This window comes from Vibrio sp. 10N.247.310.24, assembly GCF_041467175.1.
GTDB lineage: Bacteria > Pseudomonadota > Gammaproteobacteria > Enterobacterales > Vibrionaceae > Vibrio > Vibrio tasmaniensis_A.
This window is the reverse complement of sequence record NZ_JBFSUD010000004.1, coordinates 34474-92144: the sequence shown is the minus strand read 5'-3', so window position 1 is coordinate 92144 and position 57671 is coordinate 34474. Positions and strand designations below refer to the sequence as shown.

Here is a 57671-nt window from a genome sequence, read left to right as displayed (position 1 = left end):
GACAATGGCTTTTTAGCGGCTTCAGCTGTGCTTACTTGCTTTGCAGGAACAACATTTTTTGCATCAGAACTCGACGCTTTTGGTTTTGAAGCGACAGGCTTACTTGCAGGAGCATCGAGCTTAGCAAGGTGCGCATTCATGATGTTAACGGCTTGCTGTGTAGAACTTGCACCTGCTTGCTCTAAAGAAGGCACTCGTAAATTACTGGCAGGCAGCAAGCTGTGGATATTCTGGTTTTCAAACGCTTGTGGATTTAGACGATAAATAGCCAACAAGGTTTGCTGAACTGAAACGGAATTATCAGGGCGTAACTTTGAGGCAATTGACCACAATGTTTCCGACCCCAAAGTTGGGCCGTAAAAACGAGAAGGCCCAGCACGATTCAATTGTGCTCTTTGAAGAGGTTCGGAAAACGTAGGCGCTGATTGTATCTGGCCATTAGGCCCTACAACTCGAATGGAATCTGCACGAACAACGGAAATCTGAGTCGCCATGAGAATGGCAAAAGGCATTAACCACGGCTTGAAAAATTGAAACATAAAAGGCTCAGCTAGGTGCTTAAATTCGAATAAATTGATGAACTGTTAAATATATCGGATAAACGACGTAAAGCTATAGAGATGAAAACAAAAAATGTGTTGCAGCGACAATATTCGCAGCAATTTCACACAATTTGACTAACAATATTTTCAATCGATTAAAAAAGCCCCACTAAAAGAGTGAGGCTTGTTTATCAAAGCAGTGAAGCTTAGAAGTAATCGCGAATCAGAACTTCAGCGATTTGAACTGCGTTTGTTGCTGCGCCTTTACGAACGTTATCAGCGACAACCCACATGTTCACACCGCTGTGATGGCTGATGTCGTTACGAATACGACCAACCATTACGTGGTCTTTACCACCAGCATCACGAACCTGTGTTGGGAAGTCTAGAGCTTGGAAAACTTCTACGCCTTCCGTGTTCTCTAGAAGCTGAACCACTTGCTCAGCACCGATTGGCGCGCGAGTTTCAATGTGTAGAGATTCAGCGTGACCATAGAACACAGGAACACGAACACAAGTCGGGTTAACCGTGATTGATGAATCAGCAAAGATCTTTTGAGTTTCCCAAACCATCTTCATTTCTTCACGTGTGTAGCCGTTCTCTGTAAATTCATCGATTTGAGGAATACAGTTGAACGCGATCTGCTGTGAGAACGCTGACTTGTCAGCTGGCATACCGTTAAGAAGCTTAGCCGTTTGACCTGCTAGCTCATCGATACCCGGCTTACCTGCACCAGACACAGATTGGTAAGTTGAAACGTTAATACGCTCAAGGCCCACTTCATCGTGAATCGGTTTAAGTGCTACTACCATCTGAATAGTAGAACAGTTCGGGTTCGCAATGATGTTGCGGTTACGGAACTCAGCAATCGCTTCAGGGTTCACTTCAGGCACAACCAGAGGAACATCGTATTCGTAACGGAAACGTGAGGTGTTATCGATAACAACCACACCTTCGTCAGCGGCGATTGGAGCCCAACGTTCTGAAAGCTCGCTACCTGCAGAGAAAAACGCAATATGTACTTGAGACCAGTCGAAGTCTTCTACATTTTGTACTTGTATTGTTTTGCCGTTAAAACGGGAAGTTTTGCCTTCACTACGTTCACTTGCTAGTAAGTGCATTTCACCGACAGGGAATTTACGCTCTTTAAGTACTTCAAGAATGGTTTCACCAACCGCACCAGTCGCACCTAAAATAGCAATATTAAATTCTTGGCTCATTGTTTCTCTCTTTTATAAAGTTGGCTTTACCATAAAACCGAGTTTAGATAACGGCGTTAAATTACAAGATTCGTCGCCCGTTAACTCGACTGCACTGTACTCTCTGCGGTCCCAATATTCTTTACGCATCTTGTCAAAAGAACCCGGCGTAGAGATATTGCGACGGAATAAGGCGTCGTCTTTGCGCACATCATAGATCAACTGAGTCAAATTGTGCAGTGTTGCTTCATCCCAAGCTCTATCTAATTTCATTTGAGGCACTGGCGCTGTCGGTAATAAGTCACTTGCATAAGCACGCTGTTCAGTACCTAAAAACTCACAATAACTGTTGAAGATCATCGTGGTACCACGCGCTTTACCCTCTAAACCGTAGCCCGCTACGTGAGGTGTTGCAAAAGCGAGCAACGGAAGAAGTTCAAAGTCGACTTCAGGTTCAAACTCAAACACATCAAGAACGGCAGTGAAACCATCGGCTTTTTGCAAGCGAGCTTTTAACGCTTGGTTATCAACAACTGGGCCACGAGCCGCATTAATCAGAATTTGGTCAGCACGTAAATTGTTCAGTACTTGCTCATTGATCAAATGATGCGTTGGGAACTCACCCGTCTTAGTGATTGGCGTATGCAATGTAATAACGTCTGACTGCTCAAGCAGAGTATCTAGCTCAGTAAATTCGCGAGTATCACCCTCTTGCTGTTTTAGAGGATCGTTCAGCAGAACTTTAATACCAATACCTTCAAGGCACTTTGCTAAATAGCTACCCACTTGGCCACAGCCGATAATACCGACCGTTTTTTCGAATACAGAGAAACCTTGCTGCTGAGCCAACACCATCATCGCGCTGAACGCGTACTCAGCCACACCCACCTTGTTACAGCCTGGGGCTGCGGTGAAGAAAATGCCACGCTCTTTCATCAATTCTTGGTCAACGTGATCCATACCAGCTGTTGCGGTTCCAACAAACTTAAGCTTGTTCGCTTTGCTGATCAGCGCTTCATTGACCTTGGTCACCGAACGAATCATCAGGGCATCTACGTCAACAAGATCGTCAGCGGTTAGCGTTCGACCGGACTTCATTGTCACTTCACCTAGCTGGCTAAAAAGCGCTTCAGCATAAGGCATATTTTCATCGATTAAGATTTTCATTTGGCGAGTACTTTTGTTGGGGTCTATCGACCTAAATGTGAATTGAAATGATTGTGCAAAATTCCACACACGGTGTCGAGTCGCAATTGGAATACATTATAAATAAAGGGCTGAATCGCCTAGTCTGCACAAACAAGAACAGAAATAAGAACCAAGACCTAAAATCAAAAAGCAAAAGTCAGAAGACTAAAACGAAAAATGCCCGATTGAATAAACAATCGGGCAAACATCCAGAACAAAAGGATCCTATCTCGCTCTCCAGGAGACAGAGTCTTGCGTCTGTTCAACCAGTACTAACCAAAGCCAGTACTGATCAAGCTCTGGAAACCTTTCAACTTCTAAATCTTGATTTAAAAAGCTATTTTCTAAAGCGAAGCTTACAAAGCTAGGGTTAAAAAACACGCTTAAAACCATATTTATAAAAGCTATGTTCTGATGGTCATGATTACTGGGTGACCTGTGCGTGTTGAATCAGCACTCACATCACCCACTAACGATTAACCTTTTATTAATTTAACCTTAGCTTCAATTAGCCTTGGTATTTTTTGATTACTAGCGTTGCGTTCGTACCGCCGAAACCAAAGCTGTTAGACATAACCGTTGTTAGCTCTTGTTCACGAGCTTCGGTTACGATGTCTAGGCCTTCGCCCGCTTCGTCTAGGTTTGCAACGTTAATGCTTGGTGCGATGAAGCCGTTATCAAGCATTAGCGTTGAGTAAATTGCTTCGTGTACACCAGCCGCACCTAGAGCGTGACCTGTCATCGCTTTAGTTGCTGAGATTGCTGGGCTATTGCCGCCAAAGACTTCTTGGATTGCACCAAGTTCTTTAACGTCACCAACAGGAGTTGAAGTACCGTGAGTGTTCACGTAGTCAACGCCATCAACGTTTTGCATTGCCATCTTCATACAACGAACCGCGCCTTCGCCAGAAGGAGCAACCATGTCGTAGCCATCTGAAGTCGCGCCGTAACCCACGATCTCGCCGTAGATTTTTGCGCCACGAGCAACAGCGTGCTCAAGTTCTTCGATAACTAGCATGCCGCCGCCACCAGAGATAACGAAACCGTCACGGTCAGCATCGTAAGTACGAGAAGCCAATTCTGGCGTGTCGTTGTACTTAGTAGAAAGTGCGCCCATTGCGTCGAACATCATAGTCAGAGACCAATCCAGTTCTTCACCGCCACCAGCGAATACTACGTCTTGCTTACCAAGTTGGATAAGCTCCATTGCGTGACCGATACAGTGTGCAGATGTTGCACATGCAGAACTCATAGAGTAGTTCACACCACGGATTTTGAAAGGTGTTGCTAGACAAGCAGAAACCGTAGAAGCCATTGTACGTGGAACCATGTATGGGCCAACGCGCTTCACGCCTTTTTCACGGATGATGTCTACTGCGTTTACTTGGTTTAGAGATGAAGCACCACCTGAACCCGCTACGATACCCGTGCGGTCATTAGATACTTGATCTTCAGTTAAACCAGAGTCAGCAATTGCTTGCTCCATTGAAAGATAAGCGAATGCCGCTGCATCACCCATAAAGCGCATTTTTTTGCGATCGATATGGTCAGCAGGGTTCATTTTTAGGTTACCCCATACTTGAGAGCGCAAGCCATTTTCCTTGAACTGCTCTGAAGCGGTAATACCTGATTTACCCTCTTTCAGTGATGCTAAAACTTCTTCGACGTTGTTACCGATACTTGAAACAATACCCATACCGGTGATTACGACTCGTTTCATGTGACATTCCTATAATTCTAAATTCAGCTAGATGATAACTAAGAAGCCTAACAAAAGTGGTCAGCTTTCCTAGAAATTCGTACAATCCCTACCAACATATCGCTTCAAATCACAAAATGATAGATTTTATGACTTCAATTACTAATGCAGAGCTGGAATGGAATGAGTCTGGCACGCCAGTTTCAGACCAATTTGACGACGTTTACTTCTCTAATGTTAACGGTTTAGAAGAAACTCGCTACGTCTTTTTAAAACAAAACCACCTTCCAGAGCGTTGGGTTGAACATCAACAACGCCGTTTTGTGATTGCTGAAACCGGTTTTGGTACAGGTTTAAACTTTCTCGCAGTCTGGCAATGGTTCGATGCTTTTCTTAAAGATAACCCACAAGCTATGACCAAAGAGTTACATTTCATCAGTTTTGAAAAATATCCTTTAAATAAAGATGATCTAATCAAAGCGCACCAATCGTGGCCAGAATTAGCGGAGTATGCGACACAACTCCAAGAACACTACCCGATTGCCCTGCCCGAATGTCACCGCATTGTGTTAGGCGATGGTGCTATCACGCTTGATTTGTGGTTTGGTGATATTAAGGATTGTATGCCAAACGTGCCGACCCCTCGCAAAGGTTTAGTCGATGCGTGGTTCTTAGATGGCTTTGCTCCAAGCAAAAACCCTGAAATGTGGAATCAAAACCTATTCAACGGAATGGCCAAACTGGCAAAACAAGATTGCAGCTGTGCAACGTTTACCGCTGCCGGTTTTGTTCGCCGCGGTTTAATCGAAGCTGGCTTTGCGATGAAAAAAGTTAAAGGCTTTGGTACTAAGCGGGAAATGATTGCCGGACGACTTGGTGAGAAGCACGCTCACACCAACATTAAACCTTGGTATGGCCTTTCAGAGCACAGTGAATCACAAGACATTGCGATCATTGGTGGTGGTGTCGCCAGTGCTGCATTAGCCAAAACGCTAAGCCGACGTGGTAAAAACATCACCCTTTATTGTGAACATCAACAAGCTGCGGGCAACGCCTCTGGCAACAATCAAGGTGCCATTTATCCGCTACTCAGCGAAGCGACATCGAACGTGTCTCGCGTGTTTGGTCCAGGGTTACTGTTTGCTCGCCAATTTATGAATCAAGCGGCTCAGTCTGTCCAATTTGATTACAGCTGGTGTGGCGTGAACATTTTGATGTGGGATGAAGGCTCCACTAAAAAGCTCAATCGCATGTTAGAAGGCAATTTCCACACAGATCTGATTCAGCGTTTAACGCCAGAGCAAGCCAACGAAAAGATTGGCTTACCAGTCGATAAAGAGAGTGTCTACTTTCCACTGGGAGGTTGGTTAAGCCCTTTCCAATTGACTCAAGGTTTGATTGGCAGGTTAGAAGAGACCAACCAAGTGAGCGCGCACTATCAACATCAAGTAACGCAACTTGAATGGTTAGAAACAGAACAGCAATGGTTGCTGACACTTGAGACACCTCAAGGTGAGATTCAAACCAAGCACGACCAAGTAGTTGTCGCGAACGGACACAAATTCACTCAGTTTGAACAAACTCGCCCCGTACCTCTGACGCCAGTTAAAGGGCAAGTGAGCCATATCCCGAGCACAGAAAATCTCAGCCAGTTAAAAACGGTATTGTGTTTTGATGGTTACTTAACGCCACAAAATCCAAATAATGGTCACCACTGTATTGGAGCGAATTACGATAAAACCAATATCGACCAAGAATTTGATATTGAGGTTCAACAACATAATGGTGAGCGCCTACATGGGTCGCTACCAGATCAAGCATGGACAAAAGATGTCGACACCAGTGACAATTTAGCGCGCCAAGGTATCCGCAGCGTAAGCCGTGACCACCTTCCGTTTGTCGGAAACGTTGGCGATTTTGAATCAATCAAAGAACAGTACCAAGACCTGCATAACTTCAACCCGCAACGTCACTCTGTTGATGATATTCAAACGGTAGCAAGCTTCCCTAACCTATACTGCTTTATCGGGCTAGGCTCACGTGGCTTGAGCTCTGCGCCATTATTAGCTGAAGTGTTAGCATCGCAAATTTGTGGCGATCCGCTTCCCTTACCTGTCGATGTGCTTGAGGCGATTCACCCAAGCAGAATGTGGGTGCGCAGACTGCGTAAAGGCAAAGCATTAACGGCTGGATGGGTTGCAGACAAGCACTCTAAATCAAATTCATAGTTTCTAGTTCAGCTATTCTGAACATCTGAAGTTTCTGAATATCAGAAATATCTAAAACTAAAGGCTAAAAGCTAGAAAGCCCGATCGACATTATGTCACTCGGGCTTTTTGTTGTTCGTGTTGACCTAAACTGATGTTCTAAACGGAGCAGTATTTACAGCTTAGCAACCGCGTCTTTAATCTGTTGGGCGATCTCTTCGTTGCTGATAGCACCGGACTCAAAATCAAAGTTATCGTAGAAGCTAGGCACTGAAAGCGATGCTTTAACGTTACCACCAAAGTACGGAGCCGAACCCGTTGCTGCGCCAAGTACTGTTTGTGCGCCACCAGGGCCTGGTGATGTCGCTAAGTAAACCGCAGGTTTCTCGCCAAATACTGAACGCTCAATGCGTGTCGCCCAGTCAAATAGGTTTTTGTACGCCGCTGGGTAGTGGCCGTTGTGCTCAGAGAAAGAGATAACAAATGCGTCAGCTTCTGCTAGGTCACGTAAGAATGCTTGAGCACCTTCCGCTTGACCAATCTCTTTTTCAGTGTCTTCACTGAACATAGGAACGTTGTAATCGTTGATGTTTAGAACTTTGACTTCAGCACCTTCAATCAAGTTAGCTGCGTAAGTTGCTAGAGTTTTGTTGATAGAGGTAGAGCTGGTGCTTGCGCCGAATGCGATAACTTTCATGATGTGACCTTTTCTGCGATTCCGTTAAGTGGGATTAGAATAACGTAGTCAGAAAATGGAACCATCACAAGGATTGAACGGACTCATTCAAAAAATTCGAATGAGTCTCAAATTATTGGTTCGCTCAAAAATGAGGAGGGAGAATTGTGAGCGAATAGCGCTAGACGAATAATGCTAAACGACTAAAATTAAGCTTGGTTTTGCAGCTCAACCCAAAGGTCATTAACGATCGTACGATCGGCTGGCGTCAATTCAGAACGTGCGTCTTCTAGGCTCTTCTCAATACGCAATTTAACTTCTGCTACGTCTTCAATGCCGTCTTCTTCACATGAAGCTACTGAAAGAGAAATATGACCACGTAAGTAACCACCAGCAAACAGTTCATCATCTGATGCGTTTTCAATGCGAGCATCAATTAATTCAAGTAGTTTTTCTTCAAATTCGATAATCATAATATTCTCTTATTTCACAATAAATTGGCTAGTACATAAAGGCGCAACATCATAGAAGCTGCGTAATGCTTCAGAGAGCATTTTCACGCGAGGCGGCAGACCAGCTTCAAAGATACCCATGACTTCGCTGTGTACTTTATTCATAAAGGCCAAACGATCTGGCTCAAAATCGCCGTGTAGATTGTCACAGCTAACATTAAAAGGAAAGCCTGCGCTGGTCGCAATGATCCACTCATACGCTTGTGGGCGAATTTCCACTTTTTCAAACTCAGCTTGAACCGACTCAGTTCGGCCATCAGGCTCATACCAGTAACCAAAATCTTCCAATAAGCGACGCTCAGGACCAGCCACACACCAGTGCGCTATCTCGTGAAGTGCTGAAGCATAAAAGCCGCGAGCAAATACGATACGGTGATGAGGAATCTCCTCATCGGCTGGCAGGTAAATAGGCTCGTCCGCTCCCAGTTCTAGCTTAGTATTGAAGCTCTCGAAAAAGGTTTGATTGAAAATGTCGATGATGTCTGGGTATTGGTGTGTCATAAGATCAAATTTAAGTAAAAAGAACTGGGGCATTTTGCGTTTTTTTAAGCGCTCGGTAAAGCCCTATCACTGGCAATGACATTAGGTTCATCATAATACTTTACGATGACAATCGATTGCTGATCCCAGATTACACCACTTTGAGGTGAATGATTAGTTTAGCTAATCTGAAATGCCAATTCACGGTACAAATATTCATTCGTCAATCAGCGTTTTTACTACTACACTCGCGCTTCATTTTTATATCCCTATGGCCTATAAGACACCAATTTATAGACCTAAATTATAGAGCTACAGCAATGCTACTAAGTGTTTTGTATATCATTGGCATCACGGCAGAAGCCATGACCGGTGCTCTCAGTGCTGGCAAACAAAAAATGGATTGGTTTGGTGTAATGCTGGTTGCGAGTGCAACGGCAATTGGCGGAGGTACAGTAAGAGATATTTTGCTCGGCCATTACCCTTTAGGCTGGGTTGAAAACCCCCAGTATCTGGCGATCACTTGTATTGCTGGTGTTATCACAACGGGATTAGCCAAATGGGTAATCAAGCTAAAAGGCTTGTTCATTCGTTTGGATGCGTTGGGGCTTATCGTATTTAGTATCATTGGTACTAAAGTAGCGATGACCATGGGTCTGCACCCAATGATTTGTATGGTGTCTGCATTAGTGACTGGCGTGTTTGGCGGCCTACTGCGCGATCTTATCTGTCGTCAAACGCCACTAGTCTTGCATGAAGAGTTGTATGCATCTGTCGCCCTTGTCGCTTCAGGCTTGTACTTAGGTCTTCTTGAATTAGGCATAAACGATGTGACCGCGACGATCGTGACATTGGTTGTAGGTTATTTACTGCGCATGGCAGCAGTGAGATTCAAATGGCGCTTGCCTTCGTTCCAATTAGACCCAGAAAGTTCGGTACACTAATTCGAAATCTGCGCTCCTAAAACGGATAGGAGCGCAAATGAGAGGAGAGGCATTTTACTTTTTTAAACTATGTAACTCTTTCGCATCACACCACTATTCAACGCAAATGACGTCAAAGTTCGCGATATAAATATCTTCACGCATATAATTTAACGTTTCGACAAAATAGATACTTGCACGTTTACTAATACTAGAGCGAAGAGAGTTAAACACCTTTGGTTGTGAATTAAACTCGGCTTTAAAGTCATATTCTTGGCTGGAATTATTCGCACAAAATTCTAGTTCATGCGTACCCAAGCTACCTTCGATTCCCGAAAGCTCACCCAAAAAACATTCACTTTCAACCGTTGGTTTTAACCCTTTGATGTTAAACTCTAGCGTTGCTGGTTGTTGGCACTGAAACTTTACTTCCTGTTCGCTCTCTACTGTTGTACACCCAATAAGAAAAAAAATGGGTAATACTAAAGCTAATCGTTTCATTGTGTAGCAACCCCATATTGAACAAGCTCTTCTCGGCTCATATAGTGCATACCTTCCGGTTTTGCTGCTTCCAATGTGTACCAATAGAAACTTGTATCAATATTTAACGCTTCGTAATAATCCAAATAACGTTCATGTTCAAAATGATCTTTAGTTAATAGTGAGCCGTTAGTGCCATCACTTGAACTCCATGAATGAACTCCGAGCTTAGCACCTGGTTCAACGGTTCTTTGCACGCCAGCCAAAAACAAGTCAGTACCACCAGAAGCGATATGCCCTGATGAACCGATATAGCTATTCATACCCGCTTCTCGAACCATTAATCCCAACTCAGTATTTGCTTCATCATCCGCAGAGCCATTGATATTCTTAAACTCTAGCATGGTCACCTGCGGAGCCTGATTTAGCATTTCTTCAAAAGCATCAGGAGATCCGCTACATACCACACCAGAAAGAATGGCAGTATCACCTTTGACATAAAATGTAAGTGATCTTTCACCTTCTAATGATGAATCACACTTTGAGTAGTAAACACTGTCATAATCTACAGAAGCACAACCATTAAGAAACAGCGTTGCTAAGAGAAGTTTTTTAAGCATAAATAATCACTCCAACCAGTAAGGACATTAAAAGTAGATTCTGTACTTTTAAAAAACTATCATAATAAAATTAGCTCTTACGTAACTGATTGTAATTGATTGTAATTCACCGTTTAAATCTTGGGAGTTTCAGTTGTCACACCAAAGTTTTGACCACGGTGACGTAGTAAGTGATCAAGCAACACGATAGCCAGCATCGCTTCAGCAATAGGCACTGCACGGATACCAACACATGGATCGTGACGGCCTTTAGTGATTAGCTGCGTTGCTTCACCGTCTTTGGTGATAGTGTCACCAGGAACGGTAATGCTTGATGTGGGTTTAAGCGCAATGCTTGCCACAATATCTTGACCAGTAGAAATACCGCCTAAGATACCGCCAGCATGGTTGCTGCTGAAGCCTTCTGGAGTTAATGGATCACGATGTTCACTACCGCGTTGATTAACGACATCGAAGCCATCACCAATCTCAACACCTTTCACAGCATTGATGCTCATTAGAGCATGCGCGATATCTGCATCTAGACGATCAAAGATTGGCTCACCAAGGCCTACAGGCACTTTAGTCGCAACTACTTGAATCTTCGCACCGATCGAGTTGCCTTCTTTTAGCAAATCACGAATCAGTTGGTCAAATTCAGGTACTTTGTCGGCATCAGGACAGAAGAAAGCGTTGTTTTCGATCTCGTTCCAATCCACTTTATCAATTGAGATATCACCCATTTGAGAAAGATAAGCTTGGATTTCAACACCAAATTCTTGCTTAAGGTATTTCTTCGCAATCGCACCTGCCGCAACACGCATTGCAGTTTCACGAGCAGAAGAGCGACCGCCACCTCGGTAATCACGCACACCGTACTTTTGATGGTAGGTATAATCAGCGTGGCCAGGGCGGAACTTGTCTTTAATTTCGGAATAGTCTTTAGAGCGTTGGTCTGTATTTTCAATCAATAGACCAATAGAAGTACCCGTAGTTTGGCCTTCAAATACACCTGATAAGATTTTCACTTCATCCGCTTCACGGCGAGCCGTTGTATAACGAGAAGTACCTGGGCGACGACGATCCAAATCTCTTTGAAGGTCTGCTTCGGTAATTTCTAATCCTGGTGGGCATCCATCTACGATACATCCTAGTGCGATACCGTGACTTTCTCCGAACGTAGTCACGCGGAAATGTTGTCCGATACTGTTTCCTGCCATTACTTCCTCTAAATCAGCCATTGAGCAGAAGGTTTGATTCCTAAACCTACGGGCTAACAGCTTTACTTGTCTATTCTTCGTGAATTCATATTGGCTTTATTACCAAATGATGTAAACCCCAAAAAACCAACAATTTTAACTTTCTATTACATGAGCCGAATGAAATGAATAACGAGGGGAAATGAGTGGTGCTTTAAAGTGGTGATTTTGAATAGTTTCATGGCCAGTTAACAAAGGTTAATGAACTCGGTTTGAATACTATCTATGTTGTAGCCCAAAATAATAAGGAGAAAAGTGATGATCGAGTGGAGAGTTAAAAAATTTTCGGAGCTGTCTGTTCAAGAGCTCTATGATTTCTTACAGCAAAGAGTCGATATTTTTATCGTCGATATGAACACACCCTATAGTGATCTAGACGGCAAAGATAGCCATCCAGAAACCTATCACGTCATGGGTTATGAGAACGGGCAACTAGTAGCTTACAGTCGAATTATGGCTCAGAAGCTTGGATACCCCGTAGATGTTCTCCCTTTGCTCGATTCTGATGCAGATGATGTTTGTATCGGGCGAGTGATCGTAGCAAAGGATTATCGAGGTAAACAGATTGGTAATCAGCTGATGCAAGTAAGCTTTGATGCAACCCGCGAGGCGTACCCTGACTGTTCAATTTTTATTTCGGCACAAGCACATCTCAAAGACTACTATGGTAAATTCGGATTCAACGTTGTCACCGACAGTTATTTGGAAGATGGGTGCAGTATGTTAGGTCTTAGATATACCCCACAGCTAGTGGCCGTTTAGCAAAAGACAAAAGACAGAGGCATCGAAATACAAAAAATGGTTTTGATAGATTAAGTCGTTCTGAAATGCAAAAAACCCGACAACTCAGAGAGCTATCGGGTTTCTTTAAATAGTGGTACGCCCTGAAGGATTCGAACCTTCGACCACCTCCTTAGAAGGGAGGTGCTCTATCCAGCTGAGCTAAGGGCGCGCTACAGGGAAGGATTATACGAATTCGAATCAGTAAAGCAACGGCTTTATGTAACATTCTGATCCAAGTGAGTAAAAAAAGTGCAATAGGATTATAAGTGTTGGAAAATAGAACAAAGCAAACGTTTGCTTGATGGTAATCAAAAAGATTTTCTGGAATAATGCGCCAAAAACATCAGCCACTAACTTGAATATCAATACTAAGGAAATTCATGACTGCTCAAAATATTGATGGAAAGCTAATTTCTCAAACGGTTCGCTCTGAAGTTGCGGCACGTGTAAAAGCTCGTACTCAAGCTGGATTACGTGCCCCGGGCCTAGCGGTTGTTTTAGTGGGTGAAGACCCGGCATCTCAGGTTTACGTTGGCAGTAAACGCAAAGCGTGTGAAGAAGTTGGTTTCGTCTCGAAATCTTTTGATTTACCAGCAACTGCCACCGAACATGAATTGCTAACGCTAGTCGATCAACTCAACGAAGACCCAGAGATTGATGGCATTCTAGTTCAACTGCCTTTGCCTGCTGGTATCGATACTACTCACGTTCTTGAGCGTATCACACCTGAAAAAGACGTTGATGGCTTCCACCCATACAACGTAGGCCGTTTGGCTCAGCGTATGCCTAAGCTACGCTCTTGTACGCCTAAAGGCATCATCACGCTGCTTGACCGTTACAACATCGATTTACGCGGCAAACACGCGGTTGTTGTAGGCGCATCAAACATTGTTGGTCGCCCAATGACTCTAGAACTGCTTCTAGCAGGTTGTACGACAACAACATGCCACCGCTTCACCAAAGACCTTGAAGGTCACGTACGTCAAGCAGACGTTGTTGTGGTTGCCGTTGGTAAGCCTAACTTCATTCCTGGTGCTTGGATTAAGAAAGGTGCTGTTGTGGTCGATGTTGGTATCAACCGTTTGGAATCTGGCAAGCTCGTTGGCGACGTTGAATACGATGTGGCTAAAGAGAGCGCAAGCTTCATCACGCCAGTACCGGGTGGTGTAGGTCCAATGACAGTGGCGAGCCTAATCGAGAATACAATGATCGCTTGTGAGCAATTTCACTCGAAATAGTCGGCAATGAGAGCTTAGGTAGTAATACCGGGGGCATGAATTGCCTCGCCCTAGAGCAAAATTAGAAAGCCGCAGCGTGAAAACGTTGCGGCTTTTTCGATACTGAGCTATTCGTTTTTGATACAAAGCGACTCGCTTTAAATACAGAGCACTCGCTACTTATCTGGAGTATCGATAACTTCAATCTCTTCCGAAGGCGGCAATAAACTAATGACCTGACACTCCGTTGATATGAGTTTTTCCAATTCAGAACCTTGTGTCACTAAGCGGAAATCACCGTCATTAATCACGCCCAGTGGAATCGCTTTAGGGTACAGGGCATTAAACTCATTAAGGTCAAACGCCTCGGTCAAACCCGTGCTCTTAATTTGACTGCCTTGAGCCATCAAGGAGTTAAGTTTGGAATAGGTAACCCCTTCTGAAAACAGGCTTCTATTACCATCGCGGCTCACCTGATGCCTTTCATGTTTATTTTCTGAGGATTCAAGTTCAAACACCTTATTTTCACCAAACTCATCTTGATAATGCATACTGACTAATGGGTTGGTTTGACGGTAAGGCGAAACGATCATGGCACGCCCTATCCCGTCCAATTCCAGATTATTTTCAGCATGGCTCGAAGCTGGATTACCGAAATAGACATTCAAGTTGTCCATGCGCGCTAAGCGAATGCTCTCCCAGTTGGTATCAGCAAGCACACTGTTGATGTTGTGTGTCGCCAGCACTTTGGCAAACTGACGTGAAAAATGAGTCGCACCAAAGAAAATAACCCCTTGTGCCTTCTCTTGAGTCACACCCAGCCTTCTAGCCCACCAACTCGCGGTTAGGCTCTGAATCACAACCGTGCCTATGATGACCAAGAAAACCATTGGCACCAGTAGGTCAGCCCCTTCGATTAATTGCTTCTCTTGAAGCTTGATTGCAAATAGAGAAGAGACTGCAGCAGCAACGATCCCGCGAGGTGCCATCCAGCTCAAAAACCATTTATCTGCTGAAGTAAGATCCGTGCCGATCCCGCTGATCCACACACTCAGAGGACGAGCCACCAGCATGACGACCGCTAATAAGCCAATACCGCCCCAACCTATCGAGAGAAAAGTCCCTGAATCAAGCCTGCTCGCTAACAGAATAAACAACGCAGAAATGAGTAACACAGTCAGGGTTTCTTTGAACTCAATAATATCTTCGAGATCCAAGCCTTTCACGTTGGCGAGCCAAATACCCATGATGGTCACGGTTAATAGGCCAGACTCTTCACTCAGATCATTAGAAAAAGAGAACGCCGCCAACATCAACGTTAGGACTGCCACGTTACGCAAATAATGCGGAACCCAATGCCCTTTCAGCATCTTGGCAATCAAATAGCCACCGATGATCCCTAAGCCTAAACCGATGGCTAGAGTCAGCCCCAAAGCCGACAGTACATGGCTTGTAGGATCGGCTGAAGAGACAATGTATTCGTAAACAAGAACAGCAAACAGCGCGCCAATCGGATCAATCACTATCCCTTCCCAGCGCAAGATACTCCCTAACGAAGATTTGGGCTGAATGCTGCGTAGCATGGGAACAATAACGGTTGGCCCCGTCACGACCACTAAGGCAGCAAACAGCGCGGCTAATGGCCAACTGAAGTCCACAAAGTAATAAGCACCAACGACAATGCACGCCCATGTAATCAACATGCCGATACTCACTAGGTGCGTCACCATACGACCATGGCCTCTGATTTCTTTGAAATTCAGGGTCAATGCACCTTCAAACAGAATAATAGCGACCCCTAATGAAATCAGCGGAAATAGCACCTCACCAAAAATGGCATCGGGATTAAGGATGTTAAGACCGGGACCTAAAAGTAGGCCGACAATAAGAAGAGGAAGAATAGCAGGAAGACGTAAGCGCCAGCCTAACAATTGACACGTTAAAGACAGCAGTCCAATTAATGCCAAAGAAGAAGTAATCGACAAATCCATTTGTGCCCCTAAAAGGTTTGCACCACACCTTGTGATACAAACCTATTTGCTGAAACAAGAAAGCCTATGTAATTAAACTATAGGCTCTCTTTTTCGTGCTAACCGAATATTAGTGTGATTAATCAGTCACTTTACTATAGGGGAAATAAAGTGACTGACTCATCCACTCTGTACTTATTATCTAGCTACAGAGAAAGCACCACGCCAGCGATCGCAGCGCTCATTAAGTTGGCAAGCACACCCGCACAAATCGCTTTGAAGCCATATTGTGAGATGAAAGAGCGACGCTCTGGAACTAAGCTACCCAAACCGCCAATCAGAATCGCCATGGTAGAGATGTTAGCAAAACCACATAGTGCAAAAGTAACGATCGCTTTTGAGTGCTCACTCAGTGCATCTTTTACGTCCATTAACTGGATGAAAGCTACAAATTCGTTCACAACAATCTTATTACCGATCAGCGAACCTGCAACCACAGCTTCAGACCACGGTACACCGATCAGCCATGCAACGGGTGCGAACACATAACCTAGGATAAGTTCGAAGCTTAGGTTTACGCCAAACCAGCCACCAACAATACCTAACAAGCCATTCAGCATCGCAATCACACTGATAAAGGCTAGAAGTGTCGCACCCACCGCAACGGCAATACGAAGTCCAGACATAGCCCCATCTGCCATTGCCTCAACTACGTTTGTTGCTCGTGGAATCTCTACACCAGACTCAATATTTTCTTGAACATCCTCTGGGCTGCCTGGTACTAAGATTTTAGCCATCAATAGACCGGCTGGTGCCGACATGAATGCCGCAGCGATCAGATAGTTTAGGTCAACACCCAGCGATGCATAACCCACTAGCGTGCCGCCAGCAACAGAAGCCAAACCACATACCATCACAGCAAACAGTTGTGAGTCCGTCATATGTTTTAGGTAAGGCTTAACCACCAATGGCGCTTCGATCATGCCAACAAAAATGTTTGCCGTTGCAGACAGTGACTCCGCACGACCTGTGCCTAGAAACTTCTGCAAAGCACCGCCGATTATGTTGATCACCTTTGGCATAAAGCCGATGTGATACAAACCTGAAATCAATGCAGAGAAAAAGATAATGATGCCGAGAACGTTAATAGCGAAAACAAATCCGTTATTCGTTAGGCCACCGAATAGGAAGTTAATCCCCTCTTGACCGTAGTTGATCAAGCTAGACACCGCACCAGTAGCTGCATTCAGCGCTTCTTTACCCATTGGCACATAAAGAACCAATAGCGCGAATGAGATTTGCAGTAAGAAAGCCAAAGAGACAGTTCTTAGCGGGATATTTTTTCTGTCCGTAGATAGTAACCAAGCGGCTACTAAAATAGTGATAATTCCAAGTAGGGAAGCCATATTGCGTCAACCTAAAAGTTGTAGGTAGGAAAGGCGACGCATTGTATAGAGGAAATCGTTTGCGGCAAGGTGCGGTTGTTAATGTGATGTTGGGATTATCAGCAACTTGCCCAAGGTTAGATTAAAGCATTGAATTTTAATGGATTAACTTGTTCAAAAAGCATACTTTTTCCATATGGAAATTATATTTATGAATTAGGAAACAATTAACGATGCAGCTCAACGCAAGTTTTGAGGTTTTTGTCCCAATACGTCGGCGAACCAACATGCTGTTTGATGAACTCAATCACTGCTGAAAGCTTCTTTGGCATGTTCTTTCGGCTCGGATAGACGGCATAGAATGGCATCAACTGACTGGCTCTCCATTCTGGTAATACTTGGATTAACTTGCCTGTTCTAAACTCCTCTTTGACTAAATAAGTCGCCAAATAAGCAACACCCCACCCAGATACAGCTGCGTCTCGTACCGCCTCAGCCAAATCCACCGAGTAATCGCCCGCCACTTTGACACTGAGGTTTTCTTGCCCGTTATCAAACGCCCATGACGTGTAGTCTCGTTCACGGCTGCGATAAATAAGACAGTTATGGTCAATCAGATCAGATGGCACATGAGGAGTACCAGCTTTAATCAGATAATCCGGTGATGCGGCTACCACAAATTGGCTGTCGGCTAAACGCTGCGCAATATAACCTTCTGGCAGGTCTTCATTATTGGTGATCCAAAGATCCAAGCGCTCCTCAATCATATCCACTTTGTAATCGAACAAATGCACTTCAATTCTCAGCTGCGGATAGAGCTGTCTGAGCTGATCAATCGCTGGAATGATATGCAGTGTGCCAAATGACTGAGACAAGCCTATGCGGAATATTCCAGAAATGTCGTCACGCTGGCTATCCATATCCATTTGAGCCGCTTTCACCGTATTGAACAGCTGCTCACAATGCTGATAGAACACTTCCCCTGCTTCAGTTAGTGTCAGGCTGCGTGTGGTTCTTTGAACCAGCTTGATACCTATCGAATCCTCGAGCAAAGCAACTTGCTTACTGATGTGAGACACCGACACATTCAAACTTTTTGCTGCACTGGTAAAGCCTTCATGCTTGATTAACGCATGGAATATCACCATCTGTGCGGCTCTATCTGTTAGCACAAGGCCACCTTTAAAAATCTCTGAAATATAAAAGAAAAAGGACTCCGAAGAGTCCTTTAGTTCGTTCTGCTTATGGTAGGCCAAATGCTATTCAAAGCGACCTAAATCTGTTAATCAAATTAGGTCGATTAATCAAACTTAATTCTGTCTGCTAAGTGGCTAACTGCCAAAGCAAAGTAGTAAGAACGATTCCACTTCATTAACACATTGTAGTTGTTGTAAATGAGGTAAGAACGGCCAGTTTCATCGTCTGGCATAATTAGCCAAGCTTTAATATCTTCATCAAGCGTTGGTAGTGGGCGATCGTCAAAGCGCTTAATACCGAGTTCAGACCACTCTTTTAAGTATTTCGCTTTGTCTTCGCCTCGGCCTTGCATTTCAATAGACACAGTCGACGGTACGTGAACCTGACGGCCCCAAGTATATTTGTCATCCCAACCCGATTGGCTGAGATAATTCGCCGCTGAAGCAAATACATCTTCTTCAGTACCCCAAATATCTTTCTTGCCATCGCCGTTACCGTCAGCGGCATAAGCTAAGAATGAGCTTGGCATAAACTGAGGCTGCCCCATCGCACCAGCCCAGGATCCTTTCATCTCTTGTGGTGCAATATGGCCTTGATCAAGAATCTTCAACGCCGCCATCGCTTCGCTACGGAAGAAGGCTTCTCTACGTCCTTCATAGGCCATAGTCGTGAGAGCATCAATAACACTGTAGTTACCCGTGAACTTACCAAAGTTACTCTCAACACCCCATAGCGCGACAATGAATCTTGGTTGAACACCATATTCATCACCAATGCGCTTCAACGCTGAATAATGCTTCTTATAGAGCGATCTCGCCTGCTTCACTTTCCAATCTGGAACCGCGCGTGGAATGTATTCATCCAGAGTCAGTTTTTTCTCAGGTTGATTCTTATCGGCTTTCACCGCTCTTGGCTTAAACGTCACACCATCAAAGGCCTGATCAATGATCGTTTCAGAGATGCCTTCTGCACGGCCTTGTTGCTTTAGTTTCTCTACATATTGCTCAAAGCTCAGCTCTTCAGCCTGAACTGAACCAATCGTCAGGCTATTACCCAATAGTAAGGCCGACACAGCCAATATGGTTTTCGAAAATTTACTCAACGATCACTCCTCCCTGAATTAAGGTAGCTATCACTCTTCGTCTTGAACGTTTTGCTGAGCTTTACGCTCTTTATGAAGTTCAAGTTCATTAACCGGTGGTGGCGGAACCTGCAAAAAGAAACCATCGGTGTTCAGTGATTCTCTCACTTTATCGATGTTCACTTGCGCCAGTTTACGGCCATCCATTTTAATTACCATTACAAAACTAGGTTTACCAAACATTTGCATCAATGCGTCAGGAACTTGTGAGAAATCATCCTTCTTAGGGATATAAAGGTATGTTCCTTCTTTCTTTGAACTTTTATATATAGAACACAGCATGACAAACCTTTTTATTGTTTATGACTACAAAACTCTCACTTACGAGATCAATAGTTTATGTTAAGGGAAATATTGGGAACAAAACGTTCATTTGACAACAAGATTACTTGCTGTGCTTGGTTTGGGAATATAACATGATAAACCAAGTTTCAGGCAACGCCCTTTATTTTATTGATAAAGAAATTGTACCAATCCGCTATTGAGGTCCTGTAGTTTTCGATGTCTAGTAATCCAGATCTAAAAGGTAGCAGTTTTACGCTATCTGTTTTGCACTTATCCGATGATCAAGTCGAAAATGCGGTGTCTTTTCTTCAAGAAAAAGTAAACCAAGCTCCCACTTTTTTCGCTGCTGCGCCTGTTGTTATCAATATTAGCAAAGTCGCGGGTGATATCGATTTTGTGCAACTGAAAGAGGGTATATCTCAAGCGGGCATGATCCCAGTAGGTGTGGCTGGTTGTTCGGATAAACGTATGCAGAACCTAGCGAAAGAAGCTGGTTTTGCAGTGATGACAGCCAGTAAATCGCCTTCTCAAGCTCCAGCGAAGATGGCTCCGATAAAAGTGGTGAGAACGCCTATTCGTTCTGGTCAGCAAGTGTATGCAAAAGATGGCGATCTATTGATCCTCAGCCATGTGAGTGCTGGCGCAGAAGTCATAGCCGATGGCAGCATCCATATCCATGGTACTTTACGCGGTCGTGCGATTGCAGGCGCGAGTGGTCAAACTGAAGCAAAAATAATTTGTAACGATTTACAAGCCGAGCTGGTTTCCATTGCTGGAAATTACTGGCTCAGCGATCAAATTGAAAGCGAGTACTGGCAGAAGAAAACCATGTTCAGTATGGCAAACGATGTATTACACGTTGATGTCCTCGCAATATAAGAGAAATAAAAAGGAAAACAAAATGGCACGCATTATCGTTGTAACGTCAGGTAAAGGCGGGGTAGGCAAAACGACCTCCAGTGCAGCTATTGCCTCAGGCTTAGCTTTAAAAGGGAAGAAAACCGCAGTTATCGACTTTGATATCGGTCTGCGTAACCTAGATTTAATCATGGGGTGTGAGCGTCGTGTTGTGTACGACTTCGTTAACGTTATCAATGGCGAAGCGACACTGAACCAAGCGATGATCAAAGACAAGCGCACAGAGAATCTATTCATTCTTCCGGCTTCTCAAACTCGTGATAAAGATGCACTAACAAAAGATGGTGTTCGTCGTGTATTTGATGAACTAGATGAAATGGGCTTTGATTTCATCATCTGTGATTCTCCTGCAGGTATCGAGCAAGGCGCTCTGATGGCGCTTTACTTTGCTGATGAAGCGATTGTTACGACTAACCCAGAAGTTTCTTCTGTACGCGATTCAGACCGTATTCTCGGTATTCTTGATTCTAAGTCTCGTCGTTCAGAAGATGGCTTAGAACCAGTGAAAACGCACCTTTTACTGACTCGCTACAACCCAGCACGTGTAACTCAAGGTGAGATGCTAAGTGTTGAAGACGTTGAAGAGATTCTTCACATCTCTCTACTGGGTGTCATCCCAGAGAGCCAAGCAGTACTGAACGCGTCGAACAAAGGTGTTCCAGTTATTTTTGACGAAGCAACCGATGCAGGTATGGCTTACAATGATACTGTAGAGCGACTACTGGGTAGCCAAGTGGACTTCCGTTTCTTAACGGAACAGAAGAAAGGCATCTTCAAAAGACTGTTCGGGGGCTAATTCGCAATGTCATTACTAGAGTTTTTTAGACCACAAAAAAAGACAACCGCAAACCTAGCTAAAGAGCGTTTGCAGATCATTGTTGCCGAGCGACGCAGCCATGACGACCCAGCACCGTCTTATCTGCCGCAACTAAAAGAAGACATCTTGAAGTGTATTGCGAAGTACGTTGACGTCGATCCATCAATGGTTGATCTGACTTTCGAACACAAAGATGACGACATCTCAGTATTAGAACTGAACGTCAAACTTCCAGAAGAAGACCGATAAGCAGAGCTCGAGCTGTGCTTATCACGATTCAATAAAAAAGAGAGCCTAGGCTCTCTTTTTTGGTATTTGAACTTGTGTCTAAACGCTATAAAAGATTAAGAATTCTGCATACGCTTTTTCAGTCGAGCTAAATCAATTTCACTAGAGCGAACAGTCAACTTAATACACTCGTAATCGTACTCTTCTTTAACCACACTCATGTTTGAGCGAATCTCGCCGATAATGCCTTGTCCAGAATAAGGGATAGTGATCTCTTCTTCGATCATACCTTCTTCAGCAACACCAACGATGTACTTGTGCAGTTTCGTAATATCTAGCGGATCACGAGTCGACGTTAGCATCGCATCTGGGAATTCTTCGATCAGCTCTAATTGCTGTTCTTCAGTCAATCTATCGCACTTATTCAGCACTAATAGTTTTTCGCTGCCTTCAACACCCACTTGTGCTAATACGTCGTGTACCACATCAAGTTGTGCGCGGAATGAAACATCAGAAGCATCAACCACATAAAGCAACAATGAAGCATCGTGCGCTTCTGCTAGCGTTGAGTGGAATGATGCAACCAGATCGTGTGGCAATTTCTTGATGAAACCCACTGTATCTGAAACCAGAATACGCGGTTGAGTAATCGGCTGAAGCGCACGAACCGTCGTATCTAGCGTTGCGAACAGTTTATCTTCACCCACCACTTCGGTTGCGGTCATTGCACGCATCATCGAAGACTTACCGGCATTGGTGTAGCCAACTAAAGCAACAGTGAAAAGCTCCGCGCGCCTTGTGCGTCGGGTCTTCATTTCATCTTGTACGCTTACTAGCTCACGCTTAAGCGCAGCAATTTGGTCACGTACGTTACGACGGTCTAGCTCTAGTGAAGTTTCACCGGCGCCCTGACCCATTTGACGCTCTTTATCGCCCTCAGCCGTTTCACGAAGACGTGGCACTAAGTAGTTTAAACGAGCGATATCAACTTGCAGACGAGCAGTACGAGTACGAGCGTGGCGGCTAAAGATTTCGATGATGATGCCAGTACGGTCAAATACTTCCACACCCAAACTCGCCTCAACAGTACGCATTTGAGATGGACTTAAATCACAGTCAAATACCACAACATCAGCGGCACCGTATTGGAAATTGCCCGTTGGAAGATCATCAAAATCTAGCTCATCGATTTCAGAATCAAACAAACCCGACTCATCAAGAAAGTCTTCATCTTCAGCTTCTTCAATAGAGCCTTGGTAACCAGTTAGATGTGCAATTTCGGCGAGCTTACCTGCACCCAACACATTCTGTCTTTGAGATGAACTGTGGTGTTGCGATTGCGTACCGACGACTTTAAACCCTAGGGTTGTCACTAAGCGAGCAAGTTCGGCAAGAGACTCTTTTGCTTCGTCACCTTTAAAATCCGGTGTCGTAATAGAAATAAGTAAAGCGTTATTCGCCGCTGGTTTTGCTGTTAGTTTCATGTATTCTTCTGTTTATGCACCAAGGTGCAGCCTAGTTTCTGGTCTAAAGTAGTGTGATCCTACGCGTTTCTACGTCAGCTTTATAGAGCTAAGGGATACTAAATCACGATATTATTGCAGTAGAAGCATATATATCGTTTATCCCTCTGTTTTTATAAGGGATAAAAAGCAAGTATAGACAACGAAAAAGGCAGCATCACGTTACTTATTAGTAGTTGGTGATACTGCCTTTGATTTAGACATGAACTTTGATTGTTAAACTAACTCAGCAACTAGCAGTTAGAAGTCGATTCTCGCTTCGGTTTGAGCATCGAAGAATACCGCCTTTGATAAGTCAAAATGAAGCGGTGCCATTTGCCCAACCGACACTTCAAATTCTGGCGATAAACGACACGCGACTTCTTGGTCGTTCACTTTAACCATCGCAATAGTATCTGGTCCTGTCGGTTCCAATACCTCTAATTGTAAGTCTAGCTTTGTAGTTGCCGACACATCATCACCTTCTTGCTCAGTAATGTGTTCAGGACGCAACCCAATGACCAACTCCTTGCCATCTTGGTCACGCATACTCTGAGGCAATCGAATGTGGTGTTCTTGCTCCGCCGTGCCAGTTACTTTGATGATCGGATTCTGGTCCTCATCCAAGTCCACCATGGTTTTAATGAAGTTCATTGATGGTGAGCCCATAAAGCCCGCTACAAACATATTGTTGGGTTTGGTATAGATCTCTTGTGGCGTACCTAGCTGCTGCAGTTCACCGTCTTTCATTACTGCGATGCGATCCGCAAGAGTCATAGCTTCGATCTGATCATGGGTTACATAAACAATCGTGGTATTCAGCTTCTGGTGGAGACGTTTAATCTGATGGCGCATTTCAACACGCAGCTTGGCATCCAAGTTAGAAAGCGGCTCATCAAACAGATAAAGCTTAGGACGGCGAGCTAAAGCACGTCCCATCGCGACACGTTGACGCTGGCCACCAGAAAGCTGCGACGGTTTACGATCCAGCAATTGTTCAATTTGCAGCATTTCTGCCACTCGATTTACTTCAGCATCGATCTCTTGCTGCGGCATCTTACGAATCTTCAAACCGAAAGCGATATTGCCGCGTACGGTCATGTTTGGGTAAAGCGCGTACGACTGGAATACCATCGCAATATCGCGATCTTTAGGTTCAACCTGCGCCACATCTACACCATCAATCACGATTTCACCCGAGCTAATATTTTCGAGCCCAGCGATGGTGTTCATTAGGGTGGATTTTCCACACCCCGAAGGGCCGACAAGTATCAAAAATTCCCCCGAATCGATACTAATGTCGATGCCCTTTAACGTTTCGTTGTCCGCGTTGCGATAGGTTTTACGGATCTGTTTTAAATCTAATGTTGCCATGGGTAATTATCCTTTTACTGATCCTGCCGTTAGGCCACGAACAAAATATTTTCCTGCGAAGACGTACACCAACAGCGTTGGCAGTGCGGCGATGATCGCGGCAGCCATGTCGACGTTGTATTCTTTAACGCCAGTGCTGGTGTTGACTAGGTTGTTTAATGCCACGGTAATTGGCTGAGTTTCTGAGCCCGAATACACCACCCCGAACAAGAAGTCATTCCAAATCGCGGTGAACTGCCAGATCACCGTCACCATGATGATAGGTGTCGAGATCGGTAATAAGATCTTGAAGAAAATCGTAAAGAAGCCTGCGCCATCGAGCTTTGCCGCCTTGATCAATTCATCAGGAATCGAGATGTAGAAGTTACGGAAAAACAGTGTGGTAAACGCCATGCCGTAGATAACGTGCACAATCACCAAGCCGATAGTTGTGTTCGCCAAACCCATTTTTCCTAACATGGTTGCCATTGGAAGCAGCACAACTTGGAACGGAATAAAGCAGCCAAACAACAGCAAGCTAAAGAACAGATTTGAACCTCTGAACTGCCACTTGGTTACCACGTAGCCATTGAATGCACCGAGCAATGTTGAGATCGCAACCGCAGGTATCACCATTTGGAATGAGTTCCAAAAGTAACCTTTGATGCCTTCACATTTCACGCCCGTACAAGCGGTGTCCCACGCTTTATACCAAGCGTCAAACACCCACTCTTTCGGTAAGCTCATCAAGTTACCTGCCTTTATGTCTGGCAAGGTTTTGAATGACGTCAGCGCCATGACGAACAATGGCATCAAATACACCAAGCAGAAGAAAAGCAGTGCTGAATAAATAAAGATTCGAGCAAAATTGATGTTATTCATCATGACTTTTTCTCCCTAAGTTCAGAGTAAAGATAAGGCACGAGAATCGCTAAGATACCGGCAAGCATCATCATGGCACTGGCAGCACCAAGGCCAATTTGTCCGCGAGTAAAGGAGTGTGCGTACATAAATAGCGCAGGAAGATCCGATGAATAACCGGGGCCACCTGCCGTCATTGCGGTCACAAGGTCGAAGCTCTTAATCGCAATGTGCGACGTAATGATCACCGCACTGAAGACCACTGGGCGCAAACAAGGCAGAATGATTTTGAGATAGATGGTAGGTAAGCTTGCCCCATCAATTTGCGCCGCTTTAATGATTGAAGAATCGATGCCACGCAGACCTGCTAAGAACATCGCCATCACAAACCCTGAAGACTGCCAAAGTGCCGCGATAACCAAGGTATACACCGACATTTCGGAGTCGACTAGCCAATCAAATTTGAAGTCAGTAAATCCCCAGTCTTGCATCAGCTTTTCAATGCCAAGACCCGGGTTAAGAATCCATTTCCACGCCGTACCCGTCACGATGAATGACAACGCCATTGGGTAAAGATAGATAGTACGAATCGCTCCTTCTTGACGGATATTCTGGTCAAGCAATACCGCTAAACCAACACCAAGCAAGATGGCAATCGCCATGAATAGAAAACCAAACACACCGAGGTTGGTGATTGAGGTAATCCAGCGATCGTTATCCATCAGCTTTTCATATTGGGTTAAACCAACGAAATTAAAGCTCGGCAGAAATCGAGAGTTGGTGAACGACAACGCTGCCGTCCAAAATATGTAGCCGTAGATACACACCACGGTCACTAACGCAGTCGGCGCCAGTACAATTTTAGGTAACCAATGTTGCAACCTGTCAGCAAAACTCGGTTTCGGTGCAGGCTGGCTCCTTGTGGGTTTTGGAGTCGACTCAGTCAAAACATGCTCCATAACTTATCCTTGTTGCACAATCGAACCAATGGCTTACCTTTCGGCACCACATCAGCATCACGCATATCAGAATTGGGAGTGAAGAGCAGATAGGCTCCCTACGAGCCTACCCACCCTGGGGGTTCGATAAAGCAGCACAGCCCGTCACTCACGTGCGTTGTGTGTCACTTATCAAGTTAGATTAGATAGCCGCTTTCACTGCTTTTGCTAACTTAGCTGCCGCTTGTTTAGGATCGGCATCTTTCTCGTTGAAGAAGTTGGTCACTACGTCATAGATAGCGCCTTGAGCATAGCTTGTTGTCGCTAGGCCATGAGCCATACTCGGAACAAGATCGCCCGATTCAGCACTCGCTTTGAAGGTAGCCATTGAATCCAACGCACATTGGTCGAATTTAGACATGTCCATATCTAGACGTACAGGGATAGAACCTTTGTTAAGGTTGAAGACTTCTTGGAAATCTTTGGTAAGAATGGTTTTCGCTAGGTCTTGCTGCGCTTTTTGGTTCTCTTGGTCGCTTAACTCAAAGAACGCAAAGCTATCGATATTGAAAGTAAATTGGCCGGCAGTACCTGGAGCTGGTGCACAGATGTAATCTTTACCCGGCACTTTGCCTGCCGCAGTAAATTCACCTTTCGCCCAGTCACCCATGATCTGCATCGCTGCTTCACCATTGATAACCATTGAGGTTGCTACATTCCAATCACGACCAGGAGAGTTGCTGTCGATGTAATCACGCATCTTTTTGAACTTGGTGAACACTTCCACCATTTTGTCGCCAGATAATACGTCCATATCAAGATCAACGAACGCTTTGTTGTAGTCTTCACTGCCTAGTACATCAAGTGCCACGGCTTCGAATACGGTCGCGTCTTGCCAAGGCTGACCACCGTGAGCTAATGGAATGAAGCCAGCCGCTTTAATCTTGTCTGCAGCAACAAAGAACTCATCTAATGTCGTTGGAACTGTCACACCCGATTTTTCTAAAACAACAGGGTTTGCCCAAAGCCAGTTAACACGGTGAACGTTGACAGGAACTGCCACATATTCACCATCCCACTTCATCACTTTAGTCACTACTTCTGGTAGTAGTTCATCCCATTGTTCTTGTTTAGCAGTCGCATCGAGAGACGTTAGAAAACCTAAACCACCCCACTCCTGAATATCATGACCTTTAATCTGCGCTGCAGAAGGTGGATTGCCCGATACTGCTCGCGTTTTCAAAACAGTCATCGCACTTTCACCGCCGCCACCAGCAACTGCGAAGTCTTTCCAAGTATGGCCTTGTTGTTCAATCATCTCTTTCAGTACCGCAGCGGATTTCGCTTCGCCACCGGCAGTCCACCAGTGAAGCACTTCCACTTCACCAGCTTGAGAAAATGTTGAGGCAGCAAGAAGAGATAGAGTAAGTAGGGTCTTATTGATTTTCATTATTATCTTCCATGTTTAGCGGACTCGACGTCCGGTTCATTAAAGAGTCTACTTATTCTGACTGGTAAGATTGAAACAAAAGGTAAGCCCAATGTAACAGGATTGTTACACTACACTTCTAAGCCTGTTGGGATATAGACTTTGACTTCCAAGCCACCTTGAGAGGAGTTGCGAATAATGAGATCTCCACCGTGTCCGTGCAGGATATTTCGGCAGATCCCGAGGCCAAGTCCGTGTCCTTGATCATCCGTTGCTAGCCTAAAATAGGGTTCAAAAACCATCTCTAACTTGTCTTCAGGAATGCCATTCCCACGGTCTTGAATAGTCACGACAACCCAAAGCTCATCACCACTAACTTCCACGACAGCTGATGAACCATACTTAACCGCGTTGTCAATTAAGTTGGTCAGTACACGCTTAATTGCCAGTGGTTTCGCGACCAGTGGCTCAATGACGACCGGCTCAAACTCAACTTTTGTCTGATACTGGTTATGAGATTCAATAACAGAAAGTACCATTTCGTTGAGGTCAATAATGGCATTATTCTCGTGTAGATCGGTGTCTCTTACCGCTTGCAAAGCACCTTTGACCATCATCTCGAGCTCATCGAGATCTTTATTGAATTTGTCTTTCTTTACTTCACTCTCCAACAACTCTGCACGCAATCTTAGACGTGTTATTGGTGTCTTTAAGTCATGGGAGATCGCAGAAAAAAGGTGCTCTCGGTCGGCAACATAGCGACGAATCCGTTGCTGCATGCGATTAAAGGCTCGGGTTGCGGTGACCAGTTCAGTCGCCCCTTCTTCGTTTAGCGGAGGCTGCTGAATATCCATACTCATCTCATTGGCCGCCCTTGCTAACTTTTTCAGAGGACGCACTTGGCGACGAATCATCAAGTAAGTTAGAACCAGCAGAATAAGCGTTGAAGAAACTAAGAAGATCACCTGCTCTCTGCCAAGAATCGTATCGTCGAGTTTCACATATGGAGCAGGCAACAATGCCGCAATGTATACCCATTCGTGACTGGTCAATTCGATTTGAACCACCAGAATTGGCGGATTAAGAGGCTCTAACGTTAAAGTATGATGTGCCCACGATCGCGGGAGATCGCTTAAATAGATGTCATTTTTGAGTAAGCGAAGGTGTTCAGGACGTGAGAAATCTACCCGAACTGATTCGACTTTATTGAGCTTGCTACTTAAAACACTTTCTATAGCTTCTATCGATGCGGTTTTTAAGCGAGTGTCAGGGATAGGCTCAACAATCAAAGCCTCTTTATTGAAAGAAACAAAGAAACGCGTACCGCCCATATTGCGGATTTGATCCAACACGATATGACGATATTTAACGGGTAGAGATTGGAAAAAAGTCACCGTTGAAGCAAACATGTTCGCCATGCTCGACGAGGCAGAACGAATTCCTTCCAGCTCTTTGTGTTTTGATTCGCTATACCATATAGACGTTGCGATGCCTTGAGCAATCACAACGGCTAACAACGTCAACAATAAGGTTCTTGCGACCAAAGAGTTTGGTTTTAATCGACTCAACCAGTTCATAGGAAATACTTCATTGGCAAGGTGTTCATTAACAGCACTTGATTATCAATGTTCATACTGAACCGGCACAGCAAGAATGTAGCCATTACCGCGCATGGTTTTGATGTAGTGAGGATATTTACCACTGTCGCCCAATCGGCTTCTCAGGCGGCTAAGCTGTACGTCAATGCCACGTTCAAAAGGCAGCGCTTCACGGCCTCTGGTAGCGAAAGAGATGGTGTCACGGTCGAGAACTTCGTTAGGACGAGTTAAGAACAACATCAACAAAGAAAAGTCACTGCCCGACAAGTCCATCTCTTCTGAGTTTTCGTTGTGATAGATTCGGTGCGCGAGCGTATCGAGCGTCCAATCACCAAAAATAATCTGCTTTGGCAATGCATCACTTGGCTTGTCGTCCACCACTTGTACACGGCGTAATAGCGCTTTGATTCGAGCCATTAACTGACGAGGACTAAACGGCTTCGCGATGTAATCATCTGCACCAATTTCTAAGCCGATAATCTGATCGGTTTCATCCGATACCGCTGTCAGCATAATGATAGGCACATTGGATTGCTTTCGTACTCGCTGACACAAGGTAAAACCGTCGTCACCGGGGAGCATCACATCGAGCAGAATCAGGTCGGGATAACCTTGGTTTTGCAGGTGGTTTTCTAATTCAACACCGTCTCCCACAGAAGAGACATCGAAACCTGATTTTGTGAGGTACTCTTCCAGCAGCTCGCAGATTTCTTGATCATCATCCACCACGAGAATTCGAGTATTTGTTGGCATCGCCCAAACCTATTAAATTTACAACTTATTCACATAGTGTATAGGCTGGCCGATTATTTGATTATTGACATGTTTGTAAAGTTAGACGAACAAACAGATAAAGATCACATCTTAGTGACCTCTACCTGTACTTAGCGACTCAAAGAATCATAGAGGGTTAAGAGGAACAGCTGATTTCCATGGCTTTGCCCCACTCAGGCGGCAAGGCAGCAAGATGTTCGTAGTCAGGATGTTCCGCATAAGGGTCTGCCAGCACCACCATTAGTGCATCAATATCGCTGCTATCACCGCGCTCAGCTTTATCTATCGCAAGCTGGGCTAGGTAGTTTCTGAGGATGTATTTCGGGTTTACTTGTCGCATCTTTTCACAGCGCTCGGCCACTGAACTCTCTTCCAATTCACAGCGTTGCAAGTAGTTATCCACCCATAGCTTTGCGGCCTCGCGGTCGATAACCAAATCAATCACGTCTTGCGGCAGCAATGTATCTAGGTTCGATAGCGTTCTAAAGAATTTTGGGTAATCGACTTTGTTTTGCGACATCAGCTCGAACATAGATTCAAACAAGCGACTGTCACCTTCGTGTTTCGAAAGCAATCCTAACTTACGGCGCATCAGCTGACTGAAATAACCGTTCATTTGTGGTTCGTACTGTTCTAACGCGGCCTCTAAATCGGCTTTATCCACCAGCGGCGAAAGAGAATGAGCCAGTGCCGACAAATTCCATAATCCAATTCTAGGCTGCTGATTAAAGGCATAACGACCTTGATAGTCGGAGTGATTACAGATCAAGCGAGGGTCATATTCATCTAAGAAGGCGAACGGGCCATAATCGAAGGTTTGCCCTATGATCGACATGTTATCGGTGTTCATCACCCCATGAGCAAAACCATTCGCTTGCCACAGCGCGACCATTTCCGCAGTGCGATCAACAATCTGATTAAACATAGCAGCGTAGGGTTTGTCGTCATCGAGGCATTCCGGGAAGTGCCATTCGATGACTTTATCGGCCAATAATTTATGTTCTGCCAACTGGTTGGTATAAAACAGATGTTCAAAGTGACCGAAACGGATGTGTGACTCAGCAGCACGCACCAGCAATGCGCCCCACTCTTGCTTCTCTCGATAAACGGGTGTGTCGCTAGTCATCATCGCCAATGCGCGAGTAGTTGGGATATTAAGCCCCGCCATCGCTTCGCTACATAGATACTCACGAACCGTTGATCGAATAACAGCATGACCATCGCCCATACGAGAATAGGGAGTTTTACCCGCACCTTTAAGGTGTAAGTCGAACGTTTCACCACTTTTCGCGACAACTTGAGCTAATAACAGCCCTCTTCCATCACCTAAATCGGGGTTATAAGAGCCAAACTGATGACCTGCGTATTTCATTGCTACTGGCGAGAATGGCTCAGGTTCAACATTGCCCGACAACGTCTCAAGCAATTCCTCTGAGGCGCCCTCAAATGACGGAAAGCCGAGTTCATCCGCAAGGTTATGGTTCCATGCGAGCCATTGAACATTGTTTAGCGGTGTAGGTTGAATTGGGGTATAGAACAATCGAGGTAATGCCGTAAATCGATTGTTAAATGAAATAGAATCCCAGACAGACATGAGAGATACACTGTAGATAAAAGATGACTTAAGATTATCACAGTTTGATAACAACTTCAGATCAGGTTATGCAGTGAGTCTATTGAGATAAAGGGGGCTAATCAGACAAAGAGATTATTCAGAGAAAAGGTTACTGAGAGGAAGGTACAGCTAAGAAAAGGTTAAGTGGCTAGCCTGATGAGAAGAGCCACATTTACGAGTGTAAGAGTTCTAACTTTGAAGACTTTTTGAAAAGTATATTCATAATAAAACTGAAAATATAGAGCCATGAAGCTGACTACATTAGAGCAAGAATACCCAGAAGAGAAAGGGTAGAGAAAATCCAAGTACGACTGATTACGCCAAAATTACTGTGTTGAATCATTTCTTGATGCTGCATATATCTCTCCTGAGAATGTGATGGTGTAACACCAATATATCGACTTTATGCCGATATCAGCAAGCACATTAATATTAACCTTTTATTACAGCCTGAATAATTTTCTGTAACTATTCAGGCCTTTGATAAATTGAAAATTACGCTCGGCTTGTAGTAGAAAGCAGCGCCCCTGCACCGATAAAGACACCACCAGTCACAAGATTAAAAACCTTGGCTCTACCTTTAGCAAACAACCAATTTGATGATTTCGCACCTAGGTAGGCATAAACCAGTAACCAAGACAATTCCATCACAACGAAGGTCAAAGCGAACACCAAAAATTGAGGAAATAGCGCTATCGATGGGTCAATAAACTGAGGAAAAAGTGCGGTAAAAAACAGGATAGCTTTTGGGTTACTCGCACCAACAATAAAGCCACTGACATAATGCTGTGCAGCGCTTTCTTTAACAGGTTGAGAGCCTGCTTGTTGATTCGATAACTTGTCGTAATCTTGCTGACTCGATCGTAACGACTTCCAACCGAGATAAATAAGGTAAGCAGCCCCCGTCCACTTAATGATATTAAACACCACTTCTGACGAAGCAATGATCACCCCTAAACCGGTAAAAGATAACGTAAGGATTCCGGTAATGGCAGTCACGCTACCCAAGGCGGTAAATATCGATAACTTAAAGCCAGATTGCACACCCTTAGTCATGCACAACAAAGAGCTTGGCCCTGGTGATGCCGTTAAGATCAACACCGCTAGCAAATAATAAATCCATGTATCAAAGGTCATCGCGAATTCTCCTTAACTCACTAAAACGACTAAATATTGAGCACCAATATGTGATAGCTATTCATATTAAGCAACTAAATATTGAGCACGTTCACTCTGTGTTGCTTACTTATCCATTAAATTTTGGCAATAAAAAACGCCATGCATTGCTGCATGGCGTTTATATTCAAACGTTTCAAATAGAACGTCTTATCAGGTTCTAACCTTAAGTTTCCAGCCTAATCTCTAAGCCAAATCCCTAAGCTAACGACTAACAGTAACCTAGTCTTTGTAGATAGAGAACTCATCCGCGCAAGCAACAAGCTGCTCACGAGTGATCATGAATACGCCATGACCACCGTTAGAGAATTCAATCCAAGTGAATGGAATCTCTGGGTACTGATCCATCATGTGAACCATTGAGTTGCCCACTTCACAGATCAGAATACCATCATCAGTTAGGTAGTCAGGTGCGTTAGCTAAGATACGACGAACCAATTTCAGACCGTCTGTACCCGCTGCTAGGCCAAGTTCTGGCTCGTGAGTAAACTCATCTGGCAGGCTGTTCATATCTTCTTCGTCCACGTAAGGTGGGTTCGATACGATCAGGTTGTATTTCTCTTTTGGCAAGTCACGGAAAAGATCTGAACGGATTGGGAACACTTGCTGCTCCATGCCGTGATCTTGAACGTTCTGCTCTGCAACTTGCAGTGCGTCTGTAGAGATATCAATCGCATCTACTTCTGCGTCAGGGAATGCATGAGCACAAGCAATAGCAATACAACCACTACCCGTACACATATCCATGATGCGAGTTGGCTCTTCAATTAACCAAGGTTGGAATTGAGCTTCGATCAGCTCACCAATTGGAGAGCGAGGCACAAGAACGCGCTCATCAACGAAGAACTCAAGGCCACAGAACCAAGCTTTATTGGTTAAGTAAGCCGTTGGTGTACGCTCATTGATACGCTTGATTACGCGCTCAACAATACGCAGACGTTCGCTACTCGTTAGACGAGAGTTCATCACATGCGAAGGAACATCAATCGGCAGATAAAGAGTAGGTAAAATTAGTTGTACCGCCTCATCCCACGCGTTATCAGTGCCGTGACCATAAAATAGGCCCGCTGCGTTAAAGCGACTAACAGTCCAACGAATCACATCTTGAAGCGTGTGTAGTTCTGATACCGCTTCTTCTACAAAAATCTTATCCAAAATTGTCTCCGAAAAGCGCTACAATACTGCTAATTACGTTTCTAATTAGAATTCATAACCTGATGAGCAAAAAAGACACCGACTTCGATGACGATTTCGCCCTGTTCAACGATGCAGTAAAGGGCGTTAAAAAGTTGCAACAGGATACCATAGTCCAGCAGCCAAAAAGAAATGCCAAGCAAAAAGAAATTACCCGAACGGCAAGACAAGCCAGTGATAGCGAGTTTTATTTCTCGGATGAGTTCATTCCGCATCTTAGCGAAGAGGGGCCTACACGTTATGCGCGCGATGATGTCTCTAAATATGAGGTGAAGCGCTTACGTCGTGGTGTCTATGTGCCCGACGTGTATCTTGATATGCACGGTATGACGCAGCAAGAAGCCAAACGTGAACTTGGCGCGATGATTGCGCACTGCGTGAAAGAGAGCGTAGCTTGTGCCTGTGTACAGCACGGCATTGGTAAACACATCCTTAAACAGAAAGTGCCTTTGTGGTTAGCACAGCACCCAGATGTGATGGCTTTTCACCAAGCACCTTTAGAGTTCGGTGGCCATGGGGCGCTACTGGTTTTACTTGCTATCCCAGATAAATAGCCATCGACTTGCTCTTTATTCTAAAAAGTACGTCCAGCACCTTGTCGTTTGGTCGAAATAATCCGTTAGAAACAACAAAGGGCATCTCAATAATCATGAGGTGCCCTTAAATTTATCTTGAGAAAACGGTCTCAGCTATGGATTAATGTTCCAAAGCAACTCGCCTTTTTGTTTTTCAAGGTCGAATTCAATACACGCGAGCCCTGAGGTTGGGAACATAGGTGGCGCCATGCCCGTCGCAAATTCAGCCGTTAAATAGCCCACTAGAGGTAAATGAGAAACAAATAAAATGGTCTCTAGCTTTTCTACTTCAGCCATTGCTATGGTCAAATCAAACACATCGTCAGACATTCCGTAAGGCGTAATATCATCACAGGTTTCTACTTTCTTTCCAGAAAACGCTTGAGAGATTTCTAACCACGTTTCTTGTGCCCTCAAGTATGGGCTCACAAGCACTTTATCGAACTGGCTAAACCCTTGCTCATTTGCAGCTTGTGCTACCGCAAGAGACGCCATTTTACCGCGCTTCGTTAACGCTCGTTCTGCATCCGAGTTAGCAAAATGTTCTGCTTCACCGTGGCGCATTATGAATATTTTCATGTTCAGTCCTGTCTACGTAACATTTCGAAAGTCGATATATCCCATATCAGCGATACGCTACTTAGCGTTTGGCTCTCAAACTAGAGAAACCGCAGTCTATATAAATAATTATATCAAGTCACTTGCTAAAGAGTTCGACTTTCTTAACAATCTTATTAAAAGAAAATAAATCACTGATAAAAATCGATAAAAGTGATTTAGAAGTCGCCAAAAAGCACTTCATATCCCAAAATATGATCGCGAGGTTTGCACCTTAAATCATCGCGTACATAATTTAAAAACCACCTTCTCTGGAGATGCATCTGTGCATTTAAGCCCTAATGATGAACATCAATACCGTTACGTAACATTGGATAACGGGTTGAGAGTACTGTTAGTTCACGATCAGAACGCTCAAAAAGCTGCAGCCGCACTCGCCGTTAATGTCGGGCATTTTGATGACCCTACAGACCGAGAGGGTTTAGCTCACTACTTAGAGCATATGCTATTTTTGGGAACTGAAAAGTATCCAAAGGTCGGAGAGTTCCAAAGTTTTATCAGCCAACATGGCGGTAGCAACAACGCTTGGACAGGAACAGAGCACACCTGCTTCTTTTTTGATGTTGAATTGAATGCCTTTGAAAATGCACTCGATCGCTTCAGCCAATTTTTTACCGCCCCCCTGTTCAACGAAGAAGCCTTAGACAAAGAACGCCAAGCCGTTGATTCAGAGTATAAAATGAAACTCAACGACGACTCGCGACGCTTGTACCAAGTGACCAAAGAATTGGTAAATCACTGTCACCCATTCTCGAAGTTTTCTGTCGGTAATATCGATACGTTGGGTGACCGAAACGGCGAGACGATTCGACAAGAGATCTTGGCTTTCCACCAGCAGCAGTACTCTGCTGACTTAATGACATTGACACTGTCTGGCAATCAATCATTAGACGAGATGCAAAGTTGGGTTGAGGATCGCTTTAGCACGATCACCAATCACAACCTACAAGGCAAGAAGGTTGAAGTACCGATTGTTGGCGAATTAAGCACGGGTGTACAAGTACACGTTAAACCGATCAAAGAAGTGCGCAAACTTATCTTAACCTTCCCAATGCCAAGCATGGATGAACACTACGGTATTAAACCACTGTCGTTCTTTGCACACCTTATCGGTTACGAAGGCGAAGGCAGTTTGATGATGCAACTCAAAGAGAAAGGCTGGATTACTTCCCTCTCCGCAGGTGGCGGCGCAAGTGGCAGTAACTATCGTGATTTTACGGTCAGTTGCTCATTGACTATCGAGGGTTTGACCAAAACAGATAACATCATCCAAGCCGTATTCCAGTACATCAAATTGATTGAACAACAAGGTATTGAAGAGTGGCGTTACCTCGAAAAACGGGCTGTTTTGGAATCAGCCTTCCGCTTTCAAGAACCCTCAAGACCACTTGATGTCGTCAGCCATCTCGTTATCAACATGCAACATTACCAAGAGCAAGATGTGGTGTATGGCGATTACAAAATGTCGCATTTCGACGAAGAGTTACAACGTTCTCTGCTTCCTTATTTAACCGTCGACAACATGCGGGTCACCATTGTTGCTCAAGGGTTCGAATATGACAGAGAAGCGAAATGGTACTTTACGCCCTATTCGCTCACACCATTTAGCGCTGAGCAAATTCAATGCTTCACATGCATCAACCCCGGCTGGCAGTTTGAGCTTCCAAGCAAAAACCCGTTTATTTGCTACGACTTAGACCCTGCAGAGCTCGAAGGTGACGCTAAGCACCCACAACTGTTAGAAGAGCTGGACGGCTTTAAGTTATGGCACCTCCAAGACCATCAATTTCGAGTGCCAAAAGGTGTGGTGTATATCGCTATAGATAGCCCACACTCAGTTGCCACCCCGAGAAACATCGTTAAAACACGCTTGTGTGTAGAGATGTTCTTAGACTCGCTTGAAAAAGATACGTATCAAGCTGAGATTGCTGGCATGGGCTACAACATGTATACCCATCAAGGTGGTGTCACACTTACTCTATCTGGATTTAGCGAGAAACAGCCACAGCTGCTCAATATGATTCTTGAACGTTTCCAAGCACGCGACTTTAGTTCAACACGATTCGAAACGATTAAGCATCAATTGCTCAGAAACTGGAATAACGCATCGCAAGACCGTCCTATCTCGCAGCTATTCAATGCGATGACGGGAATCTTACAGCCAAATAACCCGCCCTATTCCGTTTTAATTGAAGCGCTGGAAACAATAGAAGTCGACGAGCTTTCTTCTTTTGTTCAAGCTATTTTGGCTGAACTGCATGTCGAAATGTTTGTGTATGGTGACTGGAAAAAAGCCGATGCGAACAAGATGGCTGAAACGCTAAAAGATGCATTGCGTGTTCAAGACCAGGCTTACGAAGAGTCACTGCGCCCTTTAATCATGCTGGGTGATAACGGTAGTTTCCAACGCGAAGTGGTGTGTAATCAAGATGATTCAGCCATCGTGGTTTACTACCAATGTTCAGATATATCACCTACAAATATTGCACTGTATTCATTGGCAAACCACTTGATGTCAGCCACTTTCTTCCACGAGATTCGTACTAAGCAGCAGCTAGGTTATATGGTCGGCACTGGTAATATGCCATTGAACCGACACCCAGGTATTGTGTTGTATGTGCAATCGCCTAATGCAGCCCCAGCAGATCTGTTGGCTTCAATAGACGAGTTCCTCAATGCCTTTTACATGGTATTGCTAGAGCTTAATGACTATCAATGGCACAGCAGTAAACGCGGTCTTTGGAATCAAATTTCAACGCCAGATACCACCTTGCGTGGTCGTGCTCAACGCTTATGGGTTGCGATAGGCAATAAGGATTTGGAATTCAATCAGAGGGATCGTGTGTTAGAAGAGCTCAAAGGTCTAACTCGCTCAGACATGATGCGCTTTGTGGTTAGCCAACTAAAACCTCGTACAGCGAATCGTCTGATTATGCATGCGCACGGCAATGCTCATAATGAAGAAGAGAAGTTGTCGGCAGGTGTTGAGATTGGCTCAATTGATGAGTTTCAGCTGCGCCCTAAAGACTGTGAGCTTGGTTAGTCGTTCTTATTAAAAAGATCAGAAGGTTGATGTGAAAGCATCAACCTTTTTTATTGGGTGCAGCACAAGAGCAGATCTCCTATTACGCTCCTTCGTCGCTTTAGGAGATGACGGTAGTTTTAATTGAGGTGTGTTGACCATCTTCCTAATCAACACAATAACTTACTTTTTAAATCTCAATCGTCATTCCCGAGAAGGAGGAACGACTGAATCGGGAATCTCCTTTCTTTTGCATACTCCCATAAAAATGAAGCCCGCATCAATTGCTTGATACGGGCTTTATAATCAAAGTGCTAGAAAGTTACTAATCGAAAGAGTTACTTATAAAAAGACTCATCCAATCCAGCACGTGTCAGTAGGCCATCACATGGCGCGAAACGATCGCCGTACTTCTTAGCGAAGTCGTTCATCATCTCTACCAATGACTTAATACCCACTTGATCCATATAACGGAACGGACCACCTAGGAATGGCGGGAAACCGATACCGAAAATAGCACCAATATCGCCATCTCTAGGGCTACGGATAATGCCATCGTCTAGACAACGAACTGCTTCGTTGAGCATTGGTAACACACAACGCATTGCGATGTCGTTATCGCTTAGCTTAGGTTCAGGTTGCAGCTTAAGCAGTTTGTAAACTGACTTATCGACTTCCTTCTTCTTACCTTTGTAAGTATAGAAACCTTTGCCACTCTTACGGCCTTTACGGTTGTCATTCAAAAGAATGTCGAACACATCAGGGCCTTGGAAACGTTCGCCTAATTCATTAACTAGAATCGGGATGATCTTCGCACCGATATCAACACCGACTTCGTCTAACAAAGTAATAGGGCCAACTGGGAAACCAAAGTCCAGCAACGTGCTGTCGAGCTTTTCAATCGGCTCATTTGCCAATAACAGATGCGCAGCTTCATTCATGTATGGAGCAAGAATACGGTTTACGTAGAAGCCAGCCGTATCTTTAACAACAATCGGTGTTTTACCTTGCTTCTTCGCTAATGCAACAACCGTCGAAATCGTCTCTTCTGACGTTGTTTCATGAGGAATAACTTCAACCAGTGGCATTTTTTCTGCTGGGCTGAAGTAGTGAAGACCGACTACGTTTTCTGGTCGCTGCGCCTTCTCTGCAATCTTATGGATTGGCAGTGAAGACGTGTTGGTCGCAAAGATAGTCTCTGACTTGGCATTGGCTTCAATGTCTGCAACCATTGATTGCTTAAGGTCGAGATCTTCAAATACCGCTTCAATCACAACATCAGTATGGTTAAAGCTTGTAAAGTCGATACCACCAGAAAGCTGAAGCATCTTACTTTCAAGGCCAGCTCGGCTCAGAATACGACGTTTACGCTGCTTATCGAACAACTTGTAGTTGTAGTTAAGCGCATTGAGCACACCTTCATTAGATACATCTTTAATACGAACCGGTACTTTCGCTTTAGCAACACTGACGTGGCTGATACCAGCGCCCATTAGACCGCCACCTAGCACACCAACACGCTTAACCGCTTTCGGTTCTGCGTCTGCTCCGTGTTCTTTTTTCATTTCAGTCGTTGCAAAGAAAATCGAACGAAGGGCTTTAGATTCGGAAGTCATTACCAGTTCAGAGAAACGCTTCGCTTCGTACTGAAGACCTTTATCAAAGCCGTTCTCTAAGCCATAACGAATCACATCAAGAATCGCATCAGCGGCTGGGTAATTACCGCGTGTTTTCTGATTGGTCTTCTTTGAAGCCTGTTCAAAAATAACCTTGCGACCAAGACCCGTACGTGAGATTAGTTTTTCTTTGGCCGAAGCTTGGCTTTTAGACGCCAAGCGCTTACCTTTTTTCCCGCCTGAGTTCTTTTCAACAAAGCTCTTAGCAACTTCCAGCAAGATAGTTTCTGGCACACAAGCATCCACGACACCTAGCGATTTCGCTTTTTTAGCGCGCAGTTGCTTACCCGTAAGAATAAGGTCAAGAGAAGGCAGTAAACCGATAAGACGAGGAAGACGTTGCGTACCACCAGATCCGGGTAACAGACCAAGTTGGACTTCTGGCAAGCCAAGGCGAGTCTTGTCTGAGTCTGTACATACACGGTAATCACACGATAGTGCTAGCTCTAAGCCACCACCTAAACATGGGCCGTGAATCGCTGCGACAACAGGATAAGGTAAATCAGAAAGCGCTTGGAACATCTCTTGCCCCTGACGAGCGAGAGATTGTGCTTCATCAGCCGTTTTGCAGGCATCAAGCATTCGAACATCAGCGCCAGCAATAAAATTATCTGGCTTCAATGAATGAACGATTAAGCCTTTAACTCGGCTTTGCTTTTCCTTCAACTGCTCGAAGATTGCTTTCATTTCTTCGGCAAACGCCGCTTGTAGCGTGTTCATTTTTTCGTTTGGTACATCGATCGCAAGCCATGCAATATCTTGGTCATCGATAGTTAAAGAAAACGCGGTCGCCGGTTTTACGGCTTCATCGTTTGAAACCGTCTTATCACTTTTAGATACAGTCACTGGCTTTGAATCCGTTTTTTTGACTGCTTTCTTTTCTTTTTTCACATCAAGAGTCGTAGACATTATTCCACCTCCAAGATCATTGCTGCACCTAAGCCACCAGCCGCACAAGCAGTATTCAATGCTAGGCCACCACCACGACGTTTAAGTTCACGCAGTGTCTGAGTCATCATACGCGCGCCAGTCGCTGCAAACGGGTGTCCGTAAGCAATTGAGCTACCCAACACGTTGAACTTCTCCATATCAATCTCACCGATCGCTTTGTCACGGCCAAGATTCTTCTGAGCAAATTCATCGCTTGCGAACATTTTGACGTTAGCCAGAACTTGAGCTGCAAACGCTTCATGCATCTCGATAAGTGTTAGGTCTGATAATTCTAGTCCTGTGTTCTTCAATACTTGAGAGGTCGCGTACGTCGGCCCCATCAGCATATCCGTTTCAACACCAATCGCTGAGAACGCGTAACCACGAATGTAACCAAGCACTTCTAAGCCTAGCTCTTTCGCTTTTCCTTCGCGCATCAACATCACTGCGGCACCGCCATCGGTGAGAGGCGTGGCATTGGCTGCCGTTACACTGCCGTATTGTCTGTCGAATGCAGGGCGCAATTTAGCGTAACCTTCAACCGTCGAGTCGTGGCGAATGTTGTTGTCTTCTGCTAGGTACTTTTTATAAGGCGCGGGGAATGCCGTCATCACTTCGTCTTTAATCTTGCCTTCTTTCCATGCTTGAGAAGCCAAAGAGTGAGAACGGTGAGCAAGTGCATCTTGAGCTTCGCGAGTAATACCATGTGTCTTAGCCATCTGCTCAGCAGTTTGTCCCATAGACAAACCTGTCGAGTATTCTGCGACTGCTGGTGGTACTGGCATCAAATCTTTGACTGAAAATGTTTTAAGAATCTTCAGTTTTTGACCTATGGTTTTCGTTTTACTCAGTGCTAATAAGTTCGCCGCTAACTTTTTCGAAACACCGATTGGCAATACAGAAGAAGAATCCGCGCCGCCCGCAATACCAACATCAATCGTGCCAGCCATAATGCTCTCGGTCACGTTGACTGCAGCTTGGAAGCTAGTCGCACATGCTCGCGTCACACTGTAGGCATCAGTAATAATGTCCATACCTGTACCCAGCACGATTTCACGTGCAATGTTCGGTGCTTCTGGCATTTGCACTACTTGGCCGAACACGACTTGTTCGATAAGCGCAGGATCGACATCAGTTCTTGCAAGCATTTCGCTCACCACCATTTTGCCTAGGTCAACCGCAGGCACTTGGCTAAATTCTGTGCTCTGACGAGCGAATGGGGTTCGTAGTCCAGCGACAACGGCAACACGTTCTCCAGAACGCGTTTTGACTTCCTGTTTGCCCATGGTTTCTCCTTAAGGTTAAGAGGTCTGACCTGAAGTATTGTAAACAAGTTGTTAATTAAATCAAACAGGCGTTTAAATAAACGTGATACGAGTATCCCACTGCTTGAAAATCTAACTGAACATTCAGGCGAACCTTTTTGAGGGAAAGGTTGTCGTAAGATACTAAACTATTGCAAGCAAAGCTGTTATCGCTATGTAAGGGATGTTTTTCTTAAGGCAAAAAAAACCACACAAAACTGTGTGGTCGGAATGTATATAAAGCAATTAACTTAACGCCAATTGAAATAATCAGTTTCCTGATTAGGAGAAAGTAAAGTCAGCCTTCAAAAGGAAGTGTCGTCTTGCTCAACATGCTAGCCACGAATGACTAACTAGACGACAAGGTGTACTATAGCGTTTTCGAGGGCTTAAATTTTGAAGTAGATCAATTTTAATGTAATTTTACGACTTCCTGCCGACGTTAGCCCTAAAAACGAAACAGCATATATAACGAAGCACAACGTATAGAAGACAGCTATACGCAGAGCAATTATGGAGGCTCGTGTGTCAATAATAAAAATGTTTGGAAAGAAAACAGCCAAGCGTCCGGTCAACTCTGATATGGACAAACAAAGAAAATACGAAGCACTCGTGCGCGCCTATCATCGTGACCTCTTTCGCTATGCCTATTGGCTATGCAAAGACAAAAGCATTGCCGAAGATTTAGTTCAAGAAACTTGCCTTCGTGCATGGAAGTCACTCGATAGCCTACAAGATGAAAAAGCCGCAAAGTCATGGCTGATTACTATCTTGCGCCGCGAGAATGCTCGACGTTTTGAACGCAAACAATTTGATCTGGTTGATATCGACGATCATGGTAACGATGCTAGCATCAGTGATGACCCACATCATCAACACCAATGGTTGCAAGCGCAGATCATGAAACTTGAAATCGAATACCGTGAACCCCTCTTCTTACAAGTGATTGGTGGTTTTAGTGGTGATGAGATCGCCGATATTCTCGATCTTAACAAAAATACGGTGATGACACGTTTATTCAGAGCTCGAAATCAGTTGAAAGAGATGCTGGATACAGAAGAGGCAGAGAGGGGGCAACATAATGGATGATTTGGAATTTCGTCGTCGTGTATTGTCGGAACCTAAGCAACGTACACAAGACATTATTGATGCAGCAGCGAATAGTGAAGCCAATAGTAATTTCTTAGACGATGTACTATCACTTGATAAGCAAATCCATTCAGCATTGAATGTGGATGTGCCAGACGATCTGGCAGATCGTATCCTATTCAATCAGACCTCAAGCGAAGAGAGCAAAGTAGTAAGGCCTACGTTTGCTCGACGAGCGATGGCAATGGCTGCTTCTGTGGCATTCGTTGCAGGTTTATTGGTTGGTCAAGTCAACTGGAGCAACGCGTTGGTATCTCCAGCTCAAGCAAGCTTGGCGGATACTGCAATGAAACATGTTGTTGATGAAAAGAGCTTCGTTAGTGCACTTGATGAAAATGTATCATCTCAACAAATCAACGCAAAAATGAACCCGTTTGCTTTTCAGTTTGATGAAGCCTTCCCTTACCACGTCTATTACCTGAACCACTGTGGTTTTGGCAAATCCAACGCAATGCACATGGTTTTCCAAGGCGAAAAAGGCAAAGTCACGCTGTTTTTAACTGGCATTCCGACTGACAAGTCTATCGACTTTGATGAAAAAGGCATGTCAGGCTCGGTAACACCGATCGATGGCAGCAGTTTGATCCTTGTAGGGGAAGATGGCGAGGATGTCTCTAAAATCGCCGAAAAGCTGACAAAAATGATCAAACCAATGAGCTAATTTGCTCTCAAAGCCCCGTAACAAAAGGCCCAGCAAGTATATCACTGATATTGCTGGGCTTTACTTATCAATAAATCGCAAAGCCATTCACCACACCAATACCTCTAGAGTTAAAACTCTAAAAAACAGCATTTCTCTCCATTTTCGTGCCAGATAGGCGTCATTTCCATAATTTTACCCTCAAAATTTCCAATGGTCGGATTTGTATATCGTATACTTCCGAATAGGATCAGCCAACATTGAGCAATTGCTCAAATTAATCGCCCTGTAGAGGCGGATATATAAAGGAATAAATGAATGACTACCAACAACACGCGTCTGTTTAAAAAGTCTCTTTTAGCAGTAACAATCACACTGGCATCTTCGCAAGCGATGGCAGCAGGTTTCCAACTTAACGCACAATCAGCAACCGGCATCGGCCGTGCTTTTGCTGGTGATGCAGTAATCGCAGATAACGCGTCAGTAATGGCACGTAACCCTGCAGCAATGGCACTATTTGATAAAACTGAGCTATCTCTTGGTTTTGAAAGCATCACTTCAATGATTGAAGTCAACGACGTTAACTACGTTGGTGGTCAAGTGCCAGTAAATAATACTGATGATGTAGGTGATACATCTATCGCGCCTAACATCCACTTAATCGTTCCAGTAAATGATAAATTTGCTTGGGGTATCAATGCCTACTCAAACTTCGGTACTAAAACAGAGTTTGACGACAACTACCCGGCAGCTGAATACGGTGGCTTAACGGATGTTAAGAGCGTCAACTTTGGTCTTGCAGGTTCTTACCGACTAGACGACCAATGGAGCTTCGGTGCAGGTTTAGACCTTATTTATGGTCAAGGTACGATGAAACGTACCGCTGGTGCTGGTTTTGGTAAAGGAAATCCATCTAAGGGAATTCCACCGGCAGGCACCTCTTTATTAAACGTCGACAAAGCTGATGGTTGGGCTGTTGGCTTTAACGTTGGTACTGTTTATGAGCTAGATGAAAACAACCGTTTTGGTCTAGCGTACCGTTATAGCCCTGAAATCACCGCTAAAGATGACAAGGGCCAAGAAATCACGCTACCACTACCAGACATCGCTGAATTCTCTGGTTTCCACAAAATTGAAGATACTAAGTTCGCAGTTCACTACTCTGTACAATGGATCGGCTGGGGTGACTTCGACCAGATCGAATTTAGAAACTTAGATCTAGCAACATCACCAGTTGGTGGGGCAAATGGTAGCTACAATAAAGAATACAAATGGCAAGATGGTTGGCACTACGCAATTGGTGGTACTTACTACCTAAACGATACGTGGACACTACGTACCGGTTACATGTATGACACCAGTGCGCAAGACGAACTGACATCTATCTCTGTTCCGGATTCAGACCGTCAGTGGTTCTCTGCTGGTTTCACTTACCACATTGATACCGCTTCAAACGTAGACTTCGGCTTTACATACTTGTTAGGTGACGATGTGAAGGTTTCAGAAACCTCTTCAGGTACGCCACTAACAGCGACGACACATGCTGATGCAATCCTATTAGGTCTTCAGTACAGCCGCAGCTTCTAATATAAAGTTAGCTATAATCCCAAAGGGTCGCATTGTGCGACCCTTTTTTGTTTTCCTAAACCACTGACCAACCTAAATTTAAGCTTACAACTGTAGCCTGCAGAGCAAATATACAGCTACAGGTGTACGCTCAAACTTCGCAACACAGCCGAAACATTTAGATGATTTCTCTAATAATTAAACACATTTGCTCATTTAATCCCTAAAACACTGTTTTATTCGAATTTCATTTTTAAAGTAATAACTCTAAAAGTAGAATCACGCCACTAAATACTTATGATTCAGTGAACATAATAATGAAAATGAATAAAACTCTTCTATCTGCTGCAGTGGCAGTTGGATTACTTTCGACTTCTACCGTAACTAACGCGGCAGGTTTTCAACTAGCAGAATACTCAGCAACAGGCTTAGGCCGTGCTTACGCTGGTGAAGCAGCAATGGCTGACGGTGCAGACGCGCAATGGCGTAACCCTGCTATGCTGACTTACCTAGAAGGCACACAGGTTTCTGTTGGTGGTATCTACGTTGACCCAAATATTGATATTGAAGGGACTTCTACAACTCGCAGTGGTACAACAGCATCAAACTCTAGTGACTTCGCGCACAGTGCTTTTATTCCAAACTTTTATGCTTCTCATAAGTACAACGAAAAATTTGCGTTGGGTTTTGCTGCAGGCACAAACTACGGTATGGCAACGGACCTAGGTAAAGACTTCGGCGGTGCAAACCATGGTAACGAAGCAAGTGTGACTACTATGGAGCTGAACCTGAATGCTGCATACCAAGTGCTAGAGAGTGTTTCTATTGGTGGTGGTGTACGTTACATCATGGCTGAAGGTAGCTTTGGTGCGACTGCTGCTTCTACTTTACCTGTGGGAACAACTCTGAAATACATGGAAGGTGATGACACGGCATGGGGTTGGCAAGTTGGTACCGCTTGGGACATTAATGAAGACAACCGCCTTGGCTTTACCTACAAATCAGAAGTTGACCTGACTTTAGAAGGCTATGCAAAAGGCTTTGGTTTCAACCCAACAAAACCAGAAGCACACAAAAGTGGTTCAATGGACCTCGCTCTTCCGGCAACAGCTGAACTTGCTAGCTTCCACCAGCTGACAGACACTGTAGCGGTTCACGCAAGTATTAACTGGACGAACTGGAGCAGCTTTAAAGAGCTTGTTGCTAATTTCCCTGGTGAAAAAAGTGTAGAGATCAAGCAAGAGAACTGGGAAGACAACTACCGCTTTGCAATCGGTACTACTTACCAAATGACACCTAAACTAGCACTACGTTCTGGTATTGCCTACGATACTTCAGCGGTAAGCGAAGAGCACCGTACTGCGACGATCCCAGAAACAGACCGCACTTGGTTAAGTATTGGTGCGGGCTACCAATGGTCTGAACAGCTAACTCTGGATGCAGGCTTCACTTACATTCTAGCGAAAGACGCGAAAATGCATGAAAAAGATCCAAAAGCAGATTACTTTGGTGGTAGCTTCGAAGGCGAAGTGACAGGCAGCATCTGGTTAGTCGGTATCCAAGCTAACTACCGCTTCTAGGCTAGTTACCTAATTATCTACTTACCGAAAGGTAGAAAAGTAGAAAGCATTAAAAAGGCTCGATGTTGAATTAACATCGAGCCTTTCTCTTATCTGCTTATCTAAGCTTTGTCTCTAGTAATCTTCGAGATACTCATCAATGAAATCTTCTTCCTCAAGATCAACCTCTTCTGGCTCGATCTCAGCTTTAAAATCTTGACGTTGGATGTAAATATCACGAGTCAAAGCATATGGATCTGGAGAGTCATCTAATAAGGCTTCTTGCGAGGCCAACTGAGCACGTGTTTCCATACCTTCAAAGGCCCACTTCCCTAACTTTGCCCAAAAGGTAAACAGAGACAAAGGTACATATAAGCTATCCACTTGCTCTGTTACTTGTCGGGTCGTCACAGGGCCATATCCCGGCAGCATAAAATACGGTCCATTCCCTACCCCATAATGACCAATCGCATCAGAAAACGACTTTTCGTCATATTTGGTGATCCCCGCTTCGCTAGCAATATCAATCAGACCAAGAAGACCAAAGGTAGAGTTAATCCAAAAACGATTGAAATGATCAAGCGCTTTCCCACCATTACCCATAATGAGATTGTTGAGCATACTTGATGGCTCATCTAAGTTGGCTAAAAAATTGGAAATACCAGAGCGAATTGGTACAGGGGTATAGTCAACATAGGCAAGAGAAACAGGTCGAACCAAATAAGGGTCGAGATACTCGTAGTTGATATCCCACATCGCTCGGTTGAAACCTTCAAAAGGGTCGTTCGGATGGGACTCTTCGACATATTCAGAGGTTTCGAGGTTATCACCGCCATTGCTTTCATCTGGTACGCTCGAACAACCTACCGTTAAGCTTGCGATGAAGAGTAAACTCGAAAGTCTTAAAACACTGATAGACATATCACCTTTTCCATAAGGAATAATAAAAAAGGCCAGCAATCGCTGGCCTCAATTGGTTGCGTAAGTCTATACCGTTTTTTAATAAATCGGAATAGCTAACACCTATGCAAAGTAATGATTAATATTGCTTATTGATATCAATGGTAACTGGGGCACCCAGTTCAACCACTTCACTTTCACCGTACCAATCACCATCTCGAGTTGAAACGTTACCATCTGTATCAAGCCTAGCTCTAACCATTAGAGTTTCAAGGCTGGACAGCTTCTGCCCTTCCAACATGCTGTTGCCATCATCAAGAACGACAGTACGAGGGAAAGTTCCTAGCGGATAACGAGCCGCAGCAATCGGCATTGGTGAGCCGTCAGCTCTGTGCACTGATACAACCAACACTGAACTAGGGGCAGCATTCACATCACCAGATAATTCAAGCGTTACAGCAACAGTTTTACCTTGGTCAACGCCCATAGCATTGCCCATTTTCTTCTGTGCACTTTCAATACTGCGCGACAACATTTCATAGCGACTGTCTTGTGGACCAATCATCTGTTGCATGATGCTCCAGTACTTAACAGCACCTGGGTAGTATTGACGCTCAAACGCATCAAACGCTAGCAACGAGAACACACGAAGATCAACATAGTCGTTTTGAATCAAACGGCTCAAAATTAAACGAGCTTGGTTTTGATCCGCATCATCAGGTGAAAGCATCAATGCTTGTGCATAACCTAGCTGAACATCTTCATTCTTTGGCTCAAGCTTGTAAGCTCTTTGCATCGAATCTTTCGCAGTTTCCGCGTCGCGGTTAGCCAATGCAATACGACCTAATAGTAACCAACCTGTCGAATCTTTTGGTTGATAGTGCAGACGAGTACGAAGTGCCAGAGTCAAATCTTCTAGTTCATCATCCGTTAATGCACCACCTTCCGATGACATTAGCTTTTTAGACAACTCAGGAAGGTTTGAACTCACTTCTTGCCAGTGTTGGACTTTATCCAGAGCACCAAACTGAAAGTACATACCATATGTAACAACCACGACTAGGACAATAGATGGTACTACGACGCCCAATGTTGAGATTTGGGTCTTCTTCATCTCTTTCTGCGCAGGTACATCATCAAGTAGAGACTGTTTCAAATCAGCGATCAGCTCTTGTTGGTTATCAACAAGGCCTTCTTCTGCTTCTACTTCGAGCTCAACGAGACGATCTTTATAGAATGCTTTGTTCAACTCGTCGCGAAGCATTTCATCATTGTTCGCCTTCTTATTTATGAAGGGCAGAACAATTAAGAAAATAGCTGCTAGCGAAAGGATAATGGTAGAAATCCAAAATAGAGTCATTACTTCTTATCTCCGTCGTTCTCTTCATCGAGTAACGCTTTTAAACGAGCTTCTTTGTCTGCATCCCAGTCTTTATCTGACTCTACTGCTTTCGACTTTGACTTTCGGCTTCGTAAAATGATCAAACCGAAACCAAACACGACTACCGCAAACGGACCAACCCAAAGGATTGATGTGGCTAATGTGAGTGGAGGGTTGTAAGTAACAAAGTTACCGTAGCGAGCAATCATGTAATCAATGATGTCTTGCTTCGACTTACCATCTTTTGTCATTTCATACACTTTCTGGCGTAAATCAACCGCAAGCTCTGCGTTCGAATCACCAATGGTGTTGTTCTGACATTTAGGGCAACGCAGCGTGTTGCTTAGCTCTTTGAACTGCTGTTCTTGATCAACGGTATCAAATTCATGGAATTCGATAGGCGCAGCAGAAACAGTCGCCGAAATAGCAAATGTAGCGAATAGAGCAATCAGTGTCTTCTTAATCATTTCGCTTCCTCCAACAACTCTTGGTACATCGGCTCAAGCGTCGATGCCCAGTTAGTTGGGTTCACGTCACCAACATGGCGGTAACGAACTACGCCGTTAGCATCAATGAGGAAAGTCTCTGGAGCGCCATACACACCAAGGTCAAGACCTAGCATGCCGTTACCATCGAATAAGCTGATCAAGTATGGATTGCCCAGCTCTTTTAACCAACCTACCGCTTTATTGCGATCATCTTTGTAGTTAAGGCCAATAATCTTAACGCCTTGACCCGCTAACTTATTCAAGTAAGAGTGCTCTGCATAACAAGTAGGACACCAAGTCGCCCACACATTTAGAAGCAGTGGCTCACCTTTAAAGATAGCTTGATCATGGAACTTACCCGGTTGCTCTAAGTCTTCTAAACCGAACTCAGGTACTGGCTTACCAATCAATACCGATTCAAGTTTAGTCGGGTCATCACCCGACTGGTTACGCATCAATTGAGTCGCAAAGATTCCAGCTAGAACCATGAACGCAATCAATGGAATGAATAAAATCTTCTTGTTCATTCGAATTAAGCCTCCTGCTCTTTAGTAGACTTTTTCGTTGGCTTACGGAAGCGGTAACGACGGTCACTGATAGCAATAACACCACCAATCGACATAATCAGAGAACCAGCCCAGATCCAACGTACAAATGGTTTGTAGTAGATACGCACAGCCCAAGATTTATTGTCGTCTAAACGCTCACCCATTGCGATGTAAAGGTCGCGCGTTACGCCACGATCAATCGCCGCTTCTGTCATCATCGACTTAGCGGTTGTGTAGAAACGTTTTTCAGCGTGAAGCGTGTTGATGTATTTGCCTTCTTTGGTAATTTCAAAGTCAGCAATGTAACCATCGTAGTTAGGGCCATCTTTGTCACGAACTCCTGTAAACAGGAAGCTGTACTCTTCAAGTTGGTAGCTTTCACCTGGTGCTAAGCGTACGTCACGTTCGATGCTGTAGTTTTGCACCATCGCAATACCAATCACTGTCACGGCCAAACCAATGTGACCACACATCATCGCCCAGTGGCTACGAGGTAGCTTAGTCAGGCCTTTCAGGAATGTATGACGGTGTGTCGCACGTTCATGAAGCTCAAAGCCATGCATGAAGATAATCCAGAATGCCATTACCCAACCGGCAAAAGCGGTACCGCTGAAACGGTCAGCCAAAATCGTAACCATTAGCGCACTTAAGCCCAGTGAGAATACACCTGAGATCAGCATAGGTTTAACGAGCTTAGATAGGTTGTCACGTTTCCAACGGATCAGTGGACCGATACCTAATAGGAACGAGAACGGGATCATTAACCAGAAGAACAACATATCAAAGAATGGTGCACCGATAGATACCGAGCCCAAGCCTAACTGTTTATGAACTAATGGCAGCAAGGTACCAACTAACACAACCACAAGTGCAGCAATCAATAGGATGTTGTTGCCGAGTAGCGCGTTTTCACGAGAAACCAAATCGAAGTTACCACGTACACGAACCGATGCGCCTTTAACAGCAAACAACAACAGTGAACCACCGATAACGAACACTAAGAAACCTAGAATAAACATACCACGGGCAGGATCCGACGCGAATGCGTGAACCGATACCAAGATGCCCGAACGAACTAAGAATGTACCTAGTAAGCTTAGTGAGAATGCAGAGATAGCCAGCAAGACTGTCCAAGCTTTAAATGTGCCACGCTTTTCGGTTACCGCTAGTGAGTGCATTAGAGCAGTACCAGCTAACCAAGGCATGAATGAAGCGTTTTCTACTGGATCCCAGAACCACCAGCCACCCCAGCCAAGTTCGTAGTAAGCCCACCATGAACCAAGTGCGATACCTACTGTTAGGAATAACCAAGCAGCGATTGTCCAAGGACGAGACCAACGAGCCCATGCCGTATCTAAACGACCGCTCATTAGAGAAGCGATTGCAAAAGAGAACGCTACCGAGAAACCTACATAACCCATATAAAGCATTGGCGGGTGAATAATCAAACCCGGATCTTGCAGTAGTGGGTTCAAGTCACGGCCATCAACAGGGAAGAAAGGCAATGTACGTAAAAACGGGTTAGACGTTACGATAATGAACAGCAAGAAGCCGACAGTAATTAAACCCATAATCGCCAGTACGCGAGCCACAGACTCTTGAGGCATACCACGACTAAACGTTGCAACTGCTACCGTCCAACCCGCTTGGATTAGAACCCAAAGCAGTAGTGAGCCTTCATGAGCCCCCCAAACCGCGGTAATTCGGTAGTACCAAGGCAGTTGGCTATTCGAGTTACTTGCTACGTATTGAATCGTAAAATCATTTGTGTAGAACGCGTAACACAAGATAAAGAACGAAATCGCTAGGAATCCGAACATACCCCACGACAGCGGTCGTGCACTGTTCATCAATAATGTGTTATTTCGAGCGGCTCCATACAGTGGGAGCACGCTTAGCAGCAGTGCAAGTCCCAAAGACAGGATCATCGCAAAATGGCCGATCTCGGCTATCATTGAGCATTTCCTTCTTTTTGTTCAGTCGTGTATTGCAAAGGCTCATGAGTTTTCTTCATTGCTTCAGCAACTTCAGAAGGCATATATTCTTCATCGTGCTTTGCCAACACCTCAAACGCTTCAATTGTCGTTGCATCCTTAAGGACACCTTGAGCAACAATACCTTGGCCTTCACGGAAAAGATCAGGAAGGATGCCATCATATAGAATCGTCACTTTAGGGCCTACATCAGCCAAATCGAAGCTTACACGCAATGATTCATTGTCACGGCTTACAGAGCCGACTACAACCATGCCACCAATACGTAAGCGTTGACCCACTTCAGGTTTTTTACCATCTTTGCCGTTGACGAGCTCAGTTGGCGTGTAGAACAGATCCATGTTCTGGTTAAGTGCATAAACCATCAATCCAACAGTTGCACTGATACCAAAAAAGATCGCTAAGATAATGCCTAGCCTCTTTTTGCGTCTTGGGTTCATAGAGTGTTCTCCATATTTTTTGCTGCATCAATACGAGCTTGACGGTCAATCTTAGCTTGTACTTCATTTAATAATTGCTTACCACGACGAACGCTTACGACCAGTAAAATGATCATCGCGAGGAATGTGATTCCAAATGCACTCCATACATATGAGGCGTAGCCACCCATGGCAAAGAAATCACTCAGAGATTCAAAATACATAATTACCTACCCTACTACGCTTTATTAGCCGCTAGCTTGCGAACCCATGGACGGTGACTCTCTTTACTGATGATTTCGTTTCTAAAACGAACCATAGTCACAGCACCAAAGAAAAAGGCAAAACCGAAGATGTTAAGAAGAAGCGGCCATAGCATGTCACTTGAAATAGAAGGCTTATCAAACTTAGTAATTGTTGCGCCTTGGTGGAGTGTGTTCCACCACTCTACTGAAAAGTGAATGATAGGTAGGTTGATGACACCAACGATGGCCAAAATACCGGCTGCTTTTGCTGCGGTTTTTTGGTCGTCAAACGCATGGTGCAGTGCAATAACACCTAAATATAGGAATAGAAGAATCAGCTCTGAGGTTAAACGTGCATCCCAAACCCACCAAGCACCCCACATTGGTTTACCCCAAACAGCGCCAGTTAGTAACGCAATAAAGGTAAATACAGCACCGATAGGCGCCATAGCCAACGCAGCCATGTCTGACAGCCTTACCTGCCATACCAAACCGATAAAGGCGGCAATTGCCATCGACATGTATACACCCATAGACCAAATTGCAGACGGAACATGGATATAGATAATTCGGAAGCTATCGCCTTGCTGGTAATCAGAAGGGGCAAATGCAAGCCCCCATACAGTACCGGCGGATAGACACAATAGCGCTAGGATCGAAAACCATGGCAGAAGTTTACCAGCAAGCTGATAAGAGGTTTCTGCTTTGGCGTAGGGATGGAGCCATTTCCACATGTTGTAATCTCACTCTTACTTCATATTGCTTACAGCTATCACAGCTATAATTATTATAATTTATTTGGCTTACAGCTTCTTTCAGTGACTCTAGGAGTTTGAAGGCTTTAAATAGTTCACTTTGAACATGCAAAGTGCTGGTGAGTGCGTAGTTAATCTTAACCAGGTAATTAACTAGTTAACACTCACTCTCAGTGCTGCACTGATGGCAAATGGGGTGAGCGTCATCGCGCCCATTAACATTGCCCCTAACACCGCTAATTGTCCGTTATACGCAACGCCTAACGCTGCGGCATCAATCGCTGATGTAGCAAATATAAGAATTGGGATATACAACGGCAAAATAAGCAGACTTAACAGCACACCACCTTTTTGTAACCCAACCGTTAAAGCCACACCAATCGCACCAATAAAGCTTAATGCAGGCGTACCGACCGATAACGTTAAGACTACCGATAACCAAGTATCGAAATCCAAGGACAGCAGTACCGCCAACAACGGACTGATCAATATTAATGGTAACCCTGTCAATAACCAGTGCGCTATGACCTTGGACAAGACTACCAACTGCAACGGGATGGGCATCAACATCATCTGCTCAAGCGCGCCATCTTGAAAATCATCACGAAACAAACGCTCTAAAGAGAGCAATGCAGAAAGCAAAGCCGCTACCCAAACAATACCTGCAGCAATACGTGCAAGTAGGTTTGGCTCAGGGCCGATACTCAATGGGAAAAGGGTGATGACAATAATAAAAAACCACAGAGGGTTAAAGATATCGGCTTGGCGACGAAATGCGATCAATAGCTCACGTCGGATGATCGTTGTCATTGAAGAGATCATATTACTCACCCAACTTTATTTTTCTTAGTTTCGGGCTATCAGCAAACATATCTTGGTGTGTGGTTAATAACACAATGCCACCCTTATCTGCATGCTGAGAAAAAAGAGACTCCAAAACCTTAACACCCTGCTTGTCTATTGCAGTCAGCGGTTCGTCTAGAATCCATAACATTTGCTTACTCAACCAAAGACGAGCCAATGCCACACGGCGCTGTTGCCCCGCTGAAAGTTGCCCTGCTGGTACGTCTTCTCTACCAGCAAGCCCCACTTGAGCCAATGCATTGTAAAGTTCTTCCTTACTCGTTCCACTGCTGTGAATCGATTGATAGAAGCTCAGATTTTCATAGGCACTGAGCTCGCGTTTCACGCCAGTTTGGTGACCAAGAAAAAGCAAATTTTGGTGATACATATCTCGGTTCGACTCAATAGATTCGCCATCCCAAGAGATAGTGCCGTCATCGCGGTCGCCTAGCCCGGTGATAATCCTAAGGAGTGTCGTTTTCCCAGTACCGTTACGACCTTCAACTTGAACCAGTTCACCGGGTTTCAATTGAAAAGACAACGATTCAAACAGAACCCTGTCGTCACGAATAGCAGTTAAATTTGAGACTTCTAGCATAGGTAAATTTAGTCGAGTAATGAGGGGGCTATAGTAGCACACCAATAAGGTGACAAAACAGGACTAGGCGTTTTCGAAAGGACAAACTCCGTAAGAAACTGTTACCACCGCATCACAATTTACACATTTTCATCAACAAACAAGATATTGCATTAGATACAAATACTTATAAACATCGTTCTATATAGGTATAACTGGCACAAAAAAAGAAGCCGAAGCTTCTTTTAAGAGGTGTGCGTGATGAACATCAATTGCTCATTACGCAGTAAGCGCTAAATTTAACGACGTCGAGTCGGGTCTCTGCGATCACGAGAGGATGCAGGTTGTTCATCATACGATGAAGGATTACTTCTTAACGAAGGGATTTTTTCCTTACCTGCGAGCTTATTCTGCAGAGACATCATCAGCTCAGCTTCTGCCTTAGGTAATTCACACTCTTCGATCAGTTCGTTTATCCCAGCCCCAAGCTGAACCATTTTAGTTGCACGTGTATACAAACGCCCATCGGTGTCCGCATGTTCCAACTCAACAATACGTTCATTCAAGTGTTTTATCAGATCTTGCTGTTCCGTCACTTTCTGACCAAGGCCAACCACAACAGAGCGAACTTCAAGTAATTGCTTACTCGATTTTTGAAGCTCTTTATCCAAGTTACGAACTTGCAGGCGTGACGTATCGATCTGCTTTTGAATTGCACTTTTTACTTTGCTAATCAAAATCACGATGAATAACGTAAAAACCCCAACTCCGACTATCAGAGCAATAGGGTTTAAAGAAAGCGCTTCAAACATTACAGGTGAGCCATCTCATCCCATTCGTCTTCACTTAACAGCTTGTTCAGATCGACTAAGATAAGAAGCTTGCCATCACGGTTACTAACACCTTGGATGAACTTAGCACTTTCATCAGTACCAACACTTGGTGTCGTGTCGATTTCAGAAGAACGCAGGTAAACAACTTCAGCAACGCTATCTACTAAAATGCCAATAACTTGACGCTCAGACTCAATAACAATAATGCGTGTGTTATCAGTGATTTCACCTTGCATCAAACCAAAACGAGAACGAGTGTCAATAACAGTAACAACGTTACCACGCAGGTTGATAATACCTAAAACGTAGTCTGGAGCACCCGGTACTGGAGCAATCTCGCTGTAACGCAATACTTCACGTACTTGCATTACATTGATGCCGTAAGTTTCTTCTTCTAGTTGAAATGTCACCCATTGAAGTACTTCATCATTTGTTTGATCTTTTCTTACTTCAACTTCACTCATATGAGACATAGATAATCCTCTTGCCGTCGTTACCGACCACTGTTGTTAACTTGATGCTTATATTGTACCAATCGTAGTACTAGCCCAATGCTTTTACGTCTAGCCCTGCATTTAGCATGGCGGTTAATGCTTCAACATGGATCAAAGCACACATTTTTTCTTTTACCATACCAGCGAGCCATGGCCGTTTCCCTGCCGTTTCTCGCCAGCGTACTTTATCTGTATTAAGCAGCTCGGTACCTTTAAGCTCTGTGCTCGCAAGCCCCCACAAGCTTTCGCCAAGCATGACTATATATTGATAATTTTCTTTATAATCATCACATAATAGCTTTTCAGGCATCACCCATTTGGCGGTATCAACCACGTCTAGCTTACTATCTCGATTAGTTTGCAACCCCAAATACCAAGCAGGTTTGCCAATAATATGACTTAACTCTTCGAGGCGATGAATACCCCCGAGCTCATCAAGTGGCACAGCAAACGTCACACCGTTCACATCAAAATACAGCACTTGAAAATCTTCAGTTCTAGCCGTCGTTTCCCATGATGTAAACTGACCGGCTCCACCAGCTTGAGTTTCAAGTTCGGTAAATGGCTCAATTTGAGGAGATTCAAGATCGGGTTCAGTAGCCTTAACTTCTACTTGCTCCGTCTCCAGCGATTCAGCTTGTAACTCTTCAATTTGCTGCGATTCAACAGGTGGATCTACAGCAATTGATAAATCAGGTTCTGGAAGATCCCAATCTTGAATTTCAGGATCTACAGACACTTGAACAGACTCTACTGCAGCGTCAAACATTTGCATGTCTGCCTGCTGAGCAATTTGCTGTGTGTTCCGATCCATCAACTCATCTAGATTCAGCTCATCGACAACATTAGTCGCTTCTAAACGACTCAGAAGTTTCTGAACATCCTCAAGATTCGGCACTTCAAATTCTGCAGCGCGTATTTCGGCGTAGCTTGAATAATGACTAGTCGTTAATTGTGGCTCTGGCTCTGGCTCTGGCTCTGGCTCTGGCTCTGGCTCTGGCTCTGGCTCT

55 protein-coding genes and 1 tRNA gene (1 of these 56 running past the window's edge) are annotated in these 57671 nt (G+C 44.4%); 14 read left to right on the top strand and 42 right to left on the bottom strand.

Annotated features, from left to right (window positions below):
* From AB6E08_RS02410 to AB6E08_RS02400, 3 genes are all read right to left on the bottom strand, one after another.
* Positions 1-539 carry the beginning of a FimV/HubP family polar landmark protein gene (locus tag AB6E08_RS02410; protein WP_372159621.1) on the bottom strand. 4333 nt of this gene lie to the left of the window's left edge, so 539 of the gene's 4872 nt are visible here — the first part of the coding sequence; it begins with the start codon at positions 537-539; its stop codon lies beyond the left edge, outside the window.
* Positions 540-748: 209 nt separating this feature from the next.
* Entirely contained in the window at positions 749-1762 is a 1014-nt protein-coding gene (locus AB6E08_RS02405; protein ID WP_102249272.1) for an aspartate-semialdehyde dehydrogenase, read from the bottom strand.
* A 12-nt stretch (positions 1763-1774) separates the two neighbouring features.
* Positions 1775-2908 carry a 4-phosphoerythronate dehydrogenase gene (locus AB6E08_RS02400; protein WP_017104030.1) on the bottom strand — a complete coding sequence of 378 codons (1134 nt, stop codon included), beginning with the start codon at positions 2906-2908 and terminating at the stop codon, positions 1775-1777.
* Positions 2909-2955: 47 nt separating this feature from the next.
* Between AB6E08_RS02400 and AB6E08_RS02395 the strand changes: the two genes are divergently transcribed.
* Positions 2956-3297 (top strand): hypothetical protein, encoded by a 342-nt coding sequence (locus AB6E08_RS02395; protein ID WP_017104029.1) that lies wholly within the window; start codon positions 2956-2958, stop codon positions 3295-3297.
* A 140-nt stretch (positions 3298-3437) separates the two neighbouring features.
* Here the strand turns inward: AB6E08_RS02395 and fabB are convergent, their stop codons facing one another.
* Positions 3438-4649, bottom strand: coding sequence for a beta-ketoacyl-ACP synthase I (fabB, locus tag AB6E08_RS02390; protein ID WP_009848735.1), 1212 nt, complete (start codon positions 4647-4649; stop codon positions 3438-3440).
* Between the two features lie 56 nt (positions 4650-4705).
* Between fabB and mnmC the strand changes: the two genes are divergently transcribed.
* A complete protein-coding gene (gene mnmC / locus AB6E08_RS02385; RefSeq protein WP_372066473.1) occupies positions 4706-6856 on the top strand; it encodes a bifunctional tRNA (5-methylaminomethyl-2-thiouridine)(34)-methyltransferase MnmD/FAD-dependent 5-carboxymethylaminomethyl-2-thiouridine(34) oxidoreductase MnmC in 2151 nt (716 codons plus the stop codon).
* Positions 6857-7010: 154 nt separating this feature from the next.
* Here mnmC and AB6E08_RS02380 read toward each other — a convergent pair whose 3' ends face one another.
* From AB6E08_RS02380 to AB6E08_RS02370, 3 genes are all read right to left on the bottom strand, one after another.
* A complete protein-coding gene (locus AB6E08_RS02380) occupies positions 7011-7532 on the bottom strand; it encodes an NADPH-dependent FMN reductase (protein ID WP_017104027.1) in 522 nt (173 codons plus the stop codon).
* 188 nt (positions 7533-7720) lie between these two features.
* Positions 7721-7984, bottom strand: a complete 264-nt coding sequence (locus tag AB6E08_RS02375) for a YfcL family protein (protein WP_009848738.1) — start codon at positions 7982-7984, stop codon at positions 7721-7723.
* A 9-nt stretch (positions 7985-7993) separates the two neighbouring features.
* The gene (locus AB6E08_RS02370) at positions 7994-8524 is read right to left on the bottom strand and encodes an elongation factor P hydroxylase (RefSeq protein WP_012603480.1); all 531 of its coding nucleotides are present in this window, start codon (positions 8522-8524) and stop codon (positions 7994-7996) included.
* Between the two features lie 299 nt (positions 8525-8823).
* Here AB6E08_RS02370 and AB6E08_RS02365 point away from each other — a divergent pair, with 299 nt between their 5' ends.
* Positions 8824-9447 carry a trimeric intracellular cation channel family protein gene (locus AB6E08_RS02365; protein WP_004734183.1) on the top strand — a complete coding sequence of 208 codons (624 nt, stop codon included), beginning with the start codon at positions 8824-8826 and terminating at the stop codon, positions 9445-9447.
* 93 nt (positions 9448-9540) lie between these two features.
* Here AB6E08_RS02365 and AB6E08_RS02360 read toward each other — a convergent pair whose 3' ends face one another.
* The 3 genes from AB6E08_RS02360 to aroC all read right to left on the bottom strand — a co-directional run bounded on the left by AB6E08_RS02360 (position 9541) and on the right by aroC (position 11725).
* Positions 9541-9927 (bottom strand): hypothetical protein, encoded by a 387-nt coding sequence (locus tag AB6E08_RS02360; RefSeq protein WP_017101983.1) that lies wholly within the window; start codon positions 9925-9927, stop codon positions 9541-9543.
* Positions 9924-10526 (bottom strand): hypothetical protein, encoded by a 603-nt coding sequence (locus tag AB6E08_RS02355; protein ID WP_017104024.1) that lies wholly within the window; start codon positions 10524-10526, stop codon positions 9924-9926. Before AB6E08_RS02355 ends, AB6E08_RS02360 begins: the two co-directional genes overlap by 4 nt.
* Before the next feature lie 113 nt (positions 10527-10639).
* Positions 10640-11725: a chorismate synthase gene (aroC, locus tag AB6E08_RS02350; RefSeq protein WP_004734182.1), complete on the bottom strand. Its 1086-nt coding sequence runs from the start codon at positions 11723-11725 to the stop codon at positions 10640-10642.
* A 297-nt stretch (positions 11726-12022) separates the two neighbouring features.
* On the opposite strand from aroC, the gene AB6E08_RS02345 reads away from it, so the two are divergent.
* Positions 12023-12526: a GNAT family N-acetyltransferase gene (locus tag AB6E08_RS02345; protein WP_371727029.1), complete on the top strand. Its 504-nt coding sequence runs from the start codon at positions 12023-12025 to the stop codon at positions 12524-12526.
* 113 nt (positions 12527-12639) lie between these two features.
* Here AB6E08_RS02345 and AB6E08_RS02340 read toward each other — a convergent pair.
* Positions 12640-12716, bottom strand: a tRNA-Arg gene (locus AB6E08_RS02340).
* A 211-nt stretch (positions 12717-12927) separates the two neighbouring features.
* On the opposite strand from AB6E08_RS02340, the gene folD reads away from it, so the two are divergent.
* A complete protein-coding gene (gene folD / locus AB6E08_RS02335; protein WP_004734180.1) occupies positions 12928-13785 on the top strand; it encodes a bifunctional methylenetetrahydrofolate dehydrogenase/methenyltetrahydrofolate cyclohydrolase FolD in 858 nt (285 codons plus the stop codon).
* A gap of 155 nt (positions 13786-13940) precedes the next feature.
* Here folD and AB6E08_RS02330 read toward each other — a convergent pair whose 3' ends face one another.
* From AB6E08_RS02330 to AB6E08_RS02310, 5 genes are all read right to left on the bottom strand, one after another.
* On the bottom strand, positions 13941-15755 hold the full coding sequence (locus AB6E08_RS02330; RefSeq protein ID WP_017104021.1) for a sodium:proton antiporter: 1815 nt from the start codon (positions 15753-15755) through the stop codon (positions 13941-13943).
* Positions 15756-15940: 185 nt separating this feature from the next.
* Positions 15941-17140, bottom strand: coding sequence for a NupC/NupG family nucleoside CNT transporter (locus AB6E08_RS02325; RefSeq protein ID WP_009848493.1), 1200 nt, complete (start codon positions 17138-17140; stop codon positions 15941-15943).
* Positions 17141-17346: 206 nt separating this feature from the next.
* The gene (locus AB6E08_RS02320) at positions 17347-18267 is read right to left on the bottom strand and encodes a LysR family transcriptional regulator (RefSeq protein WP_009848494.1); all 921 of its coding nucleotides are present in this window, start codon (positions 18265-18267) and stop codon (positions 17347-17349) included.
* Positions 18268-18419: 152 nt separating this feature from the next.
* Positions 18420-19418: a lytic transglycosylase domain-containing protein gene (locus AB6E08_RS02315; protein WP_009848495.1), complete on the bottom strand. Its 999-nt coding sequence runs from the start codon at positions 19416-19418 to the stop codon at positions 18420-18422.
* Between the two features lie 30 nt (positions 19419-19448).
* Positions 19449-19739, bottom strand: a complete 291-nt coding sequence (locus tag AB6E08_RS02310) for a YcgL domain-containing protein (RefSeq protein ID WP_009848496.1) — start codon at positions 19737-19739, stop codon at positions 19449-19451.
* Between the two features lie 219 nt (positions 19740-19958).
* Here AB6E08_RS02310 and minC point away from each other — a divergent pair, with 219 nt between their 5' ends.
* Genes minC through minE form a run of 3 tightly spaced genes read left to right on the top strand, consistent with a single transcriptional unit; the run spans position 19959 to position 21726 of the window.
* Entirely contained in the window at positions 19959-20621 is a 663-nt protein-coding gene (minC, locus tag AB6E08_RS02305) for a septum site-determining protein MinC (RefSeq protein WP_009848497.1), read from the top strand.
* A gap of 22 nt (positions 20622-20643) precedes the next feature.
* Entirely contained in the window at positions 20644-21456 is an 813-nt protein-coding gene (minD, locus tag AB6E08_RS02300) for a septum site-determining protein MinD (RefSeq protein ID WP_009848498.1), read from the top strand.
* Between the two features lie 6 nt (positions 21457-21462).
* Entirely contained in the window at positions 21463-21726 is a 264-nt protein-coding gene (gene minE / locus AB6E08_RS02295) for a cell division topological specificity factor MinE (protein WP_009848499.1), read from the top strand.
* Positions 21727-21821: 95 nt separating this feature from the next.
* Here minE and hflX read toward each other — a convergent pair whose 3' ends face one another.
* The 10 genes from hflX to prmB all read right to left on the bottom strand — a co-directional run bounded on the left by hflX (position 21822) and on the right by prmB (position 34106).
* Positions 21822-23189: a GTPase HflX gene (gene hflX / locus AB6E08_RS02290; protein WP_012603471.1), complete on the bottom strand. Its 1368-nt coding sequence runs from the start codon at positions 23187-23189 to the stop codon at positions 21822-21824.
* 279 nt (positions 23190-23468) lie between these two features.
* Positions 23469-24581: an ABC transporter ATP-binding protein gene (locus tag AB6E08_RS02285; RefSeq protein WP_017104019.1), complete on the bottom strand. Its 1113-nt coding sequence runs from the start codon at positions 24579-24581 to the stop codon at positions 23469-23471.
* Between the two features lie 6 nt (positions 24582-24587).
* Positions 24588-25445, bottom strand: a complete 858-nt coding sequence (locus tag AB6E08_RS02280) for a carbohydrate ABC transporter permease (RefSeq protein WP_009848502.1) — start codon at positions 25443-25445, stop codon at positions 24588-24590.
* Complete coding sequence (locus AB6E08_RS02275; protein WP_009848503.1) at positions 25442-26380, bottom strand: carbohydrate ABC transporter permease; 939 nt, start codon at positions 26378-26380, stop codon at positions 25442-25444. Before AB6E08_RS02275 ends, AB6E08_RS02280 begins: the two co-directional genes overlap by 4 nt.
* Before the next feature lie 181 nt (positions 26381-26561).
* Entirely contained in the window at positions 26562-27809 is a 1248-nt protein-coding gene (locus AB6E08_RS02270) for an ABC transporter substrate-binding protein (protein WP_009848504.1), read from the bottom strand.
* 110 nt (positions 27810-27919) lie between these two features.
* Positions 27920-29365 (bottom strand): ATP-binding protein, encoded by a 1446-nt coding sequence (locus AB6E08_RS02265; protein WP_372066487.1) that lies wholly within the window; start codon positions 29363-29365, stop codon positions 27920-27922.
* A 45-nt stretch (positions 29366-29410) separates the two neighbouring features.
* On the bottom strand, positions 29411-30139 hold the full coding sequence (locus tag AB6E08_RS02260; RefSeq protein ID WP_009848506.1) for a response regulator: 729 nt from the start codon (positions 30137-30139) through the stop codon (positions 29411-29413).
* A 157-nt stretch (positions 30140-30296) separates the two neighbouring features.
* Positions 30297-31754 carry a protein adenylyltransferase SelO gene (locus AB6E08_RS02255; RefSeq protein ID WP_372066490.1) on the bottom strand — a complete coding sequence of 486 codons (1458 nt, stop codon included), beginning with the start codon at positions 31752-31754 and terminating at the stop codon, positions 30297-30299.
* Positions 31755-32270: 516 nt separating this feature from the next.
* On the bottom strand, positions 32271-32912 hold the full coding sequence (locus AB6E08_RS02250) for a LysE family translocator (protein ID WP_012603462.1): 642 nt from the start codon (positions 32910-32912) through the stop codon (positions 32271-32273).
* Positions 32913-33173: 261 nt separating this feature from the next.
* Entirely contained in the window at positions 33174-34106 is a 933-nt protein-coding gene (gene prmB / locus AB6E08_RS02245) for a 50S ribosomal protein L3 N(5)-glutamine methyltransferase (protein WP_009848509.1), read from the bottom strand.
* A gap of 62 nt (positions 34107-34168) precedes the next feature.
* Here prmB and smrB point away from each other — a divergent pair, with 62 nt between their 5' ends.
* The gene (gene smrB, locus AB6E08_RS02240; protein ID WP_009848510.1) at positions 34169-34699 is read left to right on the top strand and encodes an endonuclease SmrB; all 531 of its coding nucleotides are present in this window, start codon (positions 34169-34171) and stop codon (positions 34697-34699) included.
* A gap of 135 nt (positions 34700-34834) precedes the next feature.
* Here smrB and sixA read toward each other — a convergent pair whose 3' ends face one another.
* Positions 34835-35299 carry a phosphohistidine phosphatase SixA gene (sixA, locus tag AB6E08_RS02235; RefSeq protein ID WP_012603460.1) on the bottom strand — a complete coding sequence of 155 codons (465 nt, stop codon included), beginning with the start codon at positions 35297-35299 and terminating at the stop codon, positions 34835-34837.
* 304 nt (positions 35300-35603) lie between these two features.
* Here sixA and AB6E08_RS02230 point away from each other — a divergent pair, with 304 nt between their 5' ends.
* On the top strand, positions 35604-38381 hold the full coding sequence (locus AB6E08_RS02230; protein WP_372066494.1) for an insulinase family protein: 2778 nt from the start codon (positions 35604-35606) through the stop codon (positions 38379-38381).
* Positions 38382-38698: 317 nt separating this feature from the next.
* On the opposite strand, the gene fadJ is transcribed toward AB6E08_RS02230, so the two are convergent.
* Together fadJ and fadI are read right to left on the bottom strand one after the other, a co-directional pair.
* Positions 38699-40945 (bottom strand): fatty acid oxidation complex subunit alpha FadJ, encoded by a 2247-nt coding sequence (gene fadJ, locus AB6E08_RS02225; RefSeq protein WP_162924267.1) that lies wholly within the window; start codon positions 40943-40945, stop codon positions 38699-38701.
* Positions 40945-42252: an acetyl-CoA C-acyltransferase FadI gene (fadI, locus tag AB6E08_RS02220; RefSeq protein WP_372066497.1), complete on the bottom strand. Its 1308-nt coding sequence runs from the start codon at positions 42250-42252 to the stop codon at positions 40945-40947. Before fadI ends, fadJ begins: the two co-directional genes overlap by 1 nt.
* A 558-nt stretch (positions 42253-42810) precedes the next feature.
* Here fadI and AB6E08_RS02215 point away from each other — a divergent pair.
* From AB6E08_RS02215 to AB6E08_RS02200, 4 genes are all read left to right on the top strand, one after another.
* A complete protein-coding gene (locus AB6E08_RS02215; protein WP_009848515.1) occupies positions 42811-43359 on the top strand; it encodes a sigma-70 family RNA polymerase sigma factor in 549 nt (182 codons plus the stop codon).
* Entirely contained in the window at positions 43352-44080 is a 729-nt protein-coding gene (locus tag AB6E08_RS02210; RefSeq protein WP_009848516.1) for a DUF3379 domain-containing protein, read from the top strand. Before AB6E08_RS02215 ends, AB6E08_RS02210 begins: the two co-directional genes overlap by 8 nt.
* A gap of 297 nt (positions 44081-44377) precedes the next feature.
* Positions 44378-45646: an outer membrane protein transport protein gene (locus AB6E08_RS02205; protein WP_009848517.1), complete on the top strand. Its 1269-nt coding sequence runs from the start codon at positions 44378-44380 to the stop codon at positions 45644-45646.
* 296 nt (positions 45647-45942) lie between these two features.
* Positions 45943-47205 (top strand): outer membrane protein transport protein, encoded by a 1263-nt coding sequence (locus tag AB6E08_RS02200; RefSeq protein ID WP_372066502.1) that lies wholly within the window; start codon positions 45943-45945, stop codon positions 47203-47205.
* A gap of 114 nt (positions 47206-47319) precedes the next feature.
* On the opposite strand, the gene AB6E08_RS02195 is transcribed toward AB6E08_RS02200, so the two are convergent.
* The 13 genes from AB6E08_RS02195 to AB6E08_RS02135 form a co-directional block, all read right to left on the bottom strand.
* Positions 47320-48105, bottom strand: a complete 786-nt coding sequence (locus AB6E08_RS02195; protein WP_009848519.1) for a VacJ family lipoprotein — start codon at positions 48103-48105, stop codon at positions 47320-47322.
* 118 nt (positions 48106-48223) lie between these two features.
* Complete coding sequence (ccmI, locus tag AB6E08_RS02190; protein WP_372066505.1) at positions 48224-49444, bottom strand: c-type cytochrome biogenesis protein CcmI; 1221 nt, start codon at positions 49442-49444, stop codon at positions 48224-48226.
* A complete protein-coding gene (locus AB6E08_RS02185) occupies positions 49444-49932 on the bottom strand; it encodes a cytochrome c-type biogenesis protein (protein WP_009848521.1) in 489 nt (162 codons plus the stop codon). Before AB6E08_RS02185 ends, ccmI begins: the two co-directional genes overlap by 1 nt.
* Positions 49929-50480 carry a DsbE family thiol:disulfide interchange protein gene (locus AB6E08_RS02180; RefSeq protein WP_009848522.1) on the bottom strand — a complete coding sequence of 184 codons (552 nt, stop codon included), beginning with the start codon at positions 50478-50480 and terminating at the stop codon, positions 49929-49931. Before AB6E08_RS02180 ends, AB6E08_RS02185 begins: the two co-directional genes overlap by 4 nt.
* Before the next feature lie 5 nt (positions 50481-50485).
* Positions 50486-52456, bottom strand: coding sequence for a heme lyase CcmF/NrfE family subunit (locus AB6E08_RS02175; RefSeq protein ID WP_009848523.1), 1971 nt, complete (start codon positions 52454-52456; stop codon positions 50486-50488).
* Complete coding sequence (gene ccmE, locus AB6E08_RS02170) at positions 52453-52935, bottom strand: cytochrome c maturation protein CcmE (protein ID WP_009848524.1); 483 nt, start codon at positions 52933-52935, stop codon at positions 52453-52455. The genes AB6E08_RS02175 and ccmE overlap by 4 nt, the downstream gene beginning before the upstream one ends.
* Complete coding sequence (gene ccmD, locus AB6E08_RS02165; protein WP_009848525.1) at positions 52932-53138, bottom strand: heme exporter protein CcmD; 207 nt, start codon at positions 53136-53138, stop codon at positions 52932-52934. The genes ccmE and ccmD overlap by 4 nt, the downstream gene beginning before the upstream one ends.
* A gap of 14 nt (positions 53139-53152) precedes the next feature.
* The gene (locus tag AB6E08_RS02160; RefSeq protein ID WP_009848526.1) at positions 53153-53893 is read right to left on the bottom strand and encodes a heme ABC transporter permease; all 741 of its coding nucleotides are present in this window, start codon (positions 53891-53893) and stop codon (positions 53153-53155) included.
* Between the two features lie 174 nt (positions 53894-54067).
* A complete protein-coding gene (ccmB, locus tag AB6E08_RS02155; RefSeq protein WP_009848527.1) occupies positions 54068-54736 on the bottom strand; it encodes a heme exporter protein CcmB in 669 nt (222 codons plus the stop codon).
* Between the two features lies 1 nt (position 54737).
* Positions 54738-55355, bottom strand: a complete 618-nt coding sequence (ccmA, locus tag AB6E08_RS02150; RefSeq protein WP_372066510.1) for a cytochrome c biogenesis heme-transporting ATPase CcmA — start codon at positions 55353-55355, stop codon at positions 54738-54740.
* A gap of 278 nt (positions 55356-55633) precedes the next feature.
* A complete protein-coding gene (locus AB6E08_RS02145; protein WP_372043856.1) occupies positions 55634-56146 on the bottom strand; it encodes a DUF2802 domain-containing protein in 513 nt (170 codons plus the stop codon).
* Positions 56146-56640, bottom strand: coding sequence for a chemotaxis protein CheW (locus tag AB6E08_RS02140; protein ID WP_009848530.1), 495 nt, complete (start codon positions 56638-56640; stop codon positions 56146-56148). Before AB6E08_RS02140 ends, AB6E08_RS02145 begins: the two co-directional genes overlap by 1 nt.
* A gap of 70 nt (positions 56641-56710) precedes the next feature.
* Positions 56711-57671, bottom strand: a 961-nt coding sequence (locus AB6E08_RS02135; RefSeq protein ID WP_371703119.1) for a chemotaxis protein CheW, incomplete at its 5' end; no start/stop codon positions are given.

What these genes read in the sequence shown, in the direction of transcription:
- AB6E08_RS02405 (WP_102249272.1), bottom strand. Translation starts at nt 1,762, where the DNA reads ATGAGCCAAGAATTTAATATTGCTATTTTAGGTGCGACTGGTGCGGTT.
- AB6E08_RS02400 (WP_017104030.1), bottom strand. Translation starts at nt 2,908, where the DNA reads ATGAAAATCTTAATCGATGAAAATATGCCTTATGCTGAAGCGCTTTTT.
- AB6E08_RS02395 (WP_017104029.1), top strand. Translation starts at nt 2,956, where the DNA reads ATGATTGTGCAAAATTCCACACACGGTGTCGAGTCGCAATTGGAATAC.
- fabB (WP_009848735.1), bottom strand. Translation starts at nt 4,649, where the DNA reads ATGAAACGAGTCGTAATCACCGGTATGGGTATTGTTTCAAGTATCGGT.
- AB6E08_RS02380 (WP_017104027.1), bottom strand. Translation starts at nt 7,532, where the DNA reads ATGAAAGTTATCGCATTCGGCGCAAGCACCAGCTCTACCTCTATCAAC.
- AB6E08_RS02375 (WP_009848738.1), bottom strand. Translation starts at nt 7,984, where the DNA reads ATGATTATCGAATTTGAAGAAAAACTACTTGAATTAATTGATGCTCGC.
- AB6E08_RS02370 (WP_012603480.1), bottom strand. Translation starts at nt 8,524, where the DNA reads ATGACACACCAATACCCAGACATCATCGACATTTTCAATCAAACCTTT.
- AB6E08_RS02365 (WP_004734183.1), top strand. Translation starts at nt 8,824, where the DNA reads ATGCTACTAAGTGTTTTGTATATCATTGGCATCACGGCAGAAGCCATG.
- AB6E08_RS02360 (WP_017101983.1), bottom strand. Translation starts at nt 9,927, where the DNA reads ATGAAACGATTAGCTTTAGTATTACCCATTTTTTTTCTTATTGGGTGT.
- AB6E08_RS02355 (WP_017104024.1), bottom strand. Translation starts at nt 10,526, where the DNA reads ATGCTTAAAAAACTTCTCTTAGCAACGCTGTTTCTTAATGGTTGTGCT.
- aroC (WP_004734182.1), bottom strand. Translation starts at nt 11,725, where the DNA reads ATGGCAGGAAACAGTATCGGACAACATTTCCGCGTGACTACGTTCGGA.
- AB6E08_RS02345 (WP_371727029.1), top strand. Translation starts at nt 12,023, where the DNA reads ATGATCGAGTGGAGAGTTAAAAAATTTTCGGAGCTGTCTGTTCAAGAG.
- folD (WP_004734180.1), top strand. Translation starts at nt 12,928, where the DNA reads ATGACTGCTCAAAATATTGATGGAAAGCTAATTTCTCAAACGGTTCGC.
- AB6E08_RS02330 (WP_017104021.1), bottom strand. Translation starts at nt 15,755, where the DNA reads ATGGATTTGTCGATTACTTCTTCTTTGGCATTAATTGGACTGCTGTCT.
- AB6E08_RS02325 (WP_009848493.1), bottom strand. Translation starts at nt 17,140, where the DNA reads ATGGCTTCCCTACTTGGAATTATCACTATTTTAGTAGCCGCTTGGTTA.
- AB6E08_RS02320 (WP_009848494.1), bottom strand. Translation starts at nt 18,267, where the DNA reads ATGGTGATATTCCATGCGTTAATCAAGCATGAAGGCTTTACCAGTGCA.
- AB6E08_RS02310 (WP_009848496.1), bottom strand. Translation starts at nt 19,739, where the DNA reads ATGCTGTGTTCTATATATAAAAGTTCAAAGAAAGAAGGAACATACCTT.
- minC (WP_009848497.1), top strand. Translation starts at nt 19,959, where the DNA reads ATGTCTAGTAATCCAGATCTAAAAGGTAGCAGTTTTACGCTATCTGTT.
- minD (WP_009848498.1), top strand. Translation starts at nt 20,644, where the DNA reads ATGGCACGCATTATCGTTGTAACGTCAGGTAAAGGCGGGGTAGGCAAA.
- minE (WP_009848499.1), top strand. Translation starts at nt 21,463, where the DNA reads ATGTCATTACTAGAGTTTTTTAGACCACAAAAAAAGACAACCGCAAAC.
- hflX (WP_012603471.1), bottom strand. Translation starts at nt 23,189, where the DNA reads ATGAAACTAACAGCAAAACCAGCGGCGAATAACGCTTTACTTATTTCT.
- AB6E08_RS02285 (WP_017104019.1), bottom strand. Translation starts at nt 24,581, where the DNA reads ATGGCAACATTAGATTTAAAACAGATCCGTAAAACCTATCGCAACGCG.
- AB6E08_RS02280 (WP_009848502.1), bottom strand. Translation starts at nt 25,445, where the DNA reads ATGATGAATAACATCAATTTTGCTCGAATCTTTATTTATTCAGCACTG.
- AB6E08_RS02275 (WP_009848503.1), bottom strand. Translation starts at nt 26,380, where the DNA reads ATGGAGCATGTTTTGACTGAGTCGACTCCAAAACCCACAAGGAGCCAG.
- AB6E08_RS02270 (WP_009848504.1), bottom strand. Translation starts at nt 27,809, where the DNA reads ATGAAAATCAATAAGACCCTACTTACTCTATCTCTTCTTGCTGCCTCA.
- AB6E08_RS02265 (WP_372066487.1), bottom strand. Translation starts at nt 29,365, where the DNA reads ATGAACTGGTTGAGTCGATTAAAACCAAACTCTTTGGTCGCAAGAACC.
- AB6E08_RS02260 (WP_009848506.1), bottom strand. Translation starts at nt 30,139, where the DNA reads ATGCCAACAAATACTCGAATTCTCGTGGTGGATGATGATCAAGAAATC.
- AB6E08_RS02255 (WP_372066490.1), bottom strand. Translation starts at nt 31,754, where the DNA reads ATGTCTGTCTGGGATTCTATTTCATTTAACAATCGATTTACGGCATTA.
- AB6E08_RS02250 (WP_012603462.1), bottom strand. Translation starts at nt 32,912, where the DNA reads ATGACCTTTGATACATGGATTTATTATTTGCTAGCGGTGTTGATCTTA.
- smrB (WP_009848510.1), top strand. Translation starts at nt 34,169, where the DNA reads ATGAGCAAAAAAGACACCGACTTCGATGACGATTTCGCCCTGTTCAAC.
- sixA (WP_012603460.1), bottom strand. Translation starts at nt 35,299, where the DNA reads ATGAAAATATTCATAATGCGCCACGGTGAAGCAGAACATTTTGCTAAC.
- fadJ (WP_162924267.1), bottom strand. Translation starts at nt 40,945, where the DNA reads ATGTCTACGACTCTTGATGTGAAAAAAGAAAAGAAAGCAGTCAAAAAA.
- fadI (WP_372066497.1), bottom strand. Translation starts at nt 42,252, where the DNA reads ATGGGCAAACAGGAAGTCAAAACGCGTTCTGGAGAACGTGTTGCCGTT.
- AB6E08_RS02215 (WP_009848515.1), top strand. Translation starts at nt 42,811, where the DNA reads ATGTTTGGAAAGAAAACAGCCAAGCGTCCGGTCAACTCTGATATGGAC.
- AB6E08_RS02210 (WP_009848516.1), top strand. Translation starts at nt 43,352, where the DNA reads ATGGATGATTTGGAATTTCGTCGTCGTGTATTGTCGGAACCTAAGCAA.
- AB6E08_RS02205 (WP_009848517.1), top strand. Translation starts at nt 44,378, where the DNA reads ATGACTACCAACAACACGCGTCTGTTTAAAAAGTCTCTTTTAGCAGTA.
- AB6E08_RS02200 (WP_372066502.1), top strand. Translation starts at nt 45,943, where the DNA reads ATGAAAATGAATAAAACTCTTCTATCTGCTGCAGTGGCAGTTGGATTA.
- AB6E08_RS02195 (WP_009848519.1), bottom strand. Translation starts at nt 48,105, where the DNA reads ATGTCTATCAGTGTTTTAAGACTTTCGAGTTTACTCTTCATCGCAAGC.
- ccmI (WP_372066505.1), bottom strand. Translation starts at nt 49,444, where the DNA reads ATGACTCTATTTTGGATTTCTACCATTATCCTTTCGCTAGCAGCTATT.
- AB6E08_RS02185 (WP_009848521.1), bottom strand. Translation starts at nt 49,932, where the DNA reads ATGATTAAGAAGACACTGATTGCTCTATTCGCTACATTTGCTATTTCG.
- AB6E08_RS02180 (WP_009848522.1), bottom strand. Translation starts at nt 50,480, where the DNA reads ATGAACAAGAAGATTTTATTCATTCCATTGATTGCGTTCATGGTTCTA.
- AB6E08_RS02175 (WP_009848523.1), bottom strand. Translation starts at nt 52,456, where the DNA reads ATGATAGCCGAGATCGGCCATTTTGCGATGATCCTGTCTTTGGGACTT.
- ccmE (WP_009848524.1), bottom strand. Translation starts at nt 52,935, where the DNA reads ATGAACCCAAGACGCAAAAAGAGGCTAGGCATTATCTTAGCGATCTTT.
- ccmD (WP_009848525.1), bottom strand. Translation starts at nt 53,138, where the DNA reads ATGTATTTTGAATCTCTGAGTGATTTCTTTGCCATGGGTGGCTACGCC.
- AB6E08_RS02160 (WP_009848526.1), bottom strand. Translation starts at nt 53,893, where the DNA reads ATGTGGAAATGGCTCCATCCCTACGCCAAAGCAGAAACCTCTTATCAG.
- ccmB (WP_009848527.1), bottom strand. Translation starts at nt 54,736, where the DNA reads ATGATCTCTTCAATGACAACGATCATCCGACGTGAGCTATTGATCGCA.
- ccmA (WP_372066510.1), bottom strand. Translation starts at nt 55,355, where the DNA reads ATGCTAGAAGTCTCAAATTTAACTGCTATTCGTGACGACAGGGTTCTG.
- AB6E08_RS02145 (WP_372043856.1), bottom strand. Translation starts at nt 56,146, where the DNA reads ATGTTTGAAGCGCTTTCTTTAAACCCTATTGCTCTGATAGTCGGAGTT.
- AB6E08_RS02140 (WP_009848530.1), bottom strand. Translation starts at nt 56,640, where the DNA reads ATGTCTCATATGAGTGAAGTTGAAGTAAGAAAAGATCAAACAAATGAT.